This window comes from Microcystis sp. M169S2 (assembly GCF_020245865.1).
Taxonomy (GTDB): Bacteria; Cyanobacteriota; Cyanobacteriia; order Cyanobacteriales; family Microcystaceae; genus Microcystis; species Microcystis ichthyoblabe_A.
Map to the genome: position 1 here is coordinate 1 of NZ_JADBUB010000169.1, position 43,434 is coordinate 43,434.

Genomic DNA, 43,434 nt, shown 5'->3' on the forward strand with positions numbered 1-43,434 from the left:
TCAATTTTTATAATTGAGATAGTTTGTGCCGCTTAAATAAAGAGGTTTTGATAACCAAATTAAAGCAGCTCTAAAGAGTTTTGAGTTAAAAGTTAAACTTCAAGTTTTTATTCAGGACAAATGTACTGATTAACTAATTTTCCCCAAAAAATTAGTTAACCCATTATTATAACATATAATTAATTTGCAAGAGTTCTATTAATAAATGTTACAAATTACATGGGTACATTAAGAAAAGTTAAGGGGTATATCCATTGATGGATAAGGGTTTCGGCTATTATGGTATATATGTATGGGGGAAGTTCAGGAATATAGATTATATCTAAACCGAGTCTATCTTCTTTTATTATCCCATCAATCCCTTGATCACCGCTCTTACCTACCGCTTTACCTGCATCTCTAATCGAGCCACCATAACCCATTTTTACCAGTAATTCTACTACTAATTTTTCAAAAGTATCTGGGGATAATTTTCGCAAAATAGAAAGTAAGTCTGTCGCTAATGCTTGACGAATTTCTTGATAGGAGTTTTCTAGTAATTCCTCGGGATTTTGTTCTTGATCAGAAGTTGATAAATTGCTTTCAAGAGTAATAGTTTCATTTTGCTTATGGACTTGATTGAATTCTTGAAATTCTTGAAATTCGGGAAACTGTCTGAGAAATTTGGCATCAATTCGAGCAGGATTTTGAGATAAGATTTCTTTTCCTTTCTCGGAAATTACAAAAGTCGCCCTTTGGGGTGAGTCAATTAATCCCGCTTTCTTTAAATAGGTTTTTGCCCAACCGACTCGATTAGCAAAAATTTCTTGTTGTCCACTGGGAAGCATTTCTTTTCTTTCCGCTTCCGTGACTTGAAACTCTCTGACCAAGACTTCAAAAATTTCTCGATATTTATAAACTTTGCCATCTGCAAGTATTTTTAATAGGGGCAACATAATCGATTGAAAATCGGGAATGGGCATAGTTCAGATAAAAAGCGGGGGCAGTCATCACAATTATACAGCCAAGAATTTAGATAATAATACCAAATCTGTTTTTAATAGTGCGATTAACTGCCAATCGAACTTTAAAAACCCACTCCCTACTTCCCTAATTCCCCACTTCTCAGAAAAGCCTTTTCAGTGATCAGTAAACAGTAAACAGTGAACTAAAAACTCACATCTGATAACTGATAATTGATAACTGATAACTGAATATAACTTAACTCAGTAAAAAAGACTGATTCGGATGGACAAGAAAGCCTTTTTTCAGGGCCTCTCGTCCTAATAACATCCGAAAACCCATGACATCGCGATTAGTCAAGGTTAATTCGATCGCCCATTGACGACCGCCGAGCAATACACTTGTTCTAATAACAGGACGTAGTTGACTTTGACCCCCAGAATTTTTTACCTGTCGCCATTCGAGGATTTCTGCGGTGGTGGTGACAGTGTGGTGACTATCTTTTTGGTAGGGATGAACTTGAAAGCGCAGCCAATTGCGATCGCCATCTTGAAAGGGATGCAGATCAAAAGCGTGTAGGGCCGAGGAGCGAGCGCCTGTATCAATCTTGGCCTTTATTTTGGTAATGCCTAAATCAGGTAAATCGAGCCATTCTCGCCAACCGATGATGATTTTATCGGGTTTCATCCGTCTATTTAGTTTTTTCTTCTTCAATCTCCTGCTGCATTTGGGCGATTTCTTCGGGAGTCATCGCTTCCAGACGTTTTTTAAAGACGGCATCTTCGTAATCCTTGCGCTGTTTGCCGTAGGTCATATTATCGGTGGCAACTCGAAACAGATAGGTAAAAATCCAACCGATGACACCACCTACCAACACCGCTTGACTCCAAATTCCCGCCGAAGCACTATCTAAACCGGTTTTTTGCAGGACAATGTAGAGGATGCCGCCCATAGCAAACATCCCTATACCGATCCCGATGACATCAATGCGTCTCATGGGTTTTTTGGGTTAATAACTTAAGCTTTTAGGGTACGACGTTGGGGACGGAAGTTAAGGAAAGGACTTAACAACAGCATCCCGGGGAAGAAAAAGCTCATCAGAAAGTACATAAACCCTCTTTCCCAAGAAGAAGCCACATACCAGCGCGTATTGAGGTAGTAGTAGATAACGGCGGGAATTACGAGCAAATACAAGACACTGAGAGATAGGTAGATCAGGGCGATGATAATGGTTTCTTGCGTCAGAATTGATTGCATAAGGATTTATTTTTATCAATGGCTGTCGGTGAACGGCAATTCACCTGCTGATTATTTTACCCCCTCTTTCCCCCTTTGTGGCGATCGAATTGGCGGACTAAAATAATTTACTGAAAATACTCTTGCTAATTAAATTATTTGTGATATGATAAAAAATTGTCGGTCAAATAACGGGGGCGTGGCGGAATGGTAGACGCTACGGACTTAAAATCCGTTGAGCCTTATAAGCTCGTGAGAGTTCGAGTCTCTCTGCCCCCATCAATCGAAGTCTATATTTAAACTGAGTATTGGGTATTTTAGTACAAATGCCCAAACTGCCTTTCCTTGTCCCCAGAAAAAACTTTTTCAGCTAGACCTATCTAAAATATCCAATAATTCTAGGGGATGATGAATGAGATGATCGGGGTTAAATTGAGTGAGAATTTGAGGGGAATTAAAGCCCCAAGCGACGGCCACCACTTGCACTTGACTTTTTTTGGCAGCAGTAATATCTCTGGTTTCATCGCCGACATAAATCATTTCATCGGGACAGAATTTATTTTGTCGGATCAGGCGATCAAGAATTTTGTGTTTGCCGAATAAAGGCGTTCCCGAACAGATAAAATCAAATAAATTTAAGAGTTGATTATTTGCTAAAAATATGGTGACATTTTCTTTGGTATTAGAAGTTATTATTCCTAATCTATAGCCTCTTTCTTTAAGGGTAAGGAGGCAGTTATCCCAGCCATGGAAGGGTTTCAGGCATTCAATTTGTTTATTTAATTCCCGTTTAACTCGATAGAGTAAAAAAGGGATTTTAACGGGGGAAACTTGGGATTGTTTAATAATTTCTTGGGAACTAAGGTTTTTTAGTCTGGCCAAATCTTCCTCGTTGACGGGTTGATAACCAAAATTTTTAGCCAAACGATTGACAATCTCCACGAAAGTATCGTGGGTATCGGCGATAGTACCATCAAAATCGAACACGACTACTTTAATTGTCATCTTGTGCGGGGTTCGGGGAATGAGCTAAATTAGCCTGGGCATTACGTCGCCACTGCTGGGGTTTAATTCGACGTAGGGCTGACGAGATGAAACGACGATCCCACTCCTCTATAGTTAGATTAGCTAATTCATCCAACCTTGGCGAAAGGTTTTCCGGACGAGGTTGAAAATCCTCCACGTCGGTAACTTGGGCAAAACGTTGATTCCAAGGACAGACATCTTGACAGATATCGCAGCCAGCGACCCAACCCTGTAAATTCTTGGCAATTTCTGTAGGCAAAGTTACAGAACGATTTTCAATGGTATGGTAGGCAATACAGCGATTAGCATCCACCACAGAGGGACTAACTATTGCTTGGGTGGGACAGGCGCTTAAACAACGGCTACAGGTGCCACAATGGGCGCTATGGGGTCGATCGGGTTCTAAAGGTAAATTAGTTAATATTTCCCCTAAAAAGACCCAACTGCCGTAATTGCGGGTAATTAAGTTACCATTCTTGGCAATCCAGCCGATCCCTGCTCTTTGCGCCCAAACTTTATCCTGTACTGGTCCAGTGTCCACATAGTAACGGGTTTGAATTTGCTCCCCCTGACTTTCTAACCATTGACTGAGGGCTTTTAATTTTTTACTTAATACTTTGTGATAATCCCTTCCCCAAGCATAACGGGAAATTTTGCCATGGTTTTGTTCTTGACTGTGTTGCTGGGGGGTGTAGTAGTTAAGGGCGAGACAAATTAGCGATCGCACTTCCGGCCAAAGAGTTTTGATATCCTGTCGTTTCGGGTTAGTCATCCAATCCATATGAGCGTGATAACCCCGCTCTAACCAGCTTTTTAGATGGGATACCGCCGAGTCTTGGCTGTCCACAGAGGCAATACCGACCCCATGGAAGCCCAACTCTAGCGCTTTTTCTTTGATCTGTGTTTCTGTCACCATAGAAATATCTTAAGTCAAGTATTTGTAACAATTATTTACAATGATCAATTTATCGAGCCAAATCCCAGGCTGAACAGTTAGAAACCATGATCAACGAAGAAACTGTGGTTCCCGTCCCCGCTATATCGTCCTCATACTAAATCCAGTTATTAAAAACTGATTATTTATTCTCCGTTTTGCATGAGTGCATGAGTAGAAAACGGGTTTCTCCGAGAAACCCGTTTTCTGTGCGTTACTCAACGGATTTAGTATAACTATTGACTTGCTCAATTAACACCCGTCCCTAAAATGACTTGCACTTTGCTAGTACAATTATAGTAAAATAAGAAAGATTAAAACAAATAACCATGTCTCAACCGATTACCATCGAAGATATCTATAAACTTTTTGAGAAAACTAACGAAAAGTTTGAACAATCACGCCAAGAATACGATCGCCGGGCTGCCGAAGCCAAGGACGAAGCCGATCGCCGGGCTGCCGAAGCCGATCGCCGGGCCGCTGAATACGATCGCCGGGCTGCTGAATACGATCGCCGGGCTGCTGAAGCCAAGGCCGAAGCCGATCGCCGTTTGGCCGATCTAGAGAAAACAGTGGCCAATACCAGTCGTGCTGTGGATAGTTTAACCACTCGCTGGGGAAGATTTGTCGAGGAATTAGTCGAACCTGCTGTTATTAGCCTATTTCGTGCCAAAGGTATCGATGTTAAAGAAACCTATAGTCGTGCCAGGGTAAAACGCCAAGGAATCGCCATGGAGATTGATATTTTAGCCGTCGATGAAACCGAGGTAGTTTTAGTCGAATGTAAGTCTCGTTTATCGAAAGATGATGTTAATGAATTTCTAGAAAAATTAAGTCGATTTAAACAAGCATTTCCCCATTATAAAAACTATCAGGCTTATGGTGCAGTGGCGGGAATAGAAATAGACGAAGGAGTAGATCGTTATGCCTATAAACAAGGTTTATTTGTGATTAAACCATCGGGAGAAACGGTAGAAATCATTAATGATTCTGGTTTCGAGCCTAAATTATGGTAGGAGAAAGATGGTTCCTTCATCTGGGAAAGTATTGGCAGCAGGTCTAATTTTTCCAACCTATGACTAGACTAACTTATGGATACGATGCAGAATTAGTATTCATATCTTGGTTAAGTAACACCTTGCCTAATTAATTTTTGAGGATGCAAAAACGGCAAAAATAAGGATTAAATAGCCTAAAATCTGTGAATAGAGCATTTTAAATTCTCCTGACTACTGACGACCGACTCTCAACCCTAACAACAATTTTTGATTTTTAAGCTAAGACGCATTTAAACAGCTTATTCTTAAATTAGCCGAACCTCCCCCAATCCTTTTACTGTTGCCTTTTGCCTCTTGCCTTTTGCCTCGTCTCAACAAGCAATTTAAATTACGAACAGCTTACCAGAGGTCTAGTAACGACTTGTCCTAAAATTGCCAATACCCAGTTTCAATGCACAAGAGTCTGATAGCTAAAAACTGGCTCCAGTTTTTGACCGGGATAGCACCGCTTGATCGCAGTGGATCGTAAAATGGGATAATGCTAACTTTGAGAGTCAGAGAGACTATGAGTGAATTCGACTACGATTTAATTATTATCGGTGCTGGAGTTGGTGGCCACGGGGCAGCCCTACACGCAGTCAAATGTGGGCTAAAAACGGCTATTATCGAAGCCAAAGATATGGGAGGAACCTGTGTTAATCGCGGTTGTATTCCTTCTAAAGCTTTACTGGCAGCCTCGGGACGAGTGCGCGAATTGGCCGATAGTGACCATCTGAAAAGTCTAGGTATTGCCATCGGTGGCGTTAATTTTGACCGTCCAACAATTGCCGATCATGCTAACAACCTTGTCAGTAAAATTAGAGGCGATCTCACTAATAGTCTTAAACGTCTCAAGGTTGATACTATCCACGGTTGGGGAAAAATCGCCGGCCCGCAAAAAGTTAGCGTCATCGGGGACAGTGGCGAAAAAATCTACACCGCTAAGGATATTATGCTCTGTCCGGGGTCGGTTCCCTTTGTCCCACCGGGGATCGAGATCGATCATAAAACGGTTTTTACCAGTGATGAGGCCGTTAGATTAGAAACTTTACCCAAGTGGATCGCAATTATCGGTAGTGGTTATATCGGTCTGGAATTTTCGGATATATACACCGCTTTGGGTTGTGAAGTGACGATGATCGAAGCTTTAGATAGTCTCATGCCGGGATTTGACCCAGAAATCTCGAAAATCGCGGAAAGAGTTCTGATTAAACCTAGAGACATCGAGACTTATGTGGGAGTTTTGGCAAAAAGTATTAAACCGGGGAATCCTGTGGCCATTGAACTGGTGGACGCAAAAAGCAAAGAAGCGATCGAAATTTTAGAAGTAGATGCTTGTTTAGTCGCTACAGGAAGAATCCCAGCGACAAAAAATCTCGGACTGGAATTTGTCGGGGTAGAACTGGATAAACGCGGTTTTATTGCGGTTAATGACAAAATGCAGGTAATTCAGGACGGTGAACCGATTCCCCATCTCTGGGCCGTGGGTGATGCTACGGGTAAAATGATGTTAGCTCACGCTGCTTCGGGTCAAGGGGTAATAGCCATTGAAAATATCTGTAATCGCCCAAAAACCATCGATTATCGCAGTATTCCCGCCGCCGCTTTTACCCACCCCGAAATTAGTTATGTGGGTTTAACGGAACCGCAAGCAGAAGTTTTGGCACAGCAAGAAGGGTATAAGGTGGCTTCTGTCAAGACCTATTTTAAGGGAAATTCTAAAGCTTTAGCGGAAGGAGAAACGGAAGGCATCGCTAAAGTCGTTTATCGTCAGGATACGGGGGAATTACTCGGTGTTCATATTATCGGTATCCACGCATCGGATTTAATTCAAGAAGCGGCCAATGCGATCGCTGAACGTAAATCTGTCCATGAACTCGCTTTCCGCATCCACACCCATCCAACTCTCTCAGAAGTCCTCGACGAAGCTTATAAACGAGCAGAAGTAGCAGCATAGAGTCAGTTATCAGTTATCAGTTATTACCGTTAAGTTTCCGACTCCTGAATTCTGACTCCTTTCTCTTTTTTTACTTTTTACTTTCAAGATTATGTTTGGATTAGGTTGGCCAGAAATAGTAATTATTGCTGTCGTTGTTCTCCTGATATTTGGACCGAAAAAAATACCCGAATTTGGGGCAGCTTTGGGGAAAACTTTACGGGGATTTAAAGAAGAAATCAATCAAGATGAGCAAGAAATTGAAGACAGTGACGAGAAGATGAGATAGATTTCGCCCTTATGAAACTCCGCTATAGCAGTTATTAGTTATTACTTATCAGTTATCAGTATTAAATAGTAGTTTCCCACTTTCTTTTCACTGATTACTGTTTACTGATCACTGATTACTGAATATCTGCTTCTCCCCCCACCACCACATCGCGGATACGGAGACTGGGGCCACCGCAGCCGACGGGTAAACCACTTTGACCCCCTTTTCCGCAGCCTCCCGACTCGTCCCAGTAGAAATCATCAGCAATTGCCTCAATATTGGCTAGGGTTTTAAAGACATTACCGGAGAGAGTAACATCTTTAACGGGTTCAGCAATTTCTCCATCGCGAATCATCCAAGCTTCCCCGGCGCTAAAAGTGAACATTTCGCCGTTAGTCATGCCTCCCTGCCAATTTTGGGCATAAACTCCCGTTTTTATCCCCGAAAATAACTCTTTAACGGGAGTGGTTCCCCGTTCGATCCAAGTGTTGGTCATGCGGACAATGGGCGGATAATGATAATTGAGACAACGAGCGTTACCGGTCGGTTTTTCGCCTAATTTGCCCGCCGTTTCCCGCGAATGCAGTCTTCCCACCAAAACCCCATCTTTAATTAACTGAGTCGTCGTCGCGGGGGTTCCCTCATCGTCATAAAAATAACTGCCCCGATGACCTTCCGGATAGGCTCCGTCAAAGATTTGCAGGTTATCTGGTCCGAAACGTTTGCCCATACTCATCACTTCCAAAAGGTCGGGATTTTCGTATAACATATCTGCCTCGGAAAGGTGGCCAAAAGCCTCATGGACGAACAGACCGGTTAAAATGGGATCGATGACGACGGTGTAGGTATCGCCCTTGACAGGGGGCAAAACTAGGGCTTGTACGGCCCGTTTAGCCGACCCTTGCACCTGTTCTTCTAAATTGACCAGATCCTCGAAAGCTTTTCGGGATCCTGTGGTTTCCCGGCCCGTTTGTACGCTGTCCCCATCCCTAGCGGTGGCCGAAAAACGCATTTCTAAGTCCGACCATTTTTGTTCGATTAAAGTCCCGTCAGAAGTGCCTAAAAGAATATGTTGACTACTATCGCTATAACGGACGGAAGTGGTGGCAATACTGGGATGATGTTGACGCAGTAAGTTATTATAGCGATCGCAGAGGGCTTTTTTATCGGCTAATGGCACTAAACGCGGGTCTGTTCCCGTTAAAGGCAATTCACAGGAGATAATTACAGGTTCTACCGGAGCAATTAGGGTTTCTTCTTCCCCAATTAAACGGGCAGCAGCGATCGCATCTTCTAATCGTTCCTGTAAACTGGATAATTGATTAAAGCTGGCAAATCCCCAACCTCCTTTATAACAGGCCCGTACCTGACCACCTATAGCAATACCTTCGCTGAGGGTTTCAACTCGTTCGGAACGCAGTAGAATATTTGTCCCCCGCGCTTCTTCTAGACGAATTGTCAGAAAATCGACGCGGTTTTTATAACGGTTAATCAGTTCACTAATTAGGTTTTTATAATCGTTTAGAGTATCGGTCATAGGAATTAGGAAGTGGGGTGTCGGGTGTGATGGGGTAGTGGGGTAGTGGGGCATTTGGCTGAAATTTCCCTAAATCCCTATATCCCCTTTCTAACTGATAACTGATAACTGATAACTGCTCACTGATAACTGATAACTGCTCACTGATAACTGATAACTGATAACTGAAATTAGGCGAGATAATCCTGTAAAGCTTTCACCTCTAAAGGTTGGGATTGCAGGGATTTTAAGGCCGCTACTGTCGCTTTTGCCCCGGCGATAGTGGTGATAATTGGTAACTTATAATCGAGGGCAGTGCGGCGAATTTGTCGGCCATCATTTTGGGATTCTTCACCACTGGGAGTATTGACAATAAACTGAATCCAGTCATTTTTGATCCAATCGATAACGTGGGGACGACCTTCGTGAATCTTTAGCACTAAATCGATATTTTCGCAACCGTTTTCTAACAAAACTTCACGAGTTCCGGAAGTGGCGACGACGCGAAAACCGAGGGATTGCAGATCCTTAACCACGGGAACCATCGGGGTTTTATCGCGATCGTTCATCGAGACGAAAACCGTCCCACTGGTGGCTAAAATCACGCCGGCGGCCATTTCCGCTTTAGCGAAAGCTTTGCCAAAATCGCTGTCAATCCCCATTACTTCGCCTGTAGAACGCATTTCTGGTCCCAGGAGAGTATCAGCACCGGGGAACTTCTGGAAGGGTAAAACCGCTTCTTTCACGGCGATATGACGGGGAATTGCTTCGCTGATGATACCCAATTCTGCTAGGGTTTTGCCCGACATGACGAGGGAGGCAACTTTTGCTAAAGGAACTCCCGTTGCTTTGGAAACGTAGGGAACAGTACGACTAGCGCGGGGATTCGCTTCTAAGATATAAACTGTCTCTCCCTGTACCGCATACTGGATATTCATCAAACCGATTACTTTTAACGCTTTCGCTAGTTCCACCGTCCATTGTCGAATTGTGGTTAAAACCGAGGCGCTCAGGGACGTATGGGGGATAGAACAGGCAGAATCGCCCGAATGTACGCCTGCTTGTTCGATATGTTCCATTAATCCCCCGATAACTACCGTTCCCGTGGCATCTGACAGGGCATCCACATCCACTTCGATGGCATTTTCGAGGAATTTATCGATTAAAATCGGGTGATCCGGTTCTATCTGTACCGCATACTTCATATAGCGTTCCAATTCGCTATCGGAATAGACGATTTCCATTGCCCGACCGCCTAAAACGTAGGATGGACGTACTACCACAGGATAACCGATGCGTTGAGCCACGGCTTGGGATTCTTGGAAATTGCGGGCAATACCGTTGGGGGGTTGTCGGATATCTAATTCTCGGAGGATTTTTTCAAACCGTTCTCGATCTTCGGCGGCATCGATCGAATCGGGTGAAGTTCCCCAAATTTTGGTATTTACGGGACAATTAGGCGATTCTAAATATTTTTGCAGGGGAACCGCCAGTTTTAAGGGAGTTTGCCCACCGAATTGAATAATTAAACCCTCTGGTTGTTCCGCTTCGATGATATTTAAGACATCCTCTTTGGTCAGGGGTTCAAAGTAAAGGCGATCGCTGGTATCGTAATCGGTGGAGACAGTTTCCGGATTAGAGTTGACCATAATCGTCTCAAAACCGGCGTTACTGAGGGAAAAAGCGGCATGACAACAACAGTAGTCAAATTCTATCCCCTGACCGATGCGATTGGGACCACCACCAAGGATCATCACTTTGCGTTTATCGGAGGGTAAAACTTCCGATTCTACCCGTTCGTAGGTGGAATAATAATAGGGTGTCAGGGCCTCAAATTCCGCCGCGCAGGTATCCACCATTTTATAGACTGGAACAATACCCAAACCCTTGCGATAACTTCTTACTTCGTCCTCGCTGGTGTTGGTGGCGAAGGCGATTTGGCGATCGCTAAAACCCTGTTGTTTAATAGCGAATAGGTTCTCTTGGCTGAGACTTTTCAGGGGAGTTCGTTTGAGAAACTTCTCGGTTTCCATCAAATCAGCCAATTTATCGAGGAACCAGGGATCAATCCCGGTTAGTTCGTGGATTTCCTCCCCATTCATGCCCAATTTAAAAGCATGATAGATGCTATAAACTCGTTCGGGGTTAGGTGTCCGCAAACCGGCCCGGACTTCCGAGAGAGGGGGGAGAGTTTCGACTTTATCGCAACCAAAGCCAAAACGCCCCGTTTCTAGGGAGCGCAGGGCTTTTTGAAAGGATTCTTGGAAAGTTCGACCGATAGCCATCGCTTCCCCGACGGATTTCATTTGGGTAGTTAGAATCGGTTGCGAGCCGGGGAATTTCTCGAAGGCAAAGCGAGGAATTTTGGTGACGACGTAATCGATAGTCGGTTCAAAGGAAGCTGGGGTTTTTTTGGTGATATCGTTGGGAATTTCGTCTAAAGTGTAGCCTACTGCGAGTTTAGCGGCAAATTTAGCGATCGGGAATCCCGTGGCTTTTGATGCCAGGGCCGAAGAACGGGATACCCGGGGATTCATCTCAATCACGATTACGTCGCCGTTAGTGGGATTAACGGAGAATTGGATGTTTGATCCGCCGGTTTCTACGCCAATCTCCCGAATAATTGCCTTAGAATAGTCCCGGAGGCGTTGGTATTCTTTATCGGTTAGGGTTTGGGCGGGCGCAACCGTAATCGAGTCGCCGGTATGGACCCCCATCGGGTCAAAGTTTTCGATCGAACAGATGATCACCACGTTATCGGCTAGATCGCGCATTACCTCTAATTCGTATTCTTTCCAGCCAATTAGGGATTTTTCGACGAGAATTTGCGATGTAGGCGAACAATCTAGACCATACTGGGCCATCGGTTCAAATTCTTCTTGGTTATAGGCAATACCGCCCCCCGTTCCTCCTAAAGTGAAGGCCGGCCGGATAATGAGGGGATAGGAACCGATCTGATGGGCGATCGCTTTGGCCTCGTCTAAATTGTTGGCAATCCCCGAAGGACAGACGGGAACACCGATTTTCTCCATTGCTTTTTTGAATAGTTCCCTATCTTCGGCTTTTTCAATAGCGGGGAGTTTTGCCCCGATCAGTTCCACGTTATATTTTTCTAAAACGCCGCTTTTGGCCAAAGCTACGGCGGTATTGAGGGCAGTTTGACCACCCATGGTCGGGAGAATGGCATCAGGGCGTTCTTTAGCGATAATTTTTTCGACAATTTCCGGCAGAATTGGTTCAATGTAGGTGCGATCAGCCATTTCTGGATCGGTCATGATCGAGGCGGGGTTAGAATTGACTAAAATTACCTCATAACCTTCTTCTCGTAGGGCTTTACAGGCTTGAGTTCCCGAATAGTCGAATTCACAGGCTTGTCCGATGACAATCGGGCCAGCGCCCAAGATTAGGATTTTCTTTAAGTCATCACGGCGTGGCATAGGCTTAGGGTTGCTTGAGGATAAACCCCAATCATTGTATATGTTGTCACCCTCGATCCCGCAAAGCTTTATTTAGGTTTAATGACCTTGTTGACTTGAGGACGCGGTCGGCAGGAGATTATTTTTATGGCTCTTCGTTACTTGTTGTGGTTCGATAGGGGGGCATAAATTGACTAAATCCTTCTCTGGCAAGAGACTTAATTGATGAGTTCGCTCTAGATCAAAAACAATTAACAAAAATCGCCAAATGCCTTTCTACATAAGGGTTACATCCCTTATAACCCCAGTCCATTGCATAACACAAACCGAAGAACCATTCATAATTCATAATTCCCACACCCCACTTCCCCACTTCCCCCATTTCGCTGATAACTGATCACTGTTTACTGATCACTGATATCGCCTACAATGATAAGATTGTTTTCAAAGATACAATAGGCGTTTGTCTTCGCTAGAGAGTTTATGAAAGTTGGCGATCAAGTTCGTGTAATTGAGTCCGTGGTGGTTTATCATCATCCTGAACACAAATCGAATCCTTTTGACGTGAAAGGACTAGAGGGACAGGTGAAAGCGTTTGTCACCGAATGGCGTGGCAGACCGGTTAGCGCCAATCTACCTGTCCTCGTCGAGTTCAGTAAAAAGTTTAAAGCCCATTTTCGAGATTTTGAGTTAGAAATCGTGGAAAAAGCCGCCGAATAGGGACTTTTTCGCTTATTTAAGCTACAAAGCGAATAAATTTATTTTTGCCCACCTGTAGGACTTTTCCAGTTAAAGCTTCGGCTGTCTCAAAACTTTTGTCCACATCGGTGATTTTCTCACTATCGATTCTGACTGCACCCCCCTGAATCTGTCTTCTCCCTTCGCCGCTACTTTTACATAAGCCGGTGGCCGCAAGAAGATAGAATAATTTCAGGGGAAAAGTGACCGATGTGAGGGAAAATTCGGGTACAGAGGCCGCAGCTGCCGTATTTCCCTGTAGAACTATCTCCTGCGCCGTTTTTTGTGCTTTTAATGCCTCCTCTTCTCCGTGGAACTGGGCAACTACCTCGATCGCCAGTTGTTTTTGTGCCTCTCGCGGATTGCTCGCCATAGCATCTAAGGGCAAATTTGTCAATAGTTCGTAATAATCTTTTAACAAAGCGTCGGGGGTTTTTTCCAGTTTCGAGTACATGGACAGGGCCGATTCCCGCAATCCCACATAATTATTCAGGGATTTGGACATTTTTTGACTGCCATCGGTTCCGATTAAAATCGGTAAAAGTAACCCAAATTGCGGTTTTTTGCCGAAATATTTCTGTAAATCGCGACCGACGGCAATATTAAATTTTTGATCGGTTCCTCCCAATTCCACATCGGCCTCGACAGCTACGGAATCATAACCCTGCATTAAGGGATAGAGAAATTCATGGAGAAAAATCGGGTTTTCCTTGTCGTAGCGTTCGGAAAAGCCTTCTTTTGCCAACATTTGCCCGACGGTCATGGTGGAGAGGAGTTCGAGAATTTGCGAGAGGTCTAATTTCCCCAACCATTCCGAGTTATAGCGAATTTCTAGGCGATTAGGGGTGTTAAAATCTAAAATTGGGCGCAATTGTGCCAGATAATTCTCGGCATTGGCTCTCACTTCTTCGCTGGTCAATTGTTTTCTAACTTCCGATTTTCCCGTCGGATCGCCGATTCTAGCGGTAAAATCGCCAATGATCACCACTGCTACATGACCGGCATCCTGGAAAGCACGCAGTTTCCGAAAAGGGATACTATGACCTAGGTGAATATCGCTGCCGGTGGGGTCAATACCTAGTTTAATTCTTAAAGGGCGATCGGTAGTTTGTAGTAGTTGGGTTAAATTTTCCCTAGGATCTTGGGAGTCGGGTTGATGGGGGAATAGGTCACTGGTGCCACGGGTTAGCCAGTCTAGGGAGGGAGATACGGTCATTGTTGCACATTTTCCACAGCCTTTCCATTATAGTTTTTTATTATGTCAAGTAACAAGCCAAAGGTAAATAAACTGGTATCTTCAATAAGAGTCGATAACATCTTGACAATTCTCCCGACCAAATATAGAGTCTTAAAATCTTCTTTTTCAAAATTATCAAAAAATTTCCCTGTCTTGAATTGCGATCAGATAAGCCGATGAATCCTAGTTTTAATAACTCTATACCAGTGCAGAGTATCAAAGTTTCTGTAATTGTTTCTACCTATAAATCAGCGGAGTTTATCCGGGGTTGTCTAGAGGATTTAGTTACTCAAACTCTTTATGAAAAGGGAGAAGTAGAACTTATTATTATCGATAGTGCTTCTCCGGAGAATGAAGGGGAGATTATTCAAGAGTTTCAAGAAAATTATCCTAATATTATTTACCAGAGAACTAGAGAACGAGAAACCCTCTACCGCGCTTGGAATCGTGCTATTAAACTAGCTAGGGGTTCCTATATCACCAATGGGAATACTGATGATCGTCGCTGTTTTAATGCTCTGGAAATTATGGCTAATTATCTAGATAACAATAGAGAGATTAGTTTAGTTTATGCCGATCAATTAATTACCACCCTCAAAAATGATACTTTTGCCACCACCCCAGCTTTAAAACATTGGAATTGGCCAAATTACTCCTATCAACAGATGCGTCAAGGTTGTTGTGTGGGTTCTCAACCAATGTGGCGAAAAATGCTGCACGATAAATATGGTTATTTTCAGGAAAATTTTCGCTGTGCTGGTGATTACGAATTTTGGTTAAGAATCGGTAGTCAAGGGAAAAAAATGGCTTTAATTCCTGAGATTTTAGGGTTATATTATTTAAATCTCCAAGGCTTAGAACATGGCAGTAATGGTCAAGCATTACAAGAACATTATCAAGTGTGTAAAATCTATGAAATTCCTCACCCAGACATTAAGTATCTAGAAGTTAAACCCAATCTAGTTAAGATGGAAGATTTAGGGAAAATTTTAACTAAGGATGAGCGAGAAAAATTACAAATAATTCAAGCTATCTCCCCGAAGAAATGCCCAATTATTGTTATTGATGGCGTGATCTTTCAAATCGATCAAGGAAAATTAGCCAGGGTTTGGTCTTTAATTCTAGAGCATTGGAGTCAATTAGAATTTAGTCAACACATTGTTATTTTAGATAGAAATAACACCGCACCAAGATGGGAAGAATTTAAATATTGGCCTGCGGAATCCTACGATTATAATTGTACGGGAAAGGATGCCAGAAAAATCCAAGCTATTTGCGATCGCCTACAGGCTAATTTATTTATTTCCACTTTTTATACCAGTCTTTTAACCACTCCTTCTCTACTTTTGCTTGCTTCTGAATCCACAGAAAAAAACGGCAATTTACCAGTAGATTTAGAAAAACACTATGCAATTTTGTCCGATTCTAGAATCATCACTTTTTCCTATGATATCGCCCAAGATTTAAGAAAGTTATACCCCAAAATTTTTAGGGGAAAAATTGATATTATCGAACTTTTTGAAGTTAATCAAACAATAGCTGAAGAAATCACTAAGTTTCTCTGGTATGCGCTCAGGGAAAGTAAGGAATCAAGCCAAAATCAAGTCTGGTTAGAGTTAAGAAAATTACAGGAATCACAACAGATGATGTATCTCAAACAACAGCAAAATTATCATACTATGCAAGGGATGGAAATATCCCTAAAAAAATTAGAAAATAATAATAATATCCAGAAAAATAATCAGAAATTACAGGAAGAAATCAAATATTTGTCCTCCCGTAAAGGAATAGTAAAAACCCTAGCGAAAACTCCTAGCGTACTTCTTGCTAAGATCAAGAAAAAACTCCCAAGATTTTAGGGAATTAAGGGAAAGTTTCCTAACAACGATCCGATCTTGGCAGGGCAGCGCCTAAAAGTGGTAAAGTAATGTTAAGAATTAGAGGAGAAAACACTGTGCCACATTCGATCGTCACTGGAATTTGTGAAGGGGTTGCCGATTGCGTTTCCGCTTGTCCTGTTGCTTGCATCCATCCGGGACCTGGTAAAAATGTTAAAGGAACCGATTGGTATTGGATTGATTTTGCCACTTGTATCGACTGTGGTATCTGTTTACAAGTATGTCCCGTCGAAGGTGCAATTCTGCCGGAAGAACGTCCCGATTTACAAAAAACTCCCTAATTTATCAGTTATCAGTGATCAGTTATCAGTTATCAGTTATCAGTTATCAGTTATCAGATGTGAGTTTTCAGTTCACTGATTACTGTTCACTGAAAATGCTTCCCACTTCCCAATTCATAATTCATATTACTGTCTGCTATCTCCTTTTTACCTTACCATGGATTATCTTTTAGAAGTTGAACAAGTTTATGCCGGTTATGTGCAGGATTTATACATATTGCAAGGGGTTAACTTTCGCATTGCACCGGGGGAATTAGTCACGGTCATCGGTCCTAATGGTGCGGGAAAATCTACCCTCGCTAAGACGATTTTTGGTTTATTAAAACCCAGTGCTGGAACTATTACTTTTAAGGGACAAAATATCGCCGGTTGGAAATCTAATCAAATCGTTACCCTCGGAATGGGTTATGTTCCCCAAATTGCTAATGTTTTTCCATCCCTGAGCATAGAGGAAAATCTGGAAATGGGAGCTTTTACGAGCAAAGGAAATATAAAATCTTTAAAAGAGCGCATTTATGCCATGTTTCCCCGTTTGCTCGAGCGCCGTCGTCAGAAAGCTGGCACTTTATCTGGAGGAGAAAGACAGATGTTAGCCATGGGACGAGCGCTGATGTTGGAACCGGATTTATTAATTCTCGATGAACCTTCGGCAGCTTTATCTCCTATCTTAGTAACCAGCGTTTTTGAACAGATAAAAGCGATTAATCAGACGGGAACTGCAATTATTTTAGTGGAACAGAATGCCAAAAAAGCCCTAATGATGTCCGATCGAGGTTATGTTTTAGAAAGTGGTCAAGATCGTTTTCAGGGATCGGGTCAAGATTTACTCAATAACCCGAAAGTAGGGGAATTATACCTCGGGGCGGCTGATCATGGGGCCAAACGAGATGATTAGGAATTTGTTAAAGATTTAGGGGGATTTTGATTTCTTCCCAGAATTTAGCGATAGGATAGTAATTGAGTACAAATCTCTACGGCCCTGATGTCAAGGTGATAAGCCAGCAGACCCTAAATATATCTGTGGATATTTATTCATCGATCAAGACAGTTGTGCTACTGCATTGAGAGCATAACTTTTAGTAATAAAAGGAGAAGTCATGGCTGTTAAAAGCCCTCCGTAATCAAGATTAAAACTGACTTCGCTTCCTACTTTTAACCTCTTGTTATGACTATCAAGAACTAGATGATCGCTACTAGAACCTAATATTTTTATCTCCTGACTTGTTTGTAATCCAGAGATAAGAACATCCTGTCTTCCTAATGCAATAATAACTCGACGGTGAATGCCTTGATCAATAAAGCTAGGAACATTACCAAAAGCATCTCGACCAATTTCTCCAGAGGGTAGAGATGGTTTATCTTTGGATTCGATTACTTCAGCAATTAACCGAAAAGCATCGGTATATAAACCAGGTATCACTTGTCGATTAACTGTTTCACAACCTAATAAAATTGATTCTCCTAAACGCAGATTATTAATCCGACCAACTTCCCTACTTTTTTGATACCATTGATAGTTAGCAGAATTGCCTCCTGAAATAATCGGTAATTTTATTAAAAACTCCTGCTCAATTGTATCTGTTAACACAGATAATTTGCTCATATTATGGGTATCAGGTTTAATACCCCCATAACAAGCCAAATTACAACCCAGTCCAACAATTTTGATAAAGGGAAAAGCGAGGGTTTTTTTGATGAACTTGACGAGATCTTTCGGCAGTACACCTTCTCGTAAATCCCCTAACTCCGTCATGATAATAATGCGGTGTATTTTTTGCTTTTCTTGAGCATAATAGGAAAGTTCCTGAATTGTTGCTAATTCGGTATTTAAGCTGATATCTGCAATGTTAACCACTGATTCTGCTTGACTCAAGGCAGTACGCAACAGAACAAAAGTTGTCACTATTCCTGCTTGTTTCATTTTGAGAATATTTTCGATTCGAGAGTCAGCGATAAAGTTGACTCCACCTTGAATCATCGCCAAGGCGATCGAGGGATCACCCAAAATCGCTTTGGAAACTCCCATCACAGAAAGTCCCTTGCTGCCGTATAATTGGCAGAGTAAACGAGCATTATGGCGTATTTTCGGGAGAGAAATCTCGATTCTGGGTAAAACGTCTTTCATCAGCCTATTTGCTCCCAATTGCCGGAATTGCAGCTAAAATTTCCCCTTTGATTTTCCGGTTTAATTTCGGAAAGCGATCGCATAAAGCTTGGACTAATTTCTCACATCCGTGTAACAAAACATCAGTAGTCGGTAACTGAAAATCTCGCTCATATTTGGCAATAATACGCTCAGTGGCTGCTGCGGTGAGATTTTCGTGATTAATCGCAATAGCGATAACTTTAGTGGGAGAAATTGCCTCAATTAGTGAAATTTCTTCCTGTAATTTTGGCATGGCTAAATGAGGAAAATCACAGCGAAATTTTCGGGCTGGTGGATGTTGTAAAATAATCCCATCGGGCCTACTTCCTTTCAAAATTCCCACGGAACTCATAAAAGCAGGATGACTCAGAGAACTTTGTCCTTCCACTAAAATAATATCGGGTTTTTCTTGCTCAAAAGCTTGAACCACAGCATTTTCAATTTCACCGATGACAAATTGAGAAACCAAAGCATCGATCGAAACCCCATATCTTGCTCCCTGCATCAAGCTAGTTTGTCCAGTAGCGACTAAGACAGACTTAATACCCAAGCCTTGGAGAGTTTGATTAACTGCCACCGCAGTGGTCATTTTTCCGCAAGCACAATCGGTTCCTAAAAAGGCAATAACGGGGATATTTACTTGGGAAATTTGCCCGGTAAATACATGAAGATCAGCTAATTGTGGTGGTTTACGAATGTCTGTAATTTGTACACCATACTGACTAGCTTGATCTCTAAATTCTAAATCTTCGGAGAAGAATTGATGCAAACCATTAATAATATCCATTCCTTCTGCCATTGCTTCTAAAATTAGCAGCCTTTCTAGGGGGGGAATAAACGCTTCTAAGGGTGCTTTGCCGTAGATATAACAATTGGGAACATCTCTAAGTTTTTCTAAGGCTGTTTGTAAATTGGTAAAAATGGGAATATGATTTTTTTTATCTCCTAATGCTTCTCCCGCATCTTTTCCTGTTAAGGAACTATCCAGCACACCAACAATTGTATATATTTCTGATTGTCGGATCAAGCCAGCTGCCGTTTTTCCATCCACACGTCCAAACTGATTTTCACAGTAAATTAAAGCCGTTTTTTTCGTTGATACCACTTTCTTAATCTCCTGAATATTAGATAATTGAAATTTCACTCCTAACTCCCAGTAAGTAGGGAGGCACAATTATTTGTAGGATGGTTTAGCGGTAGCGTAACATGAGCGGGCGTTGGTTTTCATGCTTCAACCGTTCGGCTGAGCTCACGGCCGAAGCCCAACCTACGTTCATCTTATATTTAATTCCACCCACCTACTTAAGACTATTTATTCTTCTTCTTCTTCTTCTTCTTCTTCTATAGCATAATTATCTGGATCGATAATATCGTCTAATTCTTCTAAAATTTGCGAATCGGGATGAGCATCAGATTGACGTAATTTTAATCTTCCTGTCCGTTCTAACCAATGGAGAAGGGTTTCTTTGGAAGTTATCTGCATAACAGGAATTGCCTGATAGCGAGGTTCTTGACTAAGAGAAGGATTAAATTTCATACCTGTTGAATTTCCTTTGAGAAGTTATCTCTATTGGTTGTTCTATTGTTGATCACGAAGCAACCCACAAAAAACTGAAAAAAATTGTCAAGTTTAGCAAAGTAAAAAAGTTCAGCTGTCAGATTTACTATTTGGACAGATAGATAGAGTCGGTTCCAATATACGCTCCCGATACTTGGGATGCAGACTCTATGGTGTAAATTAAAGTTTTCCTGTCTCGCTCAACTTAAATGTCAATCCTACGGTTTTTATCTAGCTAACGGAAAAGGTGATTAATAACACCAAAGCAACCAACAAAACCGCCCCTACTCCTTGCAAAATATACCATTTTTGCTGTTCTAAAGATGGGGATTTTGATAGATAAATCTTGGGTTCGCTACCATAGTTATTGATGATTCCTTCATCATCTACTGTATAGCCCTCTGGGAGAGGTATATTAAGTGATTGATAGTTTTGCCCGTTTATATCTAGTTTAACCTCAGCTGGAATTAATTCACTTCCATCGCTTGGGGAATAGACTGTCGCACCTGTCTCTTGATTAGATTTAGTAGAGTAGTGCATGATCATCTCTCTTCAAAATCTGAGTATAACACAGAATAAGGCGAAATGGTTTTTAGGCTAATTTTTTCCTAGGGCTTTAATCAGCAAATTTGGCTAATGTCGGCAAATTAAAGCAAAAAATATGATTTTATAACTTGACAAAGCTAGATAAAAACATTTAGTCAACTCGCTATTCACTTTTTAGCATACCAGCGCCATAAAACTCGGGCTAAACGTTGGGGATCGTGACTAACTTTGCCAGTAACTTCATCTTCTGCCATTACATTCGCTAAAACAATGCGATAACCCATTTTTCCCACCTCCTCGCGATCTAAAAAGACGGGATGACTATGCTCTTGGGCGTATAATTCTAAGGATTGGGGCGATGGTGAAGTTCTTTGGGCCAAAACCGCATCAAAGATGCGTTCCTCGCAGACTTTTTCGATCGCCCGAATATGATCAGCCACCGAATAATTATCCGTTTCCCCCGGCTGGGTCATAATATTACAAACATAGACACGGGGGACTGTCACCTGTGCTAGGGCCTGACGAATTGCGGGAACCAACAAATTAGGGATAATACTGGTATAAAGACTACCCGGCCCGATGATAATATAATCTGCTTCCTTAATTGCCGCTAAAGCAGCCGGTAAAGCGACCGGGTCGGCAGGATGACAGCCAATCTGACGAATTTGGCCCATAGCTTCGGTTATCTTCGATTCTCCCTCAATAATGCGCCCATCGGCTAACTTAGCCCAGAGACTAACATCGGTAAGGGTAGCAGGTAGAACTTTACCGCGAATGGCCAAAACTTTGGCACTAGCATCGATCGCCTGTTCCAGATCGCCGGTAATCTCGGTCATAGCGCTGATAAATAAATTACCAAAACTGTGGCCCGATAAACCATCCCCGGCATGAAAGCGATATTGAAACAATTCCGTTAATAACTTTTCCTCATCGGCTAAAGCGGCGATACAATTGCGAATATCCCCCGGGGGTAAAATGCCCATTTCCCGACGTAATCGGCCTGAAGAACCGCCATCATCAGCTACGGTGACAATAGCGGTGATATTGGAACTATACTGTTTTAAACCGCGTAAAAGCGTCGATAAACCCGTACCGCCACCGATGGCCACGATTTTCGGGCCGCGATGGAGACGACGATGGGTGCGTAGGAGATCGACTAATTCCTCCGATGCGTCCGGTTGTAGTGCTTCTGTAATCGTTTCGACGGTGCGACTCTGACCCCAGAATAACAAAAAGACACCCAACAAAACCGCCAGCGGCCCGGAAACAGAATTGGGGACCAAGCGTGCGATCGTTTCTAATGCTTGGGAAACAAACTCTAAAAAGCGATTAACTGGGGTTAATTTTACCCAAATAGCCAAACCGAAGGAGGTGAGAAAAACACCGGTTAAACTGATTAAAAGCCAGCGTTTGACAAAAAGACCGGGAGAAAGCCATTTAAACCAACGATTAACCCGTTTAGGCGTTTTTCTGCCCACAGAAGCGGCTATTTTCCCCTTCTGAGCGTTGAGTTCCCGTAGCGTCTGTTTAAATGGACTCATAGATGTGGCCTGGCAGCGAACGCATTGATTCTGGAGAGACTGTAGCCGAAAAAGGGGACAAACTCAAGTTAACCTAACCTCCCACCTGGGAATAGGCCGCCTCGGAAATTGTGGGAATATCGGCGTATTTGCCGATAACCGACTGTATAATGCTGTAAACACAGGCGGCAAATGCGCCCAAAAAGACGACGTTAAAAAGAGTTTCTACCACCAAATTCGCCCCTAAACCCCTAGCGACGAAACCTAAGAGCAATCCCAATAAATACACCAAAATATCGATTAAAATCGCCTGCATGGTGTTAAACCGGATAAAATGACTGATGCGGGGATTGCGTACCACGGCCAAAAAGAGGACGAAAAAGATAATTAAACTGCCAAAGGTTCCCAGGGAACTATAGAGAAAAGCTAAGGGAGTTAAAACTATTGCTAAGGCCGCTCCTAAAAAAGGGATTTGCTGGAAGATAAAGATACCGAAGGCAAAGGCCGAATATAAGGGTAAAAGATATACTAAGGCTGCAAAAATGCGATCTTTTGTATCGGTTGAGCCGCGCCAAGTCATAATCTATTGTCTCCTGAGACTACTGCTAACTCTCTCCAAGATAACCCGGCAGCCCACCAGACTTCGCGTAACCGAAAAAATTGCTCGAGGCCGAAGATTGTTAGGCCTCGATCGAGTTATTCTCAAACAGAGACGGGGTGCTTGATTTCCTGTAACAGAGCCAGATATTCCTCCTTAAAATACTTTAGGGTACTTAAAATCGGATTGGGAGCGCTTTGACCAAGACCACAAAGACTGGTTTCTTTGACCATTTGACAGAGATGTTCTAAGTTTTCGAGGTCGTGAATATCGGCCTTTCGAGCGATAATTTTGGCCAATAATTCAAACATTTGTACTGTTCCCGTGCGACAGGGGATACATTTACCACAGGACTCCTCGCGACAGAATTCCATATAGAATTTCGCCACTTCCACCATGCTGGTGGTATCATCCATAACCACCATACCCCCAGATCCCATCATCGAACCGAGTTTGGCTAAGGATTCGTAATCTACGGGAGTATCGAGTAAATTAGCCGGAATACAACCCCCAGAGGGTCCGCCGGTTTGTACCGCTTTCACTTGACCATCGGGAACACCCCCCCCCATCTCCTCGACAATTTCCCGGAGAGTAATGCCCATTGGCACTTCAATCAGCCCATTATTGCGGATTTTTCCCGTTAAAGCGAAGATTTTTGTGCCTTTACTGCTGGCAGTACCGATATTGGCATACCAAGCGGCTCCCTCGCGGATAATAGCGGCGATGTTAGCGTAGGACTCCACGTTATTAATCAGGGTGGGACAACCATCGAGACCCGATTGGGCCGGATAGGGGGGACGGGTGCGGGGAGTGCCGCGGCCGCCTTCAATGGAATGGATGAGAGCGGTTTCCTCTCCACAGACAAAAGCTCCCGCCCCGATGCGGATATCCACCTTAAAATCGAAAGTGGACTCGAATACTTGGGAACCCATTAAACCAAATTTTTTGGCCTGATTAATCGCTTTTTGCAGACGATCAATCGCCAGAGGATATTCGGCCCTAACATAGATATAACCATGATCGGCCCCCACGGCATAGGCAGCGATCGCCATTCCTTCCAGGACTAAATGGGGGTCACTTTCCAAAACACTACGGTCCATAAATGCCCCGGGGTCGCCTTCATCGGCATTACAGATAACGTATTTTTGTTGACCCGGTTGTTTAGCCACCGTCGCCCATTTTAAACCAGTGGGATAACCGGCACCGCCCCGGCCGCGCAAACCGCTTTGGGTGATTTCCTCCACCACCTGGGCCGGAGTCATCTCGTAGAGGGCCTTGTAGAGAGATTGATAACCACCGACGGCGATATATTCCTCAATGCGATCGGGATCGATTTTACCGCTATTTTCCCGGACAATTTTGACTTGATGGGAGAAAAAGGGATGTTTTGAGTCCCCTAATTGCACCTCGGTTTTGCCGCCGTTTAAGGCCGCAATAATGCTGGCCGCACTTTCCGGGGTGACTTCTTCGTATAGGAGATCCTGGGGATCCACTTCCACCAACGGACCGCGACCACAAAAACCCATACAACCGACCCCCACCACTTCGACTGTATCCTCTAGGTGTGCCTCTTTGACGGCAGTGGCGAGGTTTTTTTCGATTTGGAGGGAGTTAGCAGCTTGGCAACCGGTGGAAGTGCAACAATGCACCCGGATGCTTTTTTGTCTAGTTTTTTCTTTCTCGGCCACTGCCAATAATTCTTGTAAGTCCATATTCTTCTCAATCCACTAGAGTGAAAAATTACTGGGAGAAACTCTGTAGTTTCGCTAAGACAGTTTCCGAATCTTGTTTAGGGGCCACGACTCCATCGAAGACCACGGCCGGTGCAATCCCACAGGCCCCGATACAACGGGCCGACACTAGGGAAATTTCTCCATCGGCGGTGGTTTCTCCCACTTTGACATCAAAGCTGTTTTCGATGTCTTCGAGGATTTTGCCGCTGCCTTTGACATAACAAGCGGTCCCCATACAGACGATACAGGTGTGTTTTCCCGCCGGTTTCAGGGAAAAGAGATGATAGAAGGTTGCTACCCCATAGACGCGACTGAGGGGCAGTTTTAGCGCCCGGGCAACGTAGAGGAGAACATCTTCTTCTAGGAATCCGAAAGCTTCTTGGGCCTTGTGCAGGACTTCAATCAGGGCTGATTGATTATATCCTGCTCGCTTCATGGTAATGTCGAGGACTTTGAAGCGTTTATCGCCACTGGGATGCTCTTTTTTCTCCGTTTGAGGAGGATTGGCAGTTTGCATAAATCTTAACCAAATAAATTTTAGGGGCGATGACGGGAAAAATATGGAGAGTTGTCGGTTTTCCTTGGTCATCTCCCTGCTTTTATTCTGACACTGGCTCCAGAGGGCGATCGATAACTTTATCTTTCCTTTAGTTATTGGGGGATATTCAGTTATCAGTGACCAGTAATCAGTTATCAGTCAGGGATTAGGAGATGGGGAATGGGGTAAAAAGCTGCACTTGTCTTAACACTATAACACCCTGAAGCAGTCTCATCTATTTAGAAAACGGGTTTCTCGAAGCAACCCGTTTTCTATATTTTTCCTGATAAACGTTAATTTCTGTTACACTGGCTTCTTTCTCTAAGGTGTAGGTGTAGGGTGCGTTAGGCGACTATCAATTCCGTCAAAAAACCCAAATTAACAATCCGCCGTAACGCACCACTTCTATTATTAAATTGGTGCGTTATGCTATCGCGCTTCACAGCCTAGGAGTAAGCAGACAACTCAAATGAACCAAACAACCGCCAATTATGATGAACCGTGGAAAGAAGCATTAAGTCACCTAGAAAACGGGTTTCTTCAAGAAACCCATTTTCTGGACTTTAAGACACAAAGGGAACAGTGGAAGTGGAAGTTAATCAGGGGATTATATGAAAAGGAGTTCGAGAGGGAACAGATAATTAAACTGTTTGAAATCATCGACAACATGATGACTTTATCAAATAAATTACAGTCAAGTTTAGAGAGTAAGATCAAACAATTTGAGTAGAAAATAACCATGCCTTTAGTAAGTAATATGGAATTGCGAGGAATAAAACGTGGCAAGAAAATTGGCGAGGAAATTGGCGAGTTACGAGGAATAGAATGTGGTAAGGAAATTGGGGCTTGACAAAATGCTCGTGATTTTGTCAAAACAGTTTTGCATCTTGTAAGGGAGAAAGGAAGGGAAAGTAAAGTAAAACCTCCTAAATTTAAAAAATGTAAATCTAAACAATCAGCAAGATTTACCGATAATGGCTTTACAGTCAATCAACACCACATTACTTTAGCAAAAATCAGTGATTTAAAAGTCATTTGTAGTCATCCATTACCCTCTAAACCTTCTAGCGTCACTGTTATTAAAGATGCAGCGGATCGCTATTTTTATCGATCTAGTGATTGCTACTTTTGCGAATCTCTCAACAGGAGAAAAGATAAACTCACCAAAACCGTTAAAGAAACGATTAAACGAGAAATCTGCTATCGTCGGCATTTCAGTTATCAGTGATCAGATTTGAGTTTTCAGTCGAGAAAGCCAATCAATCTAATTTTGTAGAACTAGACGAGCTAAACCAACTCCGGGATAATAATTACCGAGAATTTGTTGATAATCTAGACCTTTTTCCGCTAATTTATAAGCTCCAGTTTGACTCATACCGCGACCACCGTGGGCCCAAGCGACAATTTCATCCGTGGCGGCATAAAGAGACTCGACCACACCCCCTTTATAGCTGAGAATCTGCCCAGCAGTGGCATTAACCGCCTGGTGAGTCGATTGATACTCCGAGCGAATGCCTTTATATACCTGCCAGCGTTGGGTATTGCCCAGATGAAACCAAGCATTAGCGGGGCGGATCATGTGTACTAGGGCGTAGGAACGAGCGGCGATCGCCTGTGCCTTTAAAGCGTGCATTGGTGCGGTGGAGTGCATTTCACTACCCACCACACTATAGAGATAGGCCTCTAAATTAACATGATTGACCACTAACAAGCGATCGCCTTGGGCAACAAGGAGGATTTTGCCCCGATACCAACCATCATCCACATAAACTAAACCATCGGCACTGGTGGGCTGCACAAAAATCACCTCTGGCAGCGATAAATCGCCCATTTTTAAGCCCTTGGCATCTGGAATGACCGGTAAACCCTCGTTAGTGGCAATCGTTTTTAAACCACGACCTTGGCGGTCGGTGATCACCGCCGGCCCGTTAACTCCAATCAAAACACTGGCCACATCCCTTTTAATCGCCACGCGAATTTCTATGGCTGGCGGCGTATAATTAGCGGGAACCGCTAAAGGTTGTCTAGTCACTGGTTTGGCTGCGGCAGCGGGGGCAGTATTAGGGGCAGTATTAGGGGAAGTTTGAACCGATGGTGCTAATTTTTTCGGCGCTGAGAGGGAAGACTGAGGAGAGGGTGCTGATTTTGGAGTCGCAGAAGATTGGGGAGAGGGGGATAGTTTCGGCGATGGCGGGGTTAAGGGTACGATCGGAGATGGGATAATAGGAGCAGGGGAGGCAGCAGTTTCTAGATTTGCCTGCGGTTGCGGGTTTTCTGGGTTTTCCTTGGCTAAATAAGTTAAGAGAATTGGCGTAAAAGTGGCGATCGAGAGCAAAGGAACGGCACAATGACGCAGCAGGGAAAAATAGGTACTAGCAGCAAATTTCATTTTAATCACACCATCTTTAATTTTCTTATCTAACTTTACCATTCCCCTCTCAGGCCGGGCAATTCTAGACAAAAACTCTCGTATTCTTGAGCTTGTTAGGACAAATAAGGCTGAAATAGTCAAGAAAAGCCGAAAAAATTCTTAACCGCCCATCCTTAGATTAGCCGAATCTCCTCTAATCCAGGCTCTTCTAGGTTCTGTGTGATCAGCTTAACTTACCATAGAAGCGATCGATCTTTGTGTCCTTTGTGTCTCTGTGGTTCATTCCACCCCCTCGCTAGGCTGACAGAGATGTTTAAGGATTTTGAGAACCTCGTATAAATCCCCCGGATTTCTCATGGCAAATAAACGAGAGGTTCCGTATAAAGGTTTACCGTCCCATAATAATTTAACAAATAAAAACTCGGAACCATTGGTCAACATTCCATAATTAGGACGGTTTGGATGAGGATTGACCATTAAATAAGCTAATAATTGCGGTAAACCTACTTCAACGGAATAAATAACCCGTTTTGATTCAATAATCATTACCCATAATTGCTCTTTTAGAATTAAAGTATCTAACCTTCCTTTAATTATTAAATCTTGATCTTCTGTAATAATTTCAACAGACTCTTCTGCTTTAATGTGAAAGGGAAATAGATAAAAGTTACCAATAAATAACAATGGATCTAAAACCGTCATCCTCACCGAAGTTTCTAAAAAGGGAGGATAATTCAATAAGTTAAAATAACCTGTTTTGATTTTATCTAACAATTCTTTTTCCTGTTCAGAGATTGCTTCTAAGTCTTCTTGCCATTCCCCAAAAAAATGCTTATCTTCTATAAACTGTAGTTGAAAATGATTAATTAAATCTCTGAAAGTGACTTCTTTCGCTTGTAAAATTTGAGCCATATTTACCTCTTTAATTAACACTTACGTTAATGGTAATTTGCTATTTTTAATTTAACCAAGCAAAATATCCGTTACTGACAGGGTTAACTGCTCTAAATCAGAGAGAACAGTTAAGGATATGGTCTTGTTTTGTTTACCTGCACATCGCTTCGGTTAGCATCGTTCAGGTTTTTATCAGCTGCTTTCGCTCTTCCTACATCATCCAGATTAGCCATCGTCTTCTCCTTAATTTAGAGTACATGAAAGGTTCACTTTGCTATGATTTATCCAAGAGATTTATTGAGATATAAGTAGTTAGGTATTAAAAACTTTATTCCCCCCTTATTTCCCAGGGAAGGAGGGTTAGTTCATTCGGGCGATTTTTCATGTTGGCAAGGTCATATTCTGGTTTCATGGTTTTATTATCGATAATGTTTACTTTCGTTTTTACCCGTAAAAGTCCTCATTTAGAATCTGTTCAGGTGTGAAAGGACAAGCGAGGGGATACTCACTTTCTTGGGGAATACGAATACCAAATTGAGCGCGTTTACCCTGTTTGATGGCGACTTTACGAGCGCTGGAATAGGCTTGTGTGATGGAGATTAAGAGATAAGATTTAAGAGAGGGAGTCTTAAGTAAATCATCTTGAACGCGCTGGCGATGCTCATCTACTGAGTTATACCAACTTGCTTTCATTGTCTCAGGAGCATCATGCTGTATCTTTAATTTGAGTAAGTGAATCAACAAGACCATTAAGTTGCTCTCTAAGGCGCGTTTCTCTGACTTACCCAAATCTTTTAACTCCTCAATTAAGTTTTCTATATCCAGTTGTTCAAACTGTCGATTCTGTAATTGATGAATAGTTTGCTCAATCCACAACTGAAGATCTTGTTCGTAAAGTGTTGTGGGATTTTCTTGAATGTCCGATTGTTTTAATAAGTTCATTTGGCTTTGATTAAGTTAACGGTAGATGAATAATTTGGTCTTTATATTTATTATTATACTTGATCTTTACCAGATAGTGTGATCGCATTGGGTTCTTAATTATTGACCTCTCCCCTGAACCCTATCCTACAAGGAAAGGGGAGAGAATTTAGCGAAGAGAGTGCAACTACAAACTGGGTTTGTTGTCAAGGCTCTAGCCCGAACAAGTTTAACCTGTTTTCTTTAGATAGTGAGAAGCTAAATGGACATAACCCTATTGCCCAAATTGGGTAACTTATCTAGAATAAGTATATGAAAAGAGGAGGAGACGTGATGGAGTATCAGAATTTTTCGCTCATTAAAGAAGATATTCAGGCTGATGCTTGGGGACGGATTAGCCTTGGGACTGAATGTAGCAACCGTCACTATCGGATACTGATGAATGCAAGCGGGGAACTTCTTTTGGTTCCCATGGTGGCGATTCCAGAGGGAGAACTATGGGCTTTTCAGAATCCTAGTGTCCGCGAGTCGCTCAAACGGGGACTCGCAGAAGCCCGCACGGGAGATTTCGCTGAAGAAACAGTCGATTTAGACGCTATGCTTGAGTTTGCTGAATCTATTCCTGAAGAAGTCGAGGAGTAATTGAATTTCTCTTTACGACAGACACAGGAAGCTCGAAATACTCTATCTGAATTGCGAGCAGAAGCGGAACAGGCTCAAAAGACTCGCCTAGCTCAAGGTAGGACAAAAGCATCGAAACAAGAGGGTCTCTACAAACAGGTAACAAAAGCCCTCAAGCTCCTCAGTACAAACCCAAGACATCCGGGACTAAAAACCCACGAATTTAATTCCCTCGATAACCCTTATGATGCAACACAGAAGGTTTTTGAAGCCTACGCCCAACAGAATACACCGGGAGCCTATCGAATTTTCTGGTGCTATGGACCTCATTCGGGGGAAATCACCATTCTCGCTATTACACCTCATCCGTAGATCACAACATTGTAGGGGCGAAGCATTCGGGCAATAACCTATCGCTGAAACCGTAGATTTCCTATCCGAATGCTTCGCCCTTACTTTTTCAGCAAGCCCGAAATAGTTAGCGCTGAAGCGCAACAACAAACTAGGTTCGTTATTCCCCCCTTATCAAGGGGGGCAGGGGGGATCGAACCTAAAATCCATTTTTAATTTAATTATAACCAGCTACTTACGTTAACTGAATTGATAGCCGCAAACACGCAGCCTACGCCCAAAACCCATCCTAACCCTCCAGCAAACCCCGCACCTCCTCAACCCCAACCCCCAAAATATCAGCCGCAGCAACGAAAATATCCTCATCTTGCGTTTGCTGATAAAGAGCAACAAGACTAGGCAAAGAATAGGTTTGTATCATGTAACCATCGTTAAATTCTGCCCAAATTTGTAAGGCTTGCAGGTAATAACTTTTGGCTTGGCTCAATTCCCCAACTCCTTCCGCTACCACTCCCAAACAGTGCAGGGTGCTGGCTTGGGAGTAGCGATCCCCATATTCAATGTAGATCTCAATAGCTTGCTGGTAGTAGCTTCGGGCTTGCTCCCATTCCCCCAATTCTTGCGCTAGGATTCCCAAACACTGCAAGGTGCTGGCTTGGGAGAAGCGAGCGCCATATTCAATGTAGATCTCAATGGCTTGCTGGTAGTAGCTTTGGGCTTGCTCCCATTCCCTCAATTCTTGCGCTAAATATCCCAACTGGTGCAGGGTGGTAGCTTGCTTGTAGCGATCGCCATATTCAATCTTGATCCCAAGAGATTGCTGGTAGTAGCTTCGGGCTTGCTCCCATTCCCTCAATTCTTGGGCTACTGCTCCCAAATTGTGCAGGGTGCTGGCTTGCTCGTAGCGATCGCCATATTCAATGTAGATCTCAATAGCTTGCTGGTAGTAGCTTCGGGCTTGCTCCCATTCCCTCAATTCTTGCGCTAAGATTCCCAAATTGTTCAGGGTTCTGGCTTGGGAGAAGCGATCCCCATATTCAATAAAGATCTCAATAGCTTGCTGGTAGTAGCTTCGGGCTTGCTCCCATTCCCTCAATTCTTGCGCTAAATATCCCAACTGGTACAGGGTGCTGGCTTGGGAGTAGCGATCGCTTTGCGTGCCTCCGGCAGCGCCATATTCAATCTCGATCTCAAGAGCTTGCTGGTAGTAGCTTCGGGCTTGCTCCCATTCCCTCAATTTTTGCGCTACCACTCCCAACTGGTGCAGGGTGTTGACTTGTAAAGATTGCTTAAATTGACTGTAACTTTCACCAATTGGCTTGAGTAATTCGAGGATCTTTTGGCAAATCTCTTTCGCTTGCTGATAATTTTTACTTTGTAAATATTTGTTTACTGTCTCGGCAATTATAGCAATGATTTCTAGTACCACCTGCCCTTGTTTGGCTTCAGGGGGATAGTTTTCAACAGTTTCGAGAACGAACTCTAGGAGCTTTAAATTAGTCTGAGTATCTTGGTTTAAATCCAGATAACTATGCAAGCAATTAATAATACTAAGTACGCTTTCTTGCTGATTGAGGGCGATTTGCAACGCATTAAACAGATTTTCATACTCCCAGCGACAGAACAATATCCCTAACTGCTTCTCTTGCGGATTTTTGGAATTTAGTAAGTTACTATAATTACCTGCCAAGTCTCGGTAATGATTCTTAAAACCCTCCCAAATTGCTGCTTGTGTCTCTGGTGCTAATTCCTTTAACTTCGTCTTCAGGAAGTAGGGAAAAATGGGCTGGATAGTCAAAAAACTCGGCAATTCTTCACTCATCGGCGAAAGCAAACCCCAATGAATCGCTTCTTCAATCGCTGCATCAAATTGGTCAAATTGATAGCCTTGTAAAGGTTCTAATTGCTGTAGTCGTTGGCTATATTGACGAATAACACCCCTGAAAATAACCCCACTAAAAGGCGCTAAACAGAGTAACAACTTCTGCGCCTCCTCCGACAAATTACTGTGGGAATATTCCACACACTTGATGATATTATTAGTCTTATCCTTATCCCCCACATTAACTAATTCCGCCAACTGTAACCCTTGCCAAATCTCCTCCGGTGACTGTCGCTTCAGATTCGCTAATACCACTTCCATCGCCAACGGATATCCCGCCAACAACTTCATCAAGCGTTTAAAATAATCATCCTTTTTAATCGCATTTTTCCGACCCTTCGCCTGACGTTCTAAGATTCTCTCCGCTAATTCAGTTCTCGACTCTTGGTCTAATCCTTGTAAGTGATAGATATTCTCCTTAAAAGTCCTGCGTTGCAGCCAAGTTTCCTCACTGCGAGAACCCAAAATTACCTTCGTTTTTCCCCCGACCAAATTCTTGAGAAATTCGGCGATTTCTTCCCTCTCATTCTCCGGTAAAGTATTCTGAATTGCTAACGGTTGTCCCGTCACCGACTCCAGATTATCTAAAATGAGAATATACGCCTCACTGCGGAGTTTTTGCTCTAGTTTCTTTACCCGCGCTTTCAGGTTCATCGCTTGGAAACTCGCCTGTTCAAAACGATTATAAATTACCTGACCAATTTCATGGACAATCTGTTCTAACGTCCAAGCTTTTCTATCATAACCAAAATAGAAAATATGGGTCGCCCAGTTGGTTTTCTGCCACCATTCTCGTAGATAATTGAGTAAAGTAGTTTTTCCTGTCCCTCCCATTCCTTTGAGTAAAAGGATATTATGTTTCAGCAGCGCCTTTTCCATTTTGAGAATTTCTAAATCCCTGCCGACAAAGCCGTATTCTGGTAAAGGAAAGACATATTGATTGCCGATATGTTCCCAGTATTTTTCTTCCTCTTCTGGAGTAAATGGACGCAAATTGAGATTAATTTTACCGCGACAATAAATCACCGGTAATAACCAATCTTCTAAATCTATTATCGTATTATAATAGGCGCGGCGTTGCTTATTATTGAATAACTCTAACCGTCCCTTTCGCATCGCTTCCGTTAGGTCTTTTCCGTTCAATAATTGCTGATAAATTGGTTTCATCATCAACTTAGCTGCAGAAACCGTCACCGAATATCCCATCGCCACCACTGCTTGCATTCCCGCAGTCATCAAACGACTCCCTAAACTGGTTTCCCGATAGTCTTCTGATTCCTGGGAAATTTGCTTTGCTGACTGACAAGCATTGAGAATACAAATAGGGATATTTTTCCCGGTGAGTAAATTCGCTAATTCCGTCGCTTCTACCGGAGTCGCTTGACCTTTTTCTTCTCCTTCCAGAAACAGAAAAGCTTTTACTCCCTCATATTCTGCTAAATCCTCCAGTCCCCATCCCCTTTGATAGCGCCAAGAATCCCCGTGAACCTGTCTTTGGTACTGTTCATATTCCATTAATCCGCCATGAACATCGAAATGAATAACATGATAGTATCCTTCTCCCTTCTCATCCAGATGTCTGGTTAGTGATTCATAAGTTCCGGGACGCAAAATATCAATTTTTACCGGTATTTCACTACTATTTACCAGTTCTACCAAAGGACGGGAAATCGTGCGATAGTTAACATCAGATTCCTCATTAGGACGCGCAATCACCACCAGAAGATTGATAGTAGGATAAGTGGCCATTTGCACCGGGACAACTGTAGCCCCTCGACGCTGGCGGGAGATGATACAATCTATAGAAAAGGGACGCGGTAAATCAGGATCTTTCAGCGCTTCCCAATGTAAAGCTTGAAATTCTGGCGACTGACTTTCGATGATAATTTGCAGTTGACTTAACTGCTTTCGCAAGTCTCGATATTCCCCATAAGCATTTAAATTACTCTGGAAAACCTGTTTAAATAGGTTTTCGCCATAGTTTTGGACACTGTTGGCGGCTTTTTGCGCTTTATCCGTCTCTAGCGTCGGAAATACTAACCATTCCTCAAAGTACCATTCTAGGTCTTTTTCTTCTTGGTTAGTAAAGGGGTCAGTAACCGTAATTGGGTAGCTGTTACCGCTATCAAAATTGAGAGTAGCAGTAAAGCCACCATCGTTAATTCCTTCTTCGCGGATGGTGAGGACTAACATAGAGATAAGTTGAGAATTGTTCTATTACAACTCTTCAGCAGTTTAACGGTATTATACTGGAAAAAACCTATTGCTTTGAGCCTATGGATGTTCGAGCGGCAGTTGCCCTAGAAGCGGGAAAACCCCTAACTATTGAAACGGTAAAATTAGCAGCACCGCAAGCGGGGGAAGTGTTAGTAGAAATCAAAGCCACGGGAGTTTGTCACACCGATGCTTATACTCTCTCTGGGGCCGATCCCGAAGGTTTATTTCCCTCAATTTTAGGCCATGAAGGGGCCGGAATCGTGGTAGAAGTGGGAGAAGGTGTCACTAGCCTAAAAGTGGGGGATCATGTTATTCCCCTATACATTCCCGAATGTCGTCAGTGCGAATACTGTCTCAGCTTTAAAACCAATCTCTGTCAAGCGATTCGTCTTACCCAAGGTCGGGGAGTAATGCCAGATGGAACCAGTCGTTTTTCCCTCGATGGTCAGCCTCTTTATCACTACATGGGAACCTCGACTTTTGCTAACTATACCGTACTGCCGGAGATTTCTCTAGCTAAGATTCGCCAGGATGCTCCCTTTGAAAAAGTCTGTTATATCGGCTGCGGAGTCACTACAGGTATCGGTGCGGTGATTAATACCGCTAAAGTGGAACCGGGGGCAAAAGTGGTGGTTTTTGGTCTGGGAGGTATCGGTTTAAATGTTATTCAAGGGGCCCGTTTGGTGGGGGCCGATATGATTGTCGGGGTCGATATCAATCCCCAGAAACAAGCTTTAGCGACCAAATTCGGGATGACTCATTTTGTTAATCCCCAAGAAATCGAGGGGGATTTAGTGGCCTATCTGGTGGATTTAACTAAGGGTGGGGCCGATTATAGTTTTGAGTGTATCGGCAATGTCCAGATTATGCGTCAAGCTTTGGAATGTTGCCATAAAGGTTGGGGTGTTGCCACTATTATCGGTGTAGCCGGGGCCGGCCAGGAAATTAGTACCCGTCCTTTTCAATTAGTCACCGGACGGGTCTGGAAAGGTACGGCTTTTGGTGGAGCGAGAGGTCGTACAGATGTACCAAAAATAGTCGATTGGTACATGGACGGCAAGATTAACATTGATGATTTAATCACCCATGTTCTACCCCTGGCAAGAATTAACGAGGCCTTTGACCTGATGCGCCAAGGGGATTCTATCCGCAGTGTGATTACATTTTGAACAGGGATAATGTTAAATTGGGTTAAGAAATACTTGACAAACTTTTAACTATATGTATGCGCCAGTTTCCAGGCTCTCTTTAACTTACTATAGAAGCGATCAATCTTTGTGTCCTCTGTGTCTGGAGTGGTTCCTTCCACTCCCAGTATTTACACCTATTTTGTTAAGATATATTGCGGATACCCTGAACTTTAGTAAAGAAAGGAGCTAAATCACCTAGTATTGCGTCCTTTTCAGTGAACAGTGAACAGTGATCAGTAACCAGTGATCAGTAACCAGTAACCAGTGACCAGTGAAAAGACATCAGGAAAGTGCTATTTAAAACTACTCACTTAATACTTCTTACTTAAAACTCAAATCTCATAACTGATGACTGATAACTGATAACTGATAACTGATAACTGATAACTGATAACTGATAACTGATAACTGATAACTGATAACTGCCCTAATAACTTTTAAATTTTTAACTTTAAGCAAATGCGTAATAGCGGACTCCTATCAAAAACCAAAGTCAAACTGAAACGGAAAAAAACGCTCACCTCGCCGACGCGGCCAGCGCCGAATAAATTACAGAATAAAATCAAAGATAAAGAGCGTCTAGTCGGTCGTCAGCGTCAGTCATGGCTAATTATGGGCTTAATTAGCATTGTCCTGCTAGGAGGAGTTGGCTCACGCTTGGCCTATTTACAACTGCAGCAAGGACAAATTAACCGAGAAAGGGCAGAAAATAACCGGATTCGCATTCTTCCCAAACCCCCAGTCCGGGGCAACTTATTCGATCGCAATGGCAAAGTTTTGGCTACGGCCCGCCTAACCCATGCAGCCTATATTTGGCCCAAATCCCAGCGTAATCCCGCCCAAAAACTCAATCTTGACCGTTTAGCCACTATTTTAGGCATTCCCAGAAGCGACCTAGAAAAACGCATTAACGAAGCGGACGAAAACCCCTCCACCCTGATCCGCATCGCTAGGGGTTTAACTCCGGCCCAAATTATCGCCCTAGAGGAATACAAAGACGAATTAACCGGCATTGAAGTGGACGTGGAATCAGTGCGCTACTACCCCAATGGTAAAATCGGGGCCCATATTCTCGGTTATACTGGGGAACTAACCCCGGAGGAATATCAAGCCAAAAGACGACAGGGCTACCGATTGGGAGATGTCGTCGGTAAAATGGGTGTAGAAGCCGCCTACGAGTCAAAATTGCGGGGAGAATGGGGAGGAATGCAGTTAGAGGTCAACGGATCGGGACAAGTAATCCAAATTCTCGGCCAAAAAATTGCTAAACCGGGGCAAGATGTCACCCTGACACTAGATTTAAAACTCCAAAAAGCCGCCGAGGCCGCTTTAGGAAAACGCAAAGGTGCGATCGTGGCGATCGATCCCCGGGATGGTTCTGTGCGGGCCATGGTCAGTTATCCTAGTTTTGATCCCAATGTTTTCTCGGCCCCAATTACCACCGCCACTTGGAAAAAACTGCAAGCGGAGGGCAACCCGTTTGTTAACCGCGCTCTCCAAGGATTCCCCCCCGCTTCCACCTTTAAAGTCGTCACTGCCACTGCTGGCATGGAATCGGGTAAATTTCCGCCAAATACGGTCTTAAATACCTTTGCCGCCCTTTATGTGGGGGGGACAGCTTTTGGAGAATGGAATCACGCCGGTTTTGGTCCGATCGGTTTTGTCCGGGCCATGGCCATGAGTAGTAACACTTTTCACGGTCAAATTGGTCGCGGAGTGGGGGGACCGGCTTTAATTGCCATGGCCCGGCGCTACGGTTTCGGTCAGAAAACCGGGATAGAATTAGCGGAAGAAACTCCGGGGTTAATTGCCGATCGCGATTGGAAGCTGCGTAATTTTAAAAACTGGGATTGGTCCGTAGGGGATACGATTAATATGTCGATCGGTCAAGGATTTACCCTCGCAACTCCCCTACAGGTAGCTGTGATGTTTGCTGTCCCCGCTAACGGTGGTTTTTTGGTGAAACCGCACCTTTTACAGGATGCCCGGGATGTTAAGGAATGGCGCAAGTCTTTGAACATGAAACCTAGCACCCTAGACACCCTGAGAAAGTCCCTGAGAGCCGTGGTAGCGGAAGGAACGGGGCGGGCCCTATCAGACCCCGCTTTACCGCCTGTAGCGGGCAAAAGCGGCACAGCAGAAGCACCTCCGGGCAAGTCCCACGCTTGGTTTGGAGCTTTCGCACCCTTCGACGTAGCTCAGGGTAAACCCTTCGACAAGCCCGAAATTGTCGTGGTCGCCTTTGCGGAACATTCCGGCGGTGGTGGTGGTAAAGTGGCCGCACCTATGGTACGTCAGGTAATGGAGGCTTATTTTAATGTCAAACCCAAAGAAGAAAAACCCCGGCCGAAGCCTTAGAGACCTGTGGCGGTAAGTGGCACACAGCGTACGGTAATTCCCGTCGCCGTGGCGATTTTTTCCGCCCAAATTGCCAATATTTCAGCGTTTACGGGTTTGAGAATTTGCATTCCGTCGGCAGCGGTGAGGGGATTATTACCCCGGGTTTCTAATTGTCTTTGTCTTGCCCGGGGACGGGTCGGGGTGTTAAGTTGAATTTCATCCGGTTGTAGCTGTTGCATCAAATCGATATACTGGTCTTGATCTTGGGGCGACCAAGAGGCCAGCACCATGGTTTGAATTGCTAGTTTTCCCGACCATTCTTGGCGAAATTGTCTTAATCCCGACCAACAACTCTGCCAATCCAGGCCGGGGACTGGACGGTTAACCCGTCGCCATTGGGCCTCGGAAACAGCATCAATTTTAGCGGCGACGATATCGGCTCTGCTCAACTCTTGACGCACTTGGGCATCTCCCAAAAGGGTACTATTGGTTAAGACCGCCACCGGCCGCTCGGTTATTTCCTTGACGGTGGCCAGTATTTCCCCTAAATTGAGGGCGAGGGTGGGTTCCCCGCTACCACTGAGAGTGACTATATCCACGTCCCAAGGAGCAAAAGCGCTTAAATCCCTGCTAATTTGTTCGCTGGTGATAAAAATTCTTCGCTGCTCGGTTTTTTGCTCAATTTCTCCTAACTGACAATAGGCACAGTTAAAGGAACAGGTAGAAACTAAACCAATCGGATCGATGCCCAAGGAACTGCCGAAACGCCAAGAGGCAACCGGGCCATATACGGAGCAGAAATAATCTTGGCGAGCAGTCATCGAACCTACCCAAAAAATACGGAGAGGGAGGGATTCGAACCCTCGGTACGGTCTTACGATTCGTACAACAGATTAGCAATCTGCCGCATTCGACCACTCTGCCACCTCTCCAAGATGACATTATCTTAGTCTAACATGAAAGGCCGATTTTTGGCAAGTAATTTTTGGGCGGTTAATCGCCTAAACGACCATCCTCCATGTTGACAATGCGATCAGCGATGTCGAGAATCCGGTTATCGTGGGTGACGAGTAAAATCGTGCAACCTTGTTCTTTTGCCAATTTCTGCATGATTTCCACCACATCGCGCCCGGATTGTTTATCTAAGGCCGCGGTCGGTTCATCGGCGAGGACTAATTTGGGATGACTGACGAGGGCGCGAGCGATCGCCACCCGTTGTTTTTGTCCCCCCGATAGATCGTGGGGATAATAATCAACGCGGTCCCCTAAACCCACCGATTCCAAAATTGCCGTGGCTTTTTGATCGAGATCTTGTTCTAAAAACTCCTCGTGCAGTTCCAAAGACATCCTAACGTTTTGTTTCGCTGTCAGGAATTTTAGTAAATTATGTGCTTGAAAAATATAGCCAATTTGTCGGCGAATTTTCAGCATTTTGCCCTTACTAATTCCTAACATTTCTTGGCCGAGAATTTTTAAACTGCCCGCTTGTGCCGATCGCAAACCTCCCATTAAACTCAATAAAGTGGTTTTCCCCGATCCCGAAGGACCAGTCATAATCACTACTTCCCCCGCTTTAATTTCCAGATCGATATCGTATAAAACCTGTTTTTTTAATTCCCCCGTGCCAAAATAGTAATTTAAGCCTTTAATGGCAATTACGGGTTCATTAGGGCTAAAATCCCCTAATTCTCGCTCTTTTTGAAAAATCAGCATTATTTCACCCTTGATAGCTTAAAAAATATCGGCTGGATCTGCTGTCCTTAATTTCCCCATGGCGACAATTCCAGAGGCAATACACATAATAATTGTCAGGATTAAAACTTCGATCGCCCTAGCGGTAGTCATCACTATGGGTAAAAGTGTAGCGGAGGAAGCGAGATGATAAACACCGAGAGAGACGATAAACCCGGGTATATACCCCAAAACCGCTAGTAATAAGGCCTCTTGCATCAAAACCCCGACTAAATACCAATCACCGTAACCCATAGCTTTTAGGGTAGCGTATTCGGGTAAGTGATCGGTGACATCGGAATAGAGAATTTGATAGACAATGACGATACCGACGATAAAACCGACTACTGTACCTAAACCAAAGATAAAACCAATGGCTGTACCATTTGCCCAATAGGTTTTTTCCCTTTCAGCAAATTCTTTTAAAGTAAGGACAATTACTTCATTTTTAGGAAAAAGTGCCTGTAAATTGACCTTAACTGCTTCGATATTTGCCCCCGCTTGCAGTTTCACCAGTCCTATATCGATTTCGTGGGGTTGACGTTCGGGAAAGAGCCTTAAAAAGGTAGAATCACTGGTAATGACGTTACTATCGGCAGCAAAGGAGGCACCAAGGGTAAAAATTCCCGCTACCTGTACCTCTTTTTTATTTAACTGAACTGTCAAATCGGGGTTTTTCTGGAGTAAATCGGCAATTGGACCGAATTCTGGCCTACCAGCTTGATCGTACAAGACGCGATTTAACATCTTTAGATCACTAGATTTTTGATTGACTTCTGGGAGAGTAAAAACCCGTTGACTGGGATCAAAACCAAAGACTAAAGTAGTTCTTTCTAGGGCAGTTTCGGGATTGCGCCACTGGGCCGAAGCAATATAAACTGGGGCTAAAGATTGAATGCCCTCGACTCTTTTAGCTTGGTACAAGCGATCGCGTGAGAAACTTTTCACGGCAAAGAGGGTATCGAATTGGGGATTAATCAGGACTAAATCCGCATCGAGGACATAATGGGGTTTAACGGAAGCATCAAATAAGGCATCCCGAAACCCCAACTGTGTGAAAATTAGGAAGTCAGCAAAGGCAATCCCGGCAATAGCTACAATCAAACGGGTTTTCTCTCGCGTCACCTGTAACCAAGATAGGGGCGTTTTTTTGAATAGATGGGTTAGTTTCATTGGGTGTTGGGTGTTGGGGTTTTGGGGTGTTGGGGTTTTGGGGTGTTGGGGTGTTGGGGTTTTATTTGAAATTCCCCACTTCCCCACTTCCCCACTTCCCCTAAAACCTACTGATTAATAGTTACAGTTACTTGGGAATTGGTTAAACCTGCCACTTTTTCACTGTTTTTGCGATCTAAGGCAATGCGGACAGAGATAACTTTGCGATCGAAGTTTTCTCCCGGTTGATTGCTGAAGATATTTTGTTGGTCAACTTTTAAAGCAATTAAGCGCACTTTTCCGCTAACTTCGCCCTTAAACGCCGATCCGGTAATCGTGGCAGTTTGTCCCTTGCGAATTTTGCCGATATCGCTTTGATAGATTTCGGCAATTACTTCCATGCGCTCGGTTTCAGCGAGGTCAACAATTCCTTGATCGCTGATTTGTTCCCCGATACGGGTATTGACTTTAATCACTTTGCCGGTAATTGGCGATCGAATATAAGCCTGATTTAACTCGGTTTGGGCCTTTTTAACGGCAACTAGGGCAGCATTTACCTCCGCTTCGGCTGCCCGCACATCGACTCCCCGCACTTCCGAGACTTGATTTAAAGTGGATCTGGCCTCTTTGAGCTGCTGTTGACCGGTGGATTCAATCCGGGCTAGGGTAGTCTTGGCTTCTTGTATCTGTTGTTTACCGGTGCTTTCAATTCTCTCTAGGGTAACTTTTGCTTCTGTTAGTTGTTGATTACTGGTTTCTAAATTTAGTCTTTTAGTATCAAAACTAGAGGCGGAAATTGCCCCTTCTTGATAGAGTTTTTCGTAGCGATCAAATTCAGCTTTGGCATTGCGATATTCTGCTTCTAATTTGCCAATTGTCGCTTTTTGGGCAGCCCTATCCCCTTCTAATTGCGCTGTTAATCTTTGGATAGTTGTCCGTTGGTTTGCTTGATCCCCTACCCATTGTGCTTCGATTTTTCGCACGTTAGCGGCATTAGCATCGATTTCACCGACTTTTGCCCCAGCTTTAACCTGTTCTAGTTTGGCTGCGGCTACTTTCACCTGTTCTTGTGCCTGTCGCAGGTTATCCTCTAATCTTTCCTGACTTTCGAGAATGGCGATTATTTGTCCCGTTTTGACGCTATCTCCTTCATCGACTAATAATTGCATGACTCGATCGGAATCAAGCAACATCGGGGCAGATATGCTGATAATTTCTGTCCTCGGTTCAATTCTGCCTAAAGCGGTGATTTTTTGCGGTACGGGCGACGCAATTACAGGGGTTTTGGTTTCGGGTTTGCTGGCGAATTGGGAAAGACTATAAAAGGTGGTTATTCCTAATAATCCTGTGCCTAATACTATTAACCCGATTATTAACTTTTGATTTGGTTTTACAAAAGTTTTACCTTTCATACTTTTTTAGTTAATAAGTGATTGTTGGGGGTTAACAGTTTTTCTGCAAATAAGTAGTAAGAATTTTACCTAATAATTCCATTTGTTCATTGATCGCAATCTGTTCATTGCACCACAGGCGCTCTAATATCAGTCCATTAATAACGCTGACAACTAACCAAGCTACACTCGGATCGCTAATACCTAAAATCTCGATTACTGCCTGATGATAGCGGCGATCAACGCGCTCAAAAAATTGACTACGACGCAGTTCTTCTCGTCCTTGATATTGAGAATAATCAATCGATAAGAATAATTGTTTGATGCAGGAATCCTCGCGATTAGTCATAAATTTTCCGAGAATTTTTAGCTTTTCTATCAGGGTTTTTCCTCGATCAATCTCGGCTTTAGCTAATAAAACATCCTGCCGGCACATCTCCTCGACTAATTGCTCGAAAAGTGCCGCTTTACTGGGAAAGTAGTGGTACAGCGTTCCCGTGGACACTCCCAATCCTTGCGCTAATTCTCTCGTCGTCATGTCAGCATAGCCTTTCTCGGCAAAGAGTTCGGCACTTTTTAAGAGGAGTTCTTTTCGGTATTGTTCTACATCTACTATCTTAGGCATAAGTTTAATATCGAACGTTCGTTATATTTTAGCTTAACATTACTATAAATGGGGAAATCGGCTGTCCCTTTGCCTGTATGCTAGAAAGAGGAGCTAATTCGTTATTGAGCGAGCTTTTTCGCAAGGATTGACAGTATGGGTAATATTCACGAGCAGTTATTAGAGGAATTAGCCGAAGTGGAGTGGAGTGACTTAATCCCCCATGCTCAAAGGGATGCGCTGATTCTGGTTTCCGATTCCCTCAATTTAATCGAAGTGGCAGAAGCGATCGCTGGTGATCAGGTTGCTCAAGTGCAGAATTGGATCGGGGAAAAACTACTGGAAAAACCGACACAAGAGCAGTTAAGCGATTGGAATTCCCATCCCGATAACCTTTTTAATACACTAATCGTGCAACCTTTTGTGTTAATTCAGACCATAGCTTAGATAAAACCAAACCCCCCAATCTGGTGAGATTGAGGGGTTAGAAAGAATAATCCTGGCATCGAGCTATTGTCCCAGTCGGCAACCCGACAAGTATCTTGGCCACGGTGAAGTTTCACAACCGAGTTCGGGATGGAATCGGAGTGGTGCCATCACGTTAAAGACACCAGGAAGGGTAGAACCCTCAAGACTGCAAAAGCTAGGAAAAAAGTGGTGAA

37 protein-coding genes, 2 tRNA genes, 1 rRNA gene and 3 pseudogenes are annotated in these 43,434 nt (G+C 43.5%); 15 read left to right on the forward strand and 28 right to left on the reverse strand.

Annotated elements, in window-relative coordinates; all coding sequences use genetic code 11:
- Positions 1-308: 308 nt before the first annotated feature.
- The 4 genes and pseudogenes from IM485_RS16385 to ndhL all read right to left on the reverse strand — a co-directional run.
- Positions 309-962 (reverse strand): annotated as a pseudogene (locus IM485_RS16385) (restriction endonuclease); the annotation flags it as partial.
- Positions 963-1,200: 238 nt separating this feature from the next.
- Positions 1,201-1,629: an ATP-dependent zinc protease family protein gene (locus IM485_RS16390; protein WP_287744372.1), complete on the reverse strand. Its 429-nt coding sequence runs from the start codon at positions 1,627-1,629 to the stop codon at positions 1,201-1,203.
- A gap of 4 nt (positions 1,630-1,633) precedes the next feature.
- Positions 1,634-1,939 (reverse strand): DUF3007 family protein, encoded by a 306-nt coding sequence (locus IM485_RS16395; protein ID WP_045359946.1) that lies wholly within the window; start codon positions 1,937-1,939, stop codon positions 1,634-1,636.
- A 20-nt stretch (positions 1,940-1,959) separates the two neighbouring features.
- Complete coding sequence (gene ndhL / locus IM485_RS16400; RefSeq protein WP_002732218.1) at positions 1,960-2,199, reverse strand: NAD(P)H-quinone oxidoreductase subunit L; 240 nt, start codon at positions 2,197-2,199, stop codon at positions 1,960-1,962.
- A 172-nt stretch (positions 2,200-2,371) separates the two neighbouring features.
- Here ndhL and IM485_RS16405 point away from each other — a divergent pair.
- A tRNA-Leu gene (locus tag IM485_RS16405) sits at positions 2,372-2,457 on the forward strand.
- Positions 2,458-2,544: 87 nt separating this feature from the next.
- On the opposite strand, the gene IM485_RS16410 is transcribed toward IM485_RS16405, so the two are convergent.
- The gene (locus IM485_RS16410; protein WP_104398202.1) at positions 2,545-3,183 is read right to left on the reverse strand and encodes an HAD-IA family hydrolase; all 639 of its coding nucleotides are present in this window, start codon (positions 3,181-3,183) and stop codon (positions 2,545-2,547) included.
- Complete coding sequence (gene queG / locus IM485_RS16415; RefSeq protein ID WP_287744376.1) at positions 3,173-4,120, reverse strand: tRNA epoxyqueuosine(34) reductase QueG; 948 nt, start codon at positions 4,118-4,120, stop codon at positions 3,173-3,175. The genes IM485_RS16410 and queG overlap by 11 nt, the downstream gene beginning before the upstream one ends.
- Positions 4,121-4,467: 347 nt before the next feature.
- On the opposite strand from queG, the gene IM485_RS16420 reads away from it, so the two are divergent.
- The 3 genes from IM485_RS16420 to tatA all read left to right on the forward strand — a co-directional run bounded on the left by IM485_RS16420 (position 4,468) and on the right by tatA (position 7,400).
- Positions 4,468-5,154 carry a DUF3782 domain-containing protein gene (locus tag IM485_RS16420; protein ID WP_104398200.1) on the forward strand — a complete coding sequence of 229 codons (687 nt, stop codon included), beginning with the start codon at positions 4,468-4,470 and terminating at the stop codon, positions 5,152-5,154.
- A 547-nt stretch (positions 5,155-5,701) separates the two neighbouring features.
- Positions 5,702-7,132, forward strand: coding sequence for a dihydrolipoyl dehydrogenase (lpdA, locus tag IM485_RS16425; protein WP_002744419.1), 1,431 nt, complete (start codon positions 5,702-5,704; stop codon positions 7,130-7,132).
- Between the two features lie 91 nt (positions 7,133-7,223).
- On the forward strand, positions 7,224-7,400 hold the full coding sequence (tatA, locus tag IM485_RS16430) for a twin-arginine translocase TatA/TatE family subunit (RefSeq protein WP_002733416.1): 177 nt from the start codon (positions 7,224-7,226) through the stop codon (positions 7,398-7,400).
- Positions 7,401-7,515: 115 nt separating this feature from the next.
- Here tatA and IM485_RS16435 read toward each other — a convergent pair whose 3' ends face one another.
- Both IM485_RS16435 and carB read right to left on the reverse strand, forming a co-directional pair.
- Positions 7,516-8,919, reverse strand: coding sequence for a TldD/PmbA family protein (locus IM485_RS16435; protein ID WP_287744379.1), 1,404 nt, complete (start codon positions 8,917-8,919; stop codon positions 7,516-7,518).
- 170 nt (positions 8,920-9,089) lie between these two features.
- Positions 9,090-12,335 (reverse strand): carbamoyl-phosphate synthase large subunit, encoded by a 3,246-nt coding sequence (carB, locus tag IM485_RS16440; RefSeq protein ID WP_287744380.1) that lies wholly within the window; start codon positions 12,333-12,335, stop codon positions 9,090-9,092.
- 462 nt (positions 12,336-12,797) lie between these two features.
- Here carB and IM485_RS16445 point away from each other — a divergent pair, with 462 nt between their 5' ends.
- A complete protein-coding gene (locus IM485_RS16445) occupies positions 12,798-13,034 on the forward strand; it encodes a ferredoxin-thioredoxin reductase variable chain (RefSeq protein ID WP_002762902.1) in 237 nt (78 codons plus the stop codon).
- A gap of 16 nt (positions 13,035-13,050) precedes the next feature.
- On the opposite strand, the gene tyrS is transcribed toward IM485_RS16445, so the two are convergent.
- Positions 13,051-14,268, reverse strand: a complete 1,218-nt coding sequence (gene tyrS / locus IM485_RS16450; RefSeq protein ID WP_104398197.1) for a tyrosine--tRNA ligase — start codon at positions 14,266-14,268, stop codon at positions 13,051-13,053.
- 197 nt (positions 14,269-14,465) lie between these two features.
- Here tyrS and IM485_RS16455 point away from each other — a divergent pair, with 197 nt between their 5' ends.
- The 3 genes from IM485_RS16455 (at position 14,466) to IM485_RS16465 (ending at position 17,363) form a co-directional block, all read left to right on the forward strand.
- On the forward strand, positions 14,466-16,148 hold the full coding sequence (locus tag IM485_RS16455) for a glycosyltransferase (RefSeq protein ID WP_287744381.1): 1,683 nt from the start codon (positions 14,466-14,468) through the stop codon (positions 16,146-16,148).
- 95 nt (positions 16,149-16,243) lie between these two features.
- Positions 16,244-16,468: a ferredoxin family protein gene (locus tag IM485_RS16460; protein ID WP_016516721.1), complete on the forward strand. Its 225-nt coding sequence runs from the start codon at positions 16,244-16,246 to the stop codon at positions 16,466-16,468.
- Between the two features lie 157 nt (positions 16,469-16,625).
- Positions 16,626-17,363 (forward strand): ABC transporter ATP-binding protein, encoded by a 738-nt coding sequence (locus tag IM485_RS16465; protein ID WP_287744384.1) that lies wholly within the window; start codon positions 16,626-16,628, stop codon positions 17,361-17,363.
- A gap of 144 nt (positions 17,364-17,507) precedes the next feature.
- On the opposite strand, the gene IM485_RS16470 is transcribed toward IM485_RS16465, so the two are convergent.
- From IM485_RS16470 to hoxE, 8 genes are all read right to left on the reverse strand, one after another.
- Positions 17,508-18,593 (reverse strand): alanine/ornithine racemase family PLP-dependent enzyme, encoded by a 1,086-nt coding sequence (locus tag IM485_RS16470; protein WP_104398194.1) that lies wholly within the window; start codon positions 18,591-18,593, stop codon positions 17,508-17,510.
- A 4-nt stretch (positions 18,594-18,597) separates the two neighbouring features.
- Positions 18,598-19,758 carry an N-acetyltransferase DgcN family protein gene (locus IM485_RS16475; RefSeq protein ID WP_104398193.1) on the reverse strand — a complete coding sequence of 387 codons (1,161 nt, stop codon included), beginning with the start codon at positions 19,756-19,758 and terminating at the stop codon, positions 18,598-18,600.
- 168 nt (positions 19,759-19,926) lie between these two features.
- Positions 19,927-20,151, reverse strand: coding sequence for a DUF3134 family protein (locus tag IM485_RS16480; protein WP_104398192.1), 225 nt, complete (start codon positions 20,149-20,151; stop codon positions 19,927-19,929).
- A 252-nt stretch (positions 20,152-20,403) separates the two neighbouring features.
- Positions 20,404-20,712 (reverse strand): photosystem II assembly protein Psb34, encoded by a 309-nt coding sequence (gene psb34, locus IM485_RS16485; protein WP_002734380.1) that lies wholly within the window; start codon positions 20,710-20,712, stop codon positions 20,404-20,406.
- A 173-nt stretch (positions 20,713-20,885) separates the two neighbouring features.
- Entirely contained in the window at positions 20,886-22,259 is a 1,374-nt protein-coding gene (locus IM485_RS16490; RefSeq protein ID WP_104398191.1) for a gluconeogenesis factor YvcK family protein, read from the reverse strand.
- Between the two features lie 73 nt (positions 22,260-22,332).
- Positions 22,333-22,818 (reverse strand): Tic20 family protein, encoded by a 486-nt coding sequence (locus IM485_RS16495; protein ID WP_104398190.1) that lies wholly within the window; start codon positions 22,816-22,818, stop codon positions 22,333-22,335.
- Between the two features lie 122 nt (positions 22,819-22,940).
- On the reverse strand, positions 22,941-24,548 hold the full coding sequence (gene nuoF / locus IM485_RS16500) for an NADH-quinone oxidoreductase subunit NuoF (RefSeq protein WP_104398189.1): 1,608 nt from the start codon (positions 24,546-24,548) through the stop codon (positions 22,941-22,943).
- A 28-nt stretch (positions 24,549-24,576) separates the two neighbouring features.
- On the reverse strand, positions 24,577-25,086 hold the full coding sequence (gene hoxE, locus IM485_RS16505) for a bidirectional hydrogenase complex protein HoxE (RefSeq protein WP_002774001.1): 510 nt from the start codon (positions 25,084-25,086) through the stop codon (positions 24,577-24,579).
- A 586-nt stretch (positions 25,087-25,672) separates the two neighbouring features.
- Here hoxE and IM485_RS16510 point away from each other — a divergent pair.
- Both IM485_RS16510 and IM485_RS16515 read left to right on the forward strand, forming a co-directional pair.
- Positions 25,673-25,957 (forward strand): annotated as a pseudogene (locus tag IM485_RS16510) (hypothetical protein); the annotation flags it as partial.
- Between the two features lie 23 nt (positions 25,958-25,980).
- Positions 25,981-26,294, forward strand: a pseudogene (locus IM485_RS16515) (RNA-guided endonuclease TnpB family protein); the annotation flags it as partial.
- Between the two features lie 77 nt (positions 26,295-26,371).
- Here IM485_RS16515 and IM485_RS16520 read toward each other — a convergent pair.
- The 3 genes from IM485_RS16520 to IM485_RS16530 all read right to left on the reverse strand — a co-directional run bounded on the left by IM485_RS16520 (position 26,372) and on the right by IM485_RS16530 (position 29,314).
- Positions 26,372-27,538 (reverse strand): SpoIID/LytB domain-containing protein, encoded by a 1,167-nt coding sequence (locus tag IM485_RS16520; protein WP_287744391.1) that lies wholly within the window; start codon positions 27,536-27,538, stop codon positions 26,372-26,374.
- Positions 27,539-27,757: 219 nt separating this feature from the next.
- Complete coding sequence (locus IM485_RS16525; protein WP_287744393.1) at positions 27,758-28,390, reverse strand: type I restriction endonuclease; 633 nt, start codon at positions 28,388-28,390, stop codon at positions 27,758-27,760.
- Positions 28,391-28,816: 426 nt separating this feature from the next.
- Positions 28,817-29,314 carry a DUF29 domain-containing protein gene (locus tag IM485_RS16530; protein ID WP_002798842.1) on the reverse strand — a complete coding sequence of 166 codons (498 nt, stop codon included), beginning with the start codon at positions 29,312-29,314 and terminating at the stop codon, positions 28,817-28,819.
- Between the two features lie 312 nt (positions 29,315-29,626).
- On the opposite strand from IM485_RS16530, the gene IM485_RS16535 reads away from it, so the two are divergent.
- Both IM485_RS16535 and IM485_RS16540 read left to right on the forward strand, forming a co-directional pair.
- Positions 29,627-29,935, forward strand: a complete 309-nt coding sequence (locus tag IM485_RS16535; protein ID WP_288095791.1) for a hypothetical protein — start codon at positions 29,627-29,629, stop codon at positions 29,933-29,935.
- Positions 29,936-30,286 carry a hypothetical protein gene (locus IM485_RS16540; RefSeq protein ID WP_004268952.1) on the forward strand — a complete coding sequence of 117 codons (351 nt, stop codon included), beginning with the start codon at positions 29,936-29,938 and terminating at the stop codon, positions 30,284-30,286.
- A gap of 268 nt (positions 30,287-30,554) precedes the next feature.
- On the opposite strand, the gene IM485_RS16545 is transcribed toward IM485_RS16540, so the two are convergent.
- Positions 30,555-34,340 (reverse strand): tetratricopeptide repeat protein, encoded by a 3,786-nt coding sequence (locus IM485_RS16545; protein WP_287744398.1) that lies wholly within the window; start codon positions 34,338-34,340, stop codon positions 30,555-30,557.
- Positions 34,341-34,423: 83 nt separating this feature from the next.
- On the opposite strand from IM485_RS16545, the gene IM485_RS16550 reads away from it, so the two are divergent.
- A complete protein-coding gene (locus IM485_RS16550; RefSeq protein WP_287169245.1) occupies positions 34,424-35,533 on the forward strand; it encodes an S-(hydroxymethyl)glutathione dehydrogenase/class III alcohol dehydrogenase in 1,110 nt (369 codons plus the stop codon).
- A gap of 480 nt (positions 35,534-36,013) precedes the next feature.
- Entirely contained in the window at positions 36,014-37,912 is a 1,899-nt protein-coding gene (gene mrdA / locus IM485_RS16555) for a penicillin-binding protein 2 (RefSeq protein WP_287744401.1), read from the forward strand.
- Here mrdA and IM485_RS16560 read toward each other — a convergent pair.
- From IM485_RS16560 to IM485_RS16585, 6 genes are all read right to left on the reverse strand, one after another.
- Positions 37,909-38,715: a radical SAM protein gene (locus IM485_RS16560; RefSeq protein WP_287744404.1), complete on the reverse strand. Its 807-nt coding sequence runs from the start codon at positions 38,713-38,715 to the stop codon at positions 37,909-37,911. The two genes, mrdA and IM485_RS16560, sit on opposite strands and share 4 nt — an antisense overlap.
- Positions 38,716-38,734: 19 nt before the next feature.
- A tRNA-Ser gene (locus tag IM485_RS16565) sits at positions 38,735-38,826 on the reverse strand.
- Between the two features lie 61 nt (positions 38,827-38,887).
- Positions 38,888-39,607, reverse strand: a complete 720-nt coding sequence (locus IM485_RS16570) for a DevA family ABC transporter ATP-binding protein (protein WP_287744406.1) — start codon at positions 39,605-39,607, stop codon at positions 38,888-38,890.
- A gap of 18 nt (positions 39,608-39,625) precedes the next feature.
- Positions 39,626-40,798, reverse strand: coding sequence for an ABC transporter permease DevC (gene devC / locus IM485_RS16575; protein WP_287744409.1), 1,173 nt, complete (start codon positions 40,796-40,798; stop codon positions 39,626-39,628).
- Between the two features lie 107 nt (positions 40,799-40,905).
- A complete protein-coding gene (locus IM485_RS16580; protein WP_287744412.1) occupies positions 40,906-42,189 on the reverse strand; it encodes an HlyD family efflux transporter periplasmic adaptor subunit in 1,284 nt (427 codons plus the stop codon).
- A 31-nt stretch (positions 42,190-42,220) separates the two neighbouring features.
- Positions 42,221-42,793 (reverse strand): TetR/AcrR family transcriptional regulator, encoded by a 573-nt coding sequence (locus IM485_RS16585; RefSeq protein ID WP_104398177.1) that lies wholly within the window; start codon positions 42,791-42,793, stop codon positions 42,221-42,223.
- 135 nt (positions 42,794-42,928) lie between these two features.
- Here IM485_RS16585 and IM485_RS16590 point away from each other — a divergent pair, with 135 nt between their 5' ends.
- The gene (locus IM485_RS16590) at positions 42,929-43,219 is read left to right on the forward strand and encodes a DUF2288 domain-containing protein (protein WP_002745388.1); all 291 of its coding nucleotides are present in this window, start codon (positions 42,929-42,931) and stop codon (positions 43,217-43,219) included.
- A gap of 50 nt (positions 43,220-43,269) precedes the next feature.
- Here IM485_RS16590 and rrf read toward each other — a convergent pair.
- Positions 43,270-43,387, reverse strand: a 5S ribosomal RNA gene (gene rrf / locus IM485_RS16595).
- Positions 43,388-43,434: the final 47 nt, after the last annotated feature.

What these genes read in the sequence shown, in the direction of transcription:
- IM485_RS16560 (WP_287744404.1), bottom strand. Translation starts at nt 38,715, where the DNA reads ATGACTGCTCGCCAAGATTATTTCTGCTCCGTATATGGCCCGGTTGCC.
- IM485_RS16410 (WP_104398202.1), bottom strand. Translation starts at nt 3,183, where the DNA reads ATGACAATTAAAGTAGTCGTGTTCGATTTTGATGGTACTATCGCCGAT.
- nuoF (WP_104398189.1), bottom strand. Translation starts at nt 24,548, where the DNA reads ATGGACTTACAAGAATTATTGGCAGTGGCCGAGAAAGAAAAAACTAGA.
- IM485_RS16395 (WP_045359946.1), bottom strand. Translation starts at nt 1,939, where the DNA reads ATGAGACGCATTGATGTCATCGGGATCGGTATAGGGATGTTTGCTATG.
- IM485_RS16445 (WP_002762902.1), top strand. Translation starts at nt 12,798, where the DNA reads ATGAAAGTTGGCGATCAAGTTCGTGTAATTGAGTCCGTGGTGGTTTAT.
- psb34 (WP_002734380.1), bottom strand. Translation starts at nt 20,712, where the DNA reads ATGCACTACTCTACTAAATCTAATCAAGAGACAGGTGCGACAGTCTAT.
- devC (WP_287744409.1), bottom strand. Translation starts at nt 40,798, where the DNA reads ATGAAACTAACCCATCTATTCAAAAAAACGCCCCTATCTTGGTTACAG.
- IM485_RS16455 (WP_287744381.1), top strand. Translation starts at nt 14,466, where the DNA reads ATGAATCCTAGTTTTAATAACTCTATACCAGTGCAGAGTATCAAAGTT.
- IM485_RS16585 (WP_104398177.1), bottom strand. Translation starts at nt 42,793, where the DNA reads ATGCCTAAGATAGTAGATGTAGAACAATACCGAAAAGAACTCCTCTTA.
- IM485_RS16480 (WP_104398192.1), bottom strand. Translation starts at nt 20,151, where the DNA reads ATGAAATTTAATCCTTCTCTTAGTCAAGAACCTCGCTATCAGGCAATT.
- IM485_RS16490 (WP_104398191.1), bottom strand. Translation starts at nt 22,259, where the DNA reads ATGAGTCCATTTAAACAGACGCTACGGGAACTCAACGCTCAGAAGGGG.
- tyrS (WP_104398197.1), bottom strand. Translation starts at nt 14,268, where the DNA reads ATGACCGTATCTCCCTCCCTAGACTGGCTAACCCGTGGCACCAGTGAC.
- IM485_RS16520 (WP_287744391.1), bottom strand. Translation starts at nt 27,538, where the DNA reads ATGGTAAAGTTAGATAAGAAAATTAAAGATGGTGTGATTAAAATGAAA.
- IM485_RS16545 (WP_287744398.1), bottom strand. Translation starts at nt 34,340, where the DNA reads ATGTTAGTCCTCACCATCCGCGAAGAAGGAATTAACGATGGTGGCTTT.
- tatA (WP_002733416.1), top strand. Translation starts at nt 7,224, where the DNA reads ATGTTTGGATTAGGTTGGCCAGAAATAGTAATTATTGCTGTCGTTGTT.
- IM485_RS16535 (WP_288095791.1), top strand. Translation starts at nt 29,627, where the DNA reads ATGGAGTATCAGAATTTTTCGCTCATTAAAGAAGATATTCAGGCTGAT.
- IM485_RS16435 (WP_287744379.1), bottom strand. Translation starts at nt 8,919, where the DNA reads ATGACCGATACTCTAAACGATTATAAAAACCTAATTAGTGAACTGATT.
- IM485_RS16530 (WP_002798842.1), bottom strand. Translation starts at nt 29,314, where the DNA reads ATGAACTTATTAAAACAATCGGACATTCAAGAAAATCCCACAACACTT.
- IM485_RS16470 (WP_104398194.1), bottom strand. Translation starts at nt 18,593, where the DNA reads ATGAAAGACGTTTTACCCAGAATCGAGATTTCTCTCCCGAAAATACGC.
- IM485_RS16550 (WP_287169245.1), top strand. Translation starts at nt 34,424, where the DNA reads ATGGATGTTCGAGCGGCAGTTGCCCTAGAAGCGGGAAAACCCCTAACT.
- IM485_RS16590 (WP_002745388.1), top strand. Translation starts at nt 42,929, where the DNA reads ATGGGTAATATTCACGAGCAGTTATTAGAGGAATTAGCCGAAGTGGAG.
- IM485_RS16465 (WP_287744384.1), top strand. Translation starts at nt 16,626, where the DNA reads ATGGATTATCTTTTAGAAGTTGAACAAGTTTATGCCGGTTATGTGCAG.
- IM485_RS16390 (WP_287744372.1), bottom strand. Translation starts at nt 1,629, where the DNA reads ATGAAACCCGATAAAATCATCATCGGTTGGCGAGAATGGCTCGATTTA.
- queG (WP_287744376.1), bottom strand. Translation starts at nt 4,120, where the DNA reads ATGGTGACAGAAACACAGATCAAAGAAAAAGCGCTAGAGTTGGGCTTC.
- lpdA (WP_002744419.1), top strand. Translation starts at nt 5,702, where the DNA reads ATGAGTGAATTCGACTACGATTTAATTATTATCGGTGCTGGAGTTGGT.
- carB (WP_287744380.1), bottom strand. Translation starts at nt 12,335, where the DNA reads ATGCCACGCCGTGATGACTTAAAGAAAATCCTAATCTTGGGCGCTGGC.
- IM485_RS16580 (WP_287744412.1), bottom strand. Translation starts at nt 42,189, where the DNA reads ATGAAAGGTAAAACTTTTGTAAAACCAAATCAAAAGTTAATAATCGGG.
- hoxE (WP_002774001.1), bottom strand. Translation starts at nt 25,086, where the DNA reads ATGCAAACTGCCAATCCTCCTCAAACGGAGAAAAAAGAGCATCCCAGT.
- IM485_RS16420 (WP_104398200.1), top strand. Translation starts at nt 4,468, where the DNA reads ATGTCTCAACCGATTACCATCGAAGATATCTATAAACTTTTTGAGAAA.
- mrdA (WP_287744401.1), top strand. Translation starts at nt 36,014, where the DNA reads ATGCGTAATAGCGGACTCCTATCAAAAACCAAAGTCAAACTGAAACGG.
- ndhL (WP_002732218.1), bottom strand. Translation starts at nt 2,199, where the DNA reads ATGCAATCAATTCTGACGCAAGAAACCATTATCATCGCCCTGATCTAC.
- IM485_RS16495 (WP_104398190.1), bottom strand. Translation starts at nt 22,818, where the DNA reads ATGACTTGGCGCGGCTCAACCGATACAAAAGATCGCATTTTTGCAGCC.
- IM485_RS16570 (WP_287744406.1), bottom strand. Translation starts at nt 39,607, where the DNA reads ATGCTGATTTTTCAAAAAGAGCGAGAATTAGGGGATTTTAGCCCTAAT.
- IM485_RS16525 (WP_287744393.1), bottom strand. Translation starts at nt 28,390, where the DNA reads ATGGCTCAAATTTTACAAGCGAAAGAAGTCACTTTCAGAGATTTAATT.